43 protein-coding genes and 2 pseudogenes (1 of these 45 running past the window's edge) are annotated in these 57,671 nt (G+C 61.7%); 15 read left to right on the plus strand and 30 right to left on the minus strand.

The annotated features are described in order from the left end of the window. Positions 1-168: pseudogene (locus tag AC3WLP_RS18640) on the plus strand (acetolactate synthase large subunit); the annotation flags it as partial. Between the two features lie 126 nt (positions 169-294). Here the strand turns inward: AC3WLP_RS18640 and AC3WLP_RS18645 are convergent. Beyond that, positions 295-2,838 (minus strand): HWE histidine kinase domain-containing protein, encoded by a 2,544-nt coding sequence (locus tag AC3WLP_RS18645; RefSeq protein ID WP_088513138.1) that lies wholly within the window; start codon positions 2,836-2,838, stop codon positions 295-297. 226 nt (positions 2,839-3,064) lie between these two features. On the opposite strand from AC3WLP_RS18645, the gene AC3WLP_RS18650 reads away from it, so the two are divergent. Then, on the plus strand, positions 3,065-3,682 hold the full coding sequence (locus AC3WLP_RS18650) for a dTMP kinase (RefSeq protein WP_012052227.1): 618 nt from the start codon (positions 3,065-3,067) through the stop codon (positions 3,680-3,682). Positions 3,683-3,722: 40 nt separating this feature from the next. Here AC3WLP_RS18650 and AC3WLP_RS18655 read toward each other — a convergent pair whose 3' ends face one another. Next, positions 3,723-4,163: an Lrp/AsnC family transcriptional regulator gene (locus AC3WLP_RS18655; protein WP_004374903.1), complete on the minus strand. Its 441-nt coding sequence runs from the start codon at positions 4,161-4,163 to the stop codon at positions 3,723-3,725. Positions 4,164-4,306: 143 nt separating this feature from the next. Here AC3WLP_RS18655 and AC3WLP_RS18660 point away from each other — a divergent pair, with 143 nt between their 5' ends. Next, positions 4,307-7,354 carry an aminotransferase class III-fold pyridoxal phosphate-dependent enzyme gene (locus tag AC3WLP_RS18660; protein ID WP_012052228.1) on the plus strand — a complete coding sequence of 1,016 codons (3,048 nt, stop codon included), beginning with the start codon at positions 4,307-4,309 and terminating at the stop codon, positions 7,352-7,354. Positions 7,355-7,432: 78 nt separating this feature from the next. Here the strand turns inward: AC3WLP_RS18660 and AC3WLP_RS18665 are convergent, their stop codons facing one another. Both AC3WLP_RS18665 and AC3WLP_RS18670 read right to left on the minus strand, forming a co-directional pair. Beyond that, the gene (locus tag AC3WLP_RS18665) at positions 7,433-8,557 is read right to left on the minus strand and encodes a mechanosensitive ion channel family protein (RefSeq protein WP_012052229.1); all 1,125 of its coding nucleotides are present in this window, start codon (positions 8,555-8,557) and stop codon (positions 7,433-7,435) included. Between the two features lie 98 nt (positions 8,558-8,655). Next, positions 8,656-9,126 carry a MarR family winged helix-turn-helix transcriptional regulator gene (locus AC3WLP_RS18670; RefSeq protein WP_012052230.1) on the minus strand — a complete coding sequence of 157 codons (471 nt, stop codon included), beginning with the start codon at positions 9,124-9,126 and terminating at the stop codon, positions 8,656-8,658. Between the two features lie 197 nt (positions 9,127-9,323). Here AC3WLP_RS18670 and AC3WLP_RS18675 point away from each other — a divergent pair, with 197 nt between their 5' ends. The 5 genes from AC3WLP_RS18675 to AC3WLP_RS18695 all read left to right on the plus strand — a co-directional run bounded on the left by AC3WLP_RS18675 (position 9,324) and on the right by AC3WLP_RS18695 (position 16,650). After that, positions 9,324-10,154, plus strand: a complete 831-nt coding sequence (locus AC3WLP_RS18675) for a p-hydroxycinnamoyl CoA hydratase/lyase (protein WP_010954234.1) — start codon at positions 9,324-9,326, stop codon at positions 10,152-10,154. Positions 10,155-10,229: 75 nt separating this feature from the next. Further along, complete coding sequence (locus tag AC3WLP_RS18680; protein ID WP_088513139.1) at positions 10,230-11,678, plus strand: aldehyde dehydrogenase; 1,449 nt, start codon at positions 10,230-10,232, stop codon at positions 11,676-11,678. 90 nt (positions 11,679-11,768) lie between these two features. After that, the gene (locus AC3WLP_RS18685) at positions 11,769-13,652 is read left to right on the plus strand and encodes a feruloyl-CoA synthase (protein WP_088513140.1); all 1,884 of its coding nucleotides are present in this window, start codon (positions 11,769-11,771) and stop codon (positions 13,650-13,652) included. Next, positions 13,649-14,890, plus strand: a complete 1,242-nt coding sequence (locus AC3WLP_RS18690) for a thiolase family protein (protein ID WP_012052233.1) — start codon at positions 13,649-13,651, stop codon at positions 14,888-14,890. Before AC3WLP_RS18685 ends, AC3WLP_RS18690 begins: the two co-directional genes overlap by 4 nt. Positions 14,891-14,904: 14 nt before the next feature. After that, entirely contained in the window at positions 14,905-16,650 is a 1,746-nt protein-coding gene (locus AC3WLP_RS18695; RefSeq protein WP_088513141.1) for an acyl-CoA dehydrogenase family protein, read from the plus strand. Here AC3WLP_RS18695 and AC3WLP_RS18700 read toward each other — a convergent pair. Beyond that, complete coding sequence (locus tag AC3WLP_RS18700) at positions 16,631-17,656, minus strand: formylglycine-generating enzyme family protein (RefSeq protein WP_012052235.1); 1,026 nt, start codon at positions 17,654-17,656, stop codon at positions 16,631-16,633. The genes AC3WLP_RS18695 and AC3WLP_RS18700 overlap by 20 nt on opposite strands. Further along, positions 17,653-19,317 (minus strand): arylsulfatase, encoded by a 1,665-nt coding sequence (locus AC3WLP_RS18705; RefSeq protein ID WP_088513142.1) that lies wholly within the window; start codon positions 19,315-19,317, stop codon positions 17,653-17,655. The genes AC3WLP_RS18700 and AC3WLP_RS18705 overlap by 4 nt, the downstream gene beginning before the upstream one ends. A 262-nt stretch (positions 19,318-19,579) precedes the next feature. Between AC3WLP_RS18705 and AC3WLP_RS18710 the strand changes: the two genes are divergently transcribed. Then, positions 19,580-20,971 carry an alginate export family protein gene (locus AC3WLP_RS18710; protein WP_088513143.1) on the plus strand — a complete coding sequence of 464 codons (1,392 nt, stop codon included), beginning with the start codon at positions 19,580-19,582 and terminating at the stop codon, positions 20,969-20,971. A gap of 34 nt (positions 20,972-21,005) precedes the next feature. Then, positions 21,006-22,247: a 3-(3-hydroxy-phenyl)propionate transporter MhpT gene (gene mhpT / locus AC3WLP_RS18715; protein ID WP_012052238.1), complete on the plus strand. Its 1,242-nt coding sequence runs from the start codon at positions 21,006-21,008 to the stop codon at positions 22,245-22,247. Between the two features lie 16 nt (positions 22,248-22,263). Here the strand turns inward: mhpT and AC3WLP_RS18720 are convergent, their stop codons facing one another. The 6 genes and pseudogenes from AC3WLP_RS18720 to AC3WLP_RS18745 all read right to left on the minus strand — a co-directional run bounded on the left by AC3WLP_RS18720 (position 22,264) and on the right by AC3WLP_RS18745 (position 30,280). Then, positions 22,264-23,322 carry a GGDEF domain-containing protein gene (locus AC3WLP_RS18720; protein WP_014861859.1) on the minus strand — a complete coding sequence of 353 codons (1,059 nt, stop codon included), beginning with the start codon at positions 23,320-23,322 and terminating at the stop codon, positions 22,264-22,266. A gap of 477 nt (positions 23,323-23,799) precedes the next feature. Further along, complete coding sequence (locus AC3WLP_RS18725; protein ID WP_088513144.1) at positions 23,800-25,851, minus strand: TonB-dependent receptor; 2,052 nt, start codon at positions 25,849-25,851, stop codon at positions 23,800-23,802. 279 nt (positions 25,852-26,130) lie between these two features. Then, a pseudogene (locus AC3WLP_RS18730) lies at positions 26,131-26,309 on the minus strand (PepSY domain-containing protein); the annotation flags it as partial. Between the two features lie 60 nt (positions 26,310-26,369). Next, the gene (locus AC3WLP_RS18735) at positions 26,370-28,523 is read right to left on the minus strand and encodes a TonB-dependent receptor (protein WP_088513145.1); all 2,154 of its coding nucleotides are present in this window, start codon (positions 28,521-28,523) and stop codon (positions 26,370-26,372) included. Positions 28,524-28,594: 71 nt separating this feature from the next. Further along, positions 28,595-28,984 (minus strand): DUF2946 family protein, encoded by a 390-nt coding sequence (locus tag AC3WLP_RS18740; RefSeq protein WP_014756858.1) that lies wholly within the window; start codon positions 28,982-28,984, stop codon positions 28,595-28,597. Positions 28,985-29,386: 402 nt separating this feature from the next. Beyond that, positions 29,387-30,280, minus strand: coding sequence for a LysR family transcriptional regulator (locus tag AC3WLP_RS18745; protein WP_014756857.1), 894 nt, complete (start codon positions 30,278-30,280; stop codon positions 29,387-29,389). A gap of 101 nt (positions 30,281-30,381) precedes the next feature. Here AC3WLP_RS18745 and AC3WLP_RS18750 point away from each other — a divergent pair, with 101 nt between their 5' ends. Then, positions 30,382-30,795: a VOC family protein gene (locus AC3WLP_RS18750; protein ID WP_012052245.1), complete on the plus strand. Its 414-nt coding sequence runs from the start codon at positions 30,382-30,384 to the stop codon at positions 30,793-30,795. A 157-nt stretch (positions 30,796-30,952) separates the two neighbouring features. Continuing rightward, positions 30,953-32,269: a cation:dicarboxylate symporter family transporter gene (locus tag AC3WLP_RS18755; RefSeq protein ID WP_088513146.1), complete on the plus strand. Its 1,317-nt coding sequence runs from the start codon at positions 30,953-30,955 to the stop codon at positions 32,267-32,269. 202 nt (positions 32,270-32,471) lie between these two features. On the opposite strand, the gene AC3WLP_RS18760 is transcribed toward AC3WLP_RS18755, so the two are convergent. The 8 genes from AC3WLP_RS18760 to AC3WLP_RS18795 all read right to left on the minus strand — a co-directional run bounded on the left by AC3WLP_RS18760 (position 32,472) and on the right by AC3WLP_RS18795 (position 44,532). Beyond that, on the minus strand, positions 32,472-33,194 hold the full coding sequence (locus AC3WLP_RS18760) for a DUF4198 domain-containing protein (protein WP_004577556.1): 723 nt from the start codon (positions 33,192-33,194) through the stop codon (positions 32,472-32,474). Positions 33,195-33,208: 14 nt separating this feature from the next. Continuing rightward, on the minus strand, positions 33,209-35,299 hold the full coding sequence (locus AC3WLP_RS18765) for a TonB-dependent siderophore receptor (protein ID WP_014756853.1): 2,091 nt from the start codon (positions 35,297-35,299) through the stop codon (positions 33,209-33,211). A 286-nt stretch (positions 35,300-35,585) separates the two neighbouring features. Beyond that, entirely contained in the window at positions 35,586-36,530 is a 945-nt protein-coding gene (folE2, locus tag AC3WLP_RS18770; RefSeq protein WP_017148335.1) for a GTP cyclohydrolase FolE2, read from the minus strand. A 505-nt stretch (positions 36,531-37,035) separates the two neighbouring features. Next, on the minus strand, positions 37,036-38,286 hold the full coding sequence (locus tag AC3WLP_RS18775) for a multidrug effflux MFS transporter (RefSeq protein WP_088513147.1): 1,251 nt from the start codon (positions 38,284-38,286) through the stop codon (positions 37,036-37,038). Then, positions 38,283-39,575, minus strand: coding sequence for a beta-ketoacyl-ACP synthase II (gene fabF, locus AC3WLP_RS18780; protein WP_012052251.1), 1,293 nt, complete (start codon positions 39,573-39,575; stop codon positions 38,283-38,285). The genes AC3WLP_RS18775 and fabF overlap by 4 nt, the downstream gene beginning before the upstream one ends. A gap of 72 nt (positions 39,576-39,647) precedes the next feature. Next, a complete protein-coding gene (locus tag AC3WLP_RS18785) occupies positions 39,648-42,740 on the minus strand; it encodes an efflux RND transporter permease subunit (RefSeq protein WP_088513149.1) in 3,093 nt (1,030 codons plus the stop codon). After that, the gene (locus AC3WLP_RS18790) at positions 42,737-43,840 is read right to left on the minus strand and encodes an efflux RND transporter periplasmic adaptor subunit (protein ID WP_088513150.1); all 1,104 of its coding nucleotides are present in this window, start codon (positions 43,838-43,840) and stop codon (positions 42,737-42,739) included. The genes AC3WLP_RS18785 and AC3WLP_RS18790 overlap by 4 nt, the downstream gene beginning before the upstream one ends. Positions 43,841-43,917: 77 nt before the next feature. Then, positions 43,918-44,532: a TetR/AcrR family transcriptional regulator gene (locus AC3WLP_RS18795; RefSeq protein WP_088513151.1), complete on the minus strand. Its 615-nt coding sequence runs from the start codon at positions 44,530-44,532 to the stop codon at positions 43,918-43,920. An 81-nt stretch (positions 44,533-44,613) separates the two neighbouring features. Here AC3WLP_RS18795 and AC3WLP_RS18800 point away from each other — a divergent pair, with 81 nt between their 5' ends. Further along, positions 44,614-46,077, plus strand: a complete 1,464-nt coding sequence (locus AC3WLP_RS18800; protein WP_088513152.1) for an efflux transporter outer membrane subunit — start codon at positions 44,614-44,616, stop codon at positions 46,075-46,077. 119 nt (positions 46,078-46,196) lie between these two features. Here AC3WLP_RS18800 and AC3WLP_RS18805 read toward each other — a convergent pair whose 3' ends face one another. The 5 genes from AC3WLP_RS18805 to AC3WLP_RS18825 all read right to left on the minus strand — a co-directional run bounded on the left by AC3WLP_RS18805 (position 46,197) and on the right by AC3WLP_RS18825 (position 50,209). Then, complete coding sequence (locus AC3WLP_RS18805; RefSeq protein WP_088513153.1) at positions 46,197-47,525, minus strand: SDR family oxidoreductase; 1,329 nt, start codon at positions 47,523-47,525, stop codon at positions 46,197-46,199. A gap of 35 nt (positions 47,526-47,560) precedes the next feature. Then, positions 47,561-47,794, minus strand: coding sequence for a PLD nuclease N-terminal domain-containing protein (locus AC3WLP_RS18810; RefSeq protein ID WP_012052257.1), 234 nt, complete (start codon positions 47,792-47,794; stop codon positions 47,561-47,563). A gap of 18 nt (positions 47,795-47,812) precedes the next feature. Further along, on the minus strand, positions 47,813-49,015 hold the full coding sequence (locus tag AC3WLP_RS18815) for a zinc-dependent alcohol dehydrogenase (protein ID WP_012052258.1): 1,203 nt from the start codon (positions 49,013-49,015) through the stop codon (positions 47,813-47,815). A gap of 77 nt (positions 49,016-49,092) precedes the next feature. Further along, on the minus strand, positions 49,093-49,338 hold the full coding sequence (locus tag AC3WLP_RS18820; RefSeq protein ID WP_041168594.1) for a hypothetical protein: 246 nt from the start codon (positions 49,336-49,338) through the stop codon (positions 49,093-49,095). A 367-nt stretch (positions 49,339-49,705) separates the two neighbouring features. After that, on the minus strand, positions 49,706-50,209 hold the full coding sequence (locus tag AC3WLP_RS18825; RefSeq protein WP_012052260.1) for a CinA family protein: 504 nt from the start codon (positions 50,207-50,209) through the stop codon (positions 49,706-49,708). Positions 50,210-50,414: 205 nt separating this feature from the next. Here AC3WLP_RS18825 and AC3WLP_RS18830 point away from each other — a divergent pair, with 205 nt between their 5' ends. Further along, positions 50,415-50,573: a hypothetical protein gene (locus AC3WLP_RS18830; RefSeq protein WP_012052261.1), complete on the plus strand. Its 159-nt coding sequence runs from the start codon at positions 50,415-50,417 to the stop codon at positions 50,571-50,573. Between the two features lie 467 nt (positions 50,574-51,040). Here the strand turns inward: AC3WLP_RS18830 and AC3WLP_RS18835 are convergent, their stop codons facing one another. From AC3WLP_RS18835 to AC3WLP_RS18850, 4 genes are all read right to left on the minus strand, one after another. Beyond that, on the minus strand, positions 51,041-53,239 hold the full coding sequence (locus AC3WLP_RS18835) for a xanthine dehydrogenase family protein molybdopterin-binding subunit (protein ID WP_088513154.1): 2,199 nt from the start codon (positions 53,237-53,239) through the stop codon (positions 51,041-51,043). Further along, complete coding sequence (locus AC3WLP_RS18840; protein WP_088513155.1) at positions 53,236-54,237, minus strand: FAD binding domain-containing protein; 1,002 nt, start codon at positions 54,235-54,237, stop codon at positions 53,236-53,238. The genes AC3WLP_RS18835 and AC3WLP_RS18840 overlap by 4 nt, the downstream gene beginning before the upstream one ends. Beyond that, positions 54,234-54,761 (minus strand): (2Fe-2S)-binding protein, encoded by a 528-nt coding sequence (locus AC3WLP_RS18845; RefSeq protein WP_088513156.1) that lies wholly within the window; start codon positions 54,759-54,761, stop codon positions 54,234-54,236. Before AC3WLP_RS18845 ends, AC3WLP_RS18840 begins: the two co-directional genes overlap by 4 nt. 98 nt (positions 54,762-54,859) lie before the next feature. Then, positions 54,860-56,647 (minus strand): thiamine pyrophosphate-requiring protein, encoded by a 1,788-nt coding sequence (locus tag AC3WLP_RS18850; RefSeq protein ID WP_012052265.1) that lies wholly within the window; start codon positions 56,645-56,647, stop codon positions 54,860-54,862. A 148-nt stretch (positions 56,648-56,795) separates the two neighbouring features. On the opposite strand from AC3WLP_RS18850, the gene AC3WLP_RS18855 reads away from it, so the two are divergent. Then, positions 56,796-57,314 (plus strand): cupin, encoded by a 519-nt coding sequence (locus tag AC3WLP_RS18855; RefSeq protein WP_178085907.1) that lies wholly within the window; start codon positions 56,796-56,798, stop codon positions 57,312-57,314. Positions 57,315-57,356: 42 nt separating this feature from the next. Here AC3WLP_RS18855 and AC3WLP_RS18860 read toward each other — a convergent pair whose 3' ends face one another. Then, a protein-coding gene (locus AC3WLP_RS18860) for a hypothetical protein (RefSeq protein WP_012052267.1) crosses the window boundary here: on the minus strand, positions 57,357-57,671 show its 3' portion. 66 nt of this gene lie beyond the right edge of the window; only the last 315 of its 381 coding nucleotides appear in the window; its start codon lies beyond the right edge, outside the window; the stop codon is at positions 57,357-57,359.

Below are 57,671 nucleotides of genomic sequence, written 5' to 3' on the forward strand. Positions count from 1 at the left end.
GCCTACGGCGCCAACGGCCACCGCGTGGAAAGCGCCGAAGGCCTGCTGCCGCTGCTGGAGCACTGCATCAAGACCCCAGGTGTGCACGTGATCGACTGCCCGGTCGATTACAGCGAGAACGACCGCATTCTCAACAGCGAGCTGCGTGAGCGCGCGCTGGCGGTGTAAGCCCTGACAGGCCGGCGCCGTCTTTTGGCCGGCGCGGCCTGGTGCTGCAAAGAGGCCCGTATAGCCGACGGTAATGTGTCGGCTTTACGGGCCTTTTCGCAATACAAGGCTGCTTCTGTATCCCATTCACCCCAGCTCAAGCAGACCTTGCAGGCTGGCCAGAATGGCATTGGCGTCATAAGGCTTGCGGGTGATGGGCACATGCTGCAAGTGCTCGGGAATGCTGAGGCCGTCGCCATAGCCGGTGGCAAAGAGGAACGGGACCTGCCGGCGAACCAGTTCATCTGCTACGGAAATGGATGTTCCGGTGCCCAGATTGACATCCAGTATTGCCGCGTCCGGTTTGTGGCTACCAAGCAGTTGCATGGCTTGGTCCTCGGAGCTGGCGGTGATCACGTCCTCGATTTGCGCATCGTTGAGAATTTGCTCCAGGCCTACTGCAATCACCAGTTGATCCTCGAGTATCAGCACACACAAGCCCGAGCGCGCTGCAAGCGCACCGTTTGCACGGGCCAGAGGCGTGGCCGGGAGAGCGGTTTCTGCCGCTTCGGCTACGGAAAGGTGCTTGGCCGGTATTCTGAAAAAGCCTTGCAGGCCTTCGGGGTGATATTCCACTGCGCTGGTGCCACCCAGGTCGAATGGGATGCTGCGGTCGATCAGCACCGTGCCGAAGCCGCTGCGGCTGGGCGGGCGTACCGTTGGCCCACCCATTTCCCGCCAACTGATGGCACAGGCGTTACTGGCGTCGATTGCCCAGCTCACCGAAAGCTTGCCGCCAGCCCGCGATAGCGCACCATACTTGGCCGCGTTGGTGGCCAGTTCATGCAGCACCAGCGCCATGACCGAGTACGCGCGCGCATCGAGGATGACGTTCGGGCCCTGCAACTCGATCACGTCGGCAGCCGTGCGATAGGGAGAAAGCTCGGCCTCCAGCAGCTTCGCCAGGCGCCCGCCACCGTCACCGCGCACCACCTGGTCATGGGCCAACGACAAGGCCTGGATACGCCCTTTGAGCGTTGCCACATAGTCCTGCAGGGTCTGGCTCTCCGGGGTCGGATGGGCAACCAGTGCACCAATCAGCGACAGGATGTTCTTGACCCTGTGGTTGAGCTCTTCGTTGAGCATGCGCTGGCGCACGTCGGCTTTGGCGCGTTCACTGGCGAGCAGTTCGCTGTTGTGCAGTACCACTTCGACGATAGCGGTACGGATGGCATCGCCAAACTGGCGGTCCTGCTCGGTCCAGGGTAGCGACTGCTGGTGAACGGTTTCTTTCCAGATGGCGAAGCTCTTGCGGGGCGTCAGGCGGTCGCCCAACGCGCCGCTGTCATAGGTCTTGTTCGGGTCCCCGGCCCAATCGAGTGTCTCGACCACCTCCTTGCGGAAGAAGATCAAGTAATCCCTTGGGTGTTGCGACATCGGGACGATCAGCACACCCGACACATCATTAAAATACGCCTGGGCCGACGGGAGCACTGACGACAGGCGATTGGACGCCCAGATTCGGCCTTCGCTGACCATGTCTGCCAGGCGCAGCAGATCAGGCACGGCCGTTTGGGGCGGCGCCAGCCCTGCGCACGACCAGCGGCCTAGCAGCGACATGCCGATGCCGTCGCAGGGAATCAGCGACATCAACCGGGGCAGGCGTGCGTGGAAGAACCCATCAATGTCCGCCGCCTGGTTGGCGTCGCGCAGCAGGCTGTCCAGGGCTTTGTGGATGCGCACGGCGGCTTCGAGTTTTTGCCGGCTACGCAGGGTCTCGATATGCAGGGAGAAGAACTCACCGAACATCTCGGCGGCCACACGTTGCCCCATGGCCAGCGTGCGCGGTGCGTAGTGATGGCAGGCAATCATTCCCCACAGCTCTCCATTGACGATGACGGAAATCGACATCGAGGCGCCCACGCCCATGTTGCACAGGTATTCGCAATGGATCGGCGAGACGCTGCGCAGGTGCGCGTAGGACAGGTCGAGCGGTTCGCCCGAGGGGTCGAGCACCGGGTTGATGGCGACCGTATTGAACTGGGCGTCGGAGATTACCCGGATCGGGTTGCGCAGGTAGAGCGCGCGGGCCTGCTGGGGGATATCGGAGGCGGGGAAGTATTGGCCCATGAAGCTTTCGAGGTCGCTACGCTTGGACTCGGCAACCACCTTGCCGGCACCGTCGGCTCCCAGCTGGTAGATCATCACCCGGTCGTAACCGAGCACCGCCCTGACAAAGCGGGCGGCGTCGCGGAACAGCTTGTGGGTCTGGTCGATTTCGCGCAGTTGGGCAATCAGCGTGCGGGCCAGCTCGATCGGTTCGGCGATGCTCGCCCCGGCGGGCTCGAATTCGAGGATTGCCGTGCCTTTGTACAAGTGGGCGGCGATGTCGACGGCCGCGCCGTTGGGCAACGTCACGCCGAAACTGAGCGCGGGCCGCGAGGCATCCCGGGTACGGGCAAGTGCGTTGCGAAGCGTATGCGTGACCTCGTCACCCAGCACCGCGTGCAGTTTCTGACCATTGATATCGTTTGCTACACCCAGCATCTGTGGGGCGTTGACCGAATGGCGCAGCACCACGGTCGCCGAGGCATCACAGGCCAGCAGGCAGCCATGGGGCTGGATGCTCCCGGGAATCTGGATGGGCTCCCGGTCGCAGTTGGTCAGGTTAACGTGGGGGTTGTAGGTCATTGGCCCGTGCCTGTGGGTAAGGGGAGGCGGGCTGCAGGTCCGCCATCGTCCGTCAGCCTAGCAGGCATTGCACGCCTTGGGGATGGCGGGTCGGGCAATGCCGGTCCATTCCCAAGGCAATGCTTTGATCACAGCATGGAGTACGGATGTACTCCCGTCGAGAATCGCTTGAACGCAGCTACGATCAATGGTCTTATCCCGCGCTTGAGCCAACTGGTATTGCAAGATGAACCGCCCGCTGTTTATTTCCATCGATGGGCCCAAGGGTACCGGCAAGACCACGCTGCTGGAGGCTGTCACTCAAGCGTTACGGCTGGACGGGAACAAGGTGATCCGCCTTTGCGAAAGAAAGAATGATCCTCACCGGGGCGAGACCATGGCCCTGGTCAACCAGCTTTCCAGAAGCCCTTGCCAGGACCTTGAGTTCAAGGTTTGCGAACGCTTCGCTGAAAGCCGAGCCTGGATTTCCCGACATGTACTGCCCAGGCAGCCCGCTGACAGCATCATCCTGATTGACCGCTGGTACCCCTCTGACGCTGCGTTTCGCCGCACAGTGCCGTTTGACAAGATCCTGCGCCTGAACCTCGAACGAAACGTGCAAGTGCCCGATTTGCATGTCGGGGTTGTCACAACGCCTGAAACCTCGTGGGCGAGGGCCGCGGCGCGCACGCGTGGGCTGGGCAGTACGGTGATCCATAACCTGGATGAACAGGTTGCCTGTACCGAGGCGTTCGAGCGTGCGGTTGCGGAGCAAGGCTGGGTGCTGTGCCGTAATGAAGGGACCGTCGACGAGGCAACGCGGCAGGTCGTTCGCGAGATTCAGGGCGTGCTTCGACACCTGTGAGGCTTGGGTGAGTATGGCCTGTCTACTGCCTCTGCAGGTATCAGGCGCCCTGGCGGTCGATATCACGGCGCAGGACTACCGACGTGGTAATGTCATCCACTGATTCGTGACGTGCCACGTTGTCGCGTACCTGGTTGAGGTCGTCGATCGTTCGGGTCTCCACTTCAACCACCAGGTCGAGCTGACCGCTCACCGACGACACCCGCCGTACGCGCGCGTCCGTTGCCAACTGGTCGAGCAGCCCCATGGCAGGCGTGCGCTGCAACGTCACCAGCAAGATCGCGCGTATCACGTTGGCGTCTATTTCGCCGATGTCAGCGCGATAACCGCGAATGACTCCGCTGCGTTCAAGGTTGGCGACACGCTCGGTGGTGGCACTTCGGGAAAGGCCTATGCGGCCGGCTAACGCCTTGAGCGCAATACGCGCGTCCTTCGAAAGTACCTCAAGAATCTCACGATCTTTAGCGTCCAGGTCACGCATTGCAGCCCCTTGATAAGCTTGCCGTCATTATGCCGGTCGGGACCGGCATAATGCCTGTTGCGCCCGACCGTATGCAGGGTGTCCGTTTCGGCGGCGCATGACAAGCTATTGAAAAACAATCAGCGCGCTCGGAACCTGATGATATGACAGACCTTTCCCACCCGGCACCTCGGTTTTCGGCAAGCGATGCAGAGGGCCTTGCAAAAGATTTCTTCAATGTCACCGGCACTGCAACGCCCCTGGATGGGGAGCGTGATCGCAATTATCGCCTGGAGACTGGCGTAGATGCAGGCTGGATACTGAAAATCGTCAATGCCAGCGAGCCCAGGGTAGAAAGCGAGTTTCAAACCGCGCTACTCGACCACCTGGCCGTGCATGGCGCGCATTTGGGCGTACCACACCTGCGGGCCAGCGTGACGGGCGACTACCTGCCGTCTGTGGCCAGCAGCACCGGTGAACAGCACGCTGTGCGCCTGGTCAGCTGGCTGGCCGGCACGCCACTTGCCAAGGCCAGACGCTCCCTGGCGCTGATGAGAAACTTCGGCCAGGCACTCGGTGAACTTGACCGTGCGCTGCAGGGCTTCATGCACCCGGGCGCAGTCCGCGACCTGGACTGGGACTTACGCCATGCTGCGCGCTCCCGTTCGCGGCTGCACTGCATCAAGGACCCTGATCGCCGGGCCGTTGCCGAGCGCTTCATCACCCGGTTCGAGCAGACGGTACAGCCTGAACTGGCTTCCCTTCGGGCCCAGGTGATCCACAACGATGCCAACGACTGGAACATCCTGGTCGATGCCGAAACGCCCCGTAACGTGACTGGCTTCATCGATTTTGGCGATGCCGTGCACACCGTTCTGATTGCCGAGGTCGCAATCGCCAGCGCCTACGCCATTCTCGACATGGACGACCCGATCGGCGCTGCTGCTGCGCTGGTGGCCGGCTTCCATGAGAAGTACCCGTTGCAAGCGCAAGAGCTTGATGTGTTGTTCAACCTGATTGCCATGCGCTTGGTCATCAGCGTCACGTTCTCCGCTTCCCGGCAGGACCAGACCGACGACAACCCTTACCTGGCGATCAGTGAAGCGCCTGCCTGGCGTCTACTGGAACAGCTCGATTCGATGAACCCACGGTTGGCCACCGGCATTCTGCGCAAGGCCTGTGGTTTCGATGCCATCGAAGGTGCGGGGGAAGTCCGCCGCTGGATTGCTGACAACCACAAGTCGTTTGCCGATCTGGTGCGCCCGTCAGCCGCCATTCTGGACAAGGTCATCGCGCCGTTTGGCGATGCCAGCCATGAGATGACCATTGCCTCGGCCCAGCAGCGCCCTGCAGATGCGACGCGGTGGTGGAATGAATGCTCTGCCGCGCACAAGGCCCCGCTGGGCATCGGGCCATGGGGCGAGGTACGTGCCGTCTATACCGACAGCGCCTTTGAGTCTCGCTTCATCAAGGGGCAGCACCGGACCCTGCATGTGGGGGTAGATTTGCTGATGCCAGCGGGTACGCCGCTGTACGCACCGATTGCCGGCACCGTCAGAAGCGTCGAGGTCGAGCCAGGCCCGCTGGGTTATGGCGGCCTGGTGATGCTCGAGCATACCCCGCCCGGTTGCCCGCCATTTCTGACACTGTGGGGGCACATGGCCCACGAGGCGCTCAGCCGTTTGAAGGCCGGTGACAAGCTCGAAGCGGGCGACCTCGTCGGTTACATGGGCAGCGATCACGAGAACGGCGGCTGGATTCCCCACCTGCATCTGCAGGTGGTCACCGATACTCAGTTGCGCGCGTGCGAGGTCATTGGCGTGGGTGAGCCCGCGTACCGCGAAGCGTGGGCCGACCTGTTCCCCGATGCCTCGGCCCTGGCCGGTATCCCGCCAGAGACCTACAGCCAGCAGGGGATGACCAAGGCCCAGATCATTGCCAGGCGCAAGGAACTGCTGCTACCCAACCTGTCCATTTCGTACACCGACCCGATCAAGTTCGTGCGCGGTGATGGCGTATGGCTGATCGACAACTTCGGGCGGGCCTACCTGGACTGTTTCAACAACGTGTGCCACCTGGGCCATAGTCATCCCGACGTGGTCGAAGCCCTGACCCGCCAGGCTGCGCTGCTCAACACCAATACCCGCTACCTGCACGACAACATCGTCGAATACGCCGAACGCCTGACCGGCACTTTGCCCAAGGGCCTTTGCGTAGCGTCCTTTGGCTGCTCGGGGAGTGAGGCCAACAGCCTGATGCTGCGTATGGCGCGCAACTACACAGGCAGTGATCAGGCGATCGTGCTGGACTGGGCCTACCACGGCACCACTCAGGAACTGATCGATCTGAGCCCTTACAAGTACAAGCGCAAGGCGGGCAAGGGCAGGGCGGCGCATGTTTACGAGGCCGTGGTCCCGGACAGCTACTACGCGCCTGCGCACTGGCCCGTGGAAGCGCACGGCAAGCGCTTTGCCGAGTCGGTGGCAGAGCAGTTGGATGCCATGCGCAAGGCAGGCAAGCGCCCCGGGTTTTTCATTGCCGAATCGATCCCCAGCGTGGCGGGGCAGGTGTTTTTGCCCGAACACTACCTTGAGGAGGTGTACGCCATGGTGCGCGCCGAAGGTGGTCTGTGCCTGGCCGATGAGGTTCAGGTCGGGTTTGGCCGGGTCGGCAGCCACTGGTGGGCATTCGAGACCCAGGGCGTGGTCCCGGATGCCGTCAGCATGGGCAAACCCATTGGTAACGGCCACCCGATGTCGGCGGTAGTGACCACGCGCGAGGTTGCCGATGCTTTCAACAACGGCATGGAGTATTTCAATACCTTCGCCGGTAACCCAGTGTCATGCGCGGTAGGCCTGGCGGTGCTCGATGCAATCGAGCGCGACCAGTTGAAAGAAAACGCCTTGAATGTCGGCCATTACCTGCTCGAGGGTTTGCGCAAGCTTCAGCAGCAATTCGACGTGATTGGTGATGTGCGCGGGTTGGGCCTGTTCCTCGGCATCGTGCTGGTCACTGACCGCAAGTCAAAGGCGCCAGCCACGGCCCTGGCCAGAAAAGTGGCTGATGGTGCCCGGGAGCGCGGCGTGTTGATCGGCACCGAAGGCCCGCATGACAACGTGCTGAAAATGCGCCCTTCGATGATTTTCAGCCGGACCAATGCGGACTTCCTTCTCGAGGTGCTGAAAGACAGCTTCATCGCCGCGCTGAAATAGCGTTTCAGCGCGGGCAGGGCGTGCGCATGTGCACGCCCTGCGGCGCACCTATCTGGCGAGCCGGGCAGGTTGCCAGCATCAAGCGCCCCTGATGCTCAGGCCTTCGCGAGCCTGGCCATGCAGGCCGGTGGCCTCTGGCAATGCCGTGACCTTGATCGCGCGCACCGGCACGGCGAACTTGGCGCCGATTTGCGAGAACCGCTCCAGCAGCCTGAAGTTGATCGCTTGCTGAATGTCCATGTAAAGGTTGTAGCCTGGGTCCCGGACAATGTAGACACACTCGAACTCCAGCGCCTCTTTGCCGAAGCCGCGCAGGTGAGCGCGATCGAAACGCGCCTGCTCCTGGGCCTTGATGGCGTCTTCTACGATGGCTGGCGCTTTCTTCACGGCCTCGGTGGGCGTGTCGTAGGAAAGCCCGAACTCGAACACGATGCGACGCTCTTGCAGGCGCTTGTAATTCTGGATGGTGCTGCTGATCATGCTGGCGTTGGCCATGACGATCTGTTCGCCGCCGAGGCTGCGGATGCGTGTGGTTTTGAGGCCAACGTGCTCAACGGTGCCCGCCAGGGGCCCGATGACGATGAAGTCACCGATCTCGAACGGCTTGTCCACGGCGATCGACAACGAAGCGAACAGGTCGCCAAGGATATTCTGCACAGCCAGCGCCACCGCGATGCCACCCACGCCAAGGCTGGCGACGAAGGCGGTGATGTTCACCCCCAGGTTCGACAGCATCGCCAGCACTACGACTGACCACAACAGGACCCGCGCGCCCCAGGCCGAAAGGGTTGCCAGTGCGCTGCCCTGGTTCAGGCCGTCGGTACGGTGGCGGGCGAAGTAGCGGCTCAGGCCCAGGCCGATGGCGCGGTTGGCCCACAGGCCAATCTGCAAGGCAGCGACCACGAACCACAGGCTGCTGACTCTGCTCAGCCAGCGCTCGGGCAAGTCGAGCATGCTCAGGCCCACCAGCAAAGAGGCCAGCAACAACAGAACGTTGCTGGTGCCGGAAAGCACCTTGGCCATTATCTGGCTCAATGGGCCTTCGTGTTCTGACCAGCGCCGTACCCGGCGCATCAGGAAACTGATGGCGGCACGGGCGACCAGGAAGACTAAGGTGGCGACTGTCAGCGCCACCAACAGATTGAGAATGGAGATGCCGAATACGGTGGTTTCGGTGAAAAACGCGATGATGCGGTCGTTCATGAGTACCTCGCCTCTGGGTTGATTTGCCAAGGTGCTTTCTTGGGACGTCAAAGAGGCGCAACAGGTCGATCGGATTTCACCACGCTGGGTTGACTGAGTCAGTCCCGGTAGATTTTCTTCAATAACCGCAACAGTTCAGTCCTTTCGTCATCCGAGAGGTTGGATGTCGCCTGGTGATCGCTGTCGGCGGCGATGTGCTTCAACTCCTTCAACAGGGCCTCGCCCGATTTGCTCAGGAAAATCCCATACGAGCGCTTGTCCGGTTTGCACCGCACGCGCACGGCCAGCGCGCGCTCTTCCAGTTTGTTCAGCATTGGCACGACTTGCGGGGGTTCGATTGCCAACGCACGTGCCAGGTCGGCCTGCATCAGCCCTGGGTTCTGGTCGATGATCGCCAGGGCGGAAAATTGGGCCGGGCGCAGGTCATGGGCCGAGAGCCGGGCAATAAGGTTCTGAAACAGCTTCAATTGCGCGCGTCGCAAGGCGTAGCCGATCAAGTCTTCAAGCACCCCTTCTCCCACAGGAGCAGCCACGCAAGCGTCGTCGGTACTACGGGCAGACCTAGCCATCAGGGTTCATGCTCCTCGATCATGGGTAATAAAGTTACCTATTTTGCCTGTCCTTATGCGATTCGGCTAGTGAGGTTCCGCAAAAAGGCAGCGCGCCTAACCATGGAACAAAGATAAATTTGTTAATGGTTAATTGACATAACTAATTTGACCCGTTAGCGTGGCCCCATCACCTCGAACAACAAGAGTGCAGAACCATGAGCAAATACGAAGGCCGCTGGACCACCGTGAAGGTCGAACTGGAAGCGGGCATCGCCTGGGTGACCCTCAATCGCCCGGAAAAACGCAATGCCATGAGCCCCACCCTGAACCGGGAAATGGTCGACGTGCTGGAAACCCTCGAGCAGGACGCTGACGCTGGCGTGCTGGTATTGACCGGTGCCGGCGAGTCCTGGACCGCCGGCATGGACCTGAAGGAGTACTTCCGCGAGGTGGACGCCGGCCCGGAAATCCTCCAGGAAAAGATTCGTCGCGAAGCCTCGCAATGGCAATGGAAGTTGCTGCGTCTGTATGCCAAACCGACCATCGCCATGGTCAACGGCTGGTGCTTCGGCGGCGGCTTCAGCCCACTGGTGGCATGCGACCTGGCGATCTGCGCCAACGAAGCGACCTTCGGCCTGTCGGAAATCAACTGGGGCATCCCGCCTGGCAATCTGGTCAGCAAGGCCATGGCCGATACCGTTGGCCATCGTCAGTCGCTGTACTACATCATGACCGGCAAGACCTTCGATGGTCGCAAGGCTGCCGAGATGGGCCTGGTGAACGACAGTGTGCCGCTGGCCGAGCTGCGTGAAACCACCCGCGAGTTGGCGCTGAACCTGCTGGAAAAGAACCCGGTGGTGCTGCGCGCCGCGAAGAATGGCTTCAAGCGCTGCCGCGAGCTGACCTGGGAACAGAACGAGGACTACCTCTACGCCAAGCTCGACCAGTCGCGCCTGCTGGACACTACCGGCGGCCGCGAGCAGGGCATGAAGCAGTTCCTCGACGACAAGAGCATCAAGCCGGGCCTGCAGGCCTACAAGCGCTGAGTCGCACCGCGGGCGGCGGTGTGCCGCGCCAAAGCCCGCGGGTATTTCTCTATAACGACAACAAGAGGAATGAGCATGTTGCAGGTGCCTTTGCTGATTGGCGGGCAGTCGCGCCCCGCCAGCGATGGACGAACCTTCGAGCGCTGTAACCCGGTGACTGGCGAGGTGGTGTCGCAGGCTGCCGCCGCCACACTGGCCGATGCCGATGCCGCGGTGGCTGCTGCCAGCGCGGCGTTTCCGGCCTGGGCCGCCCTGGCACCGGGCGAGCGGCGTAGCCGCTTGCTGGCAGGCGCTGATCTGTTGCAGGCGAGGGCCGCCGAGTTCATCGCCGCCGCCGGTGAAACCGGGGCCATGGCCAACTGGTATGGCTTCAACGTGAAGTTGGCCGCCAACATGCTGCGCGAGGCTGCAGCCATGACCACGCAGATCACCGGTGAAGTGATCCCCTCGGACGTCCCTGGCAGCTTCGCAATGGCCCTGCGCGCGCCCTGCGGCGTGGTGTTGGGCATCGCGCCGTGGAACGCCCCGGTGATACTGGCCACGCGTGCCATTGCCATGCCGCTGGCCTGCGGCAACACCGTGGTGCTCAAGGCCTCGGAGCTGAGCCCGGCGGTCCATCGGCTGATCGGCCAGGTGCTGCACGATGCAGGCATCGGCGACGGCGTTGTCAATGTCATCAGCAATGCGCCGCAGGATGCCCCGGCCATCGTCGAGCGGCTGATCGCCAACCCTGCGGTACGCCGGGTCAACTTCACCGGTTCGACGCACGTCGGGCGCATCGTCGGCGAACTGGCGGCCCGCCACCTCAAGCCAGCCCTGCTCGAACTGGGCGGCAAGGCGCCTTTGCTGGTGCTCGACGATGCCGACCTGGACGCCACGGTCGAAGCGGCGGCCTTCGGTGCCTACTTCAACCAGGGGCAGATCTGCATGTCCACCGAGCGCCTTGTGGTGGACAGCCGTATTGCCGACGCCTTCGTCGACAAGCTGGCGGTGAAGATCGCCGGGCTGCGTGCAGGTGATCCGCAAGCCAGCACCTCGGTGCTCGGCTCGCTGGTCAGCGCAGCGGCCGGCGAGCGCATCAAGGCACTGATCGACGATGCCGTGGCCAAGGGCGCGCGCCTGGTCAGCGGCGGCCAGCTGGAAGGCAGCATCCTGCAACCGACCTTGCTCGACAACGTCGATGCCAGCATGCGCCTGTACCGCGAGGAGTCCTTCGGCCCGGTGGCGGTGGTACTGCGCGCCGAAGGCGACGAAGCCTTGCTGCAGCTGGCCAACGACTCGGAGTTCGGTCTGTCATCGGCCATTTTCAGCCGCGACACCAGCCGCGCCCTGGCCTTGGCTCAACGGGTGGAGTCGGGTATCTGCCATATCAACGGCCCGACCGTTCACGATGAAGCGCAGATGCCGTTTGGCGGGGTCAAGTCCAGCGGCTATGGCAGCTTCGGCAGCCGCACGGCCATCGATCAGTTCACCCAGTTGCGCTGGGTCACCCTCCAGCACGGCCCGCGTCACTATCCCATCTAGCCGCGGCAGGCCCAGGCCACTGGCAAGATGACCGCCGCCCGTCATTTCGGGCGGCGGCAGGATGTACAACAAGAACAAGGAGCAACCTGCGTGAATAACGAAGCCCGCTCAGGGTCGACCGACCCTGGCCAACGTCCGCGCTACCGCCAGGTGGCCATCGGGCATCCCCAGGTGCAGGTCAGTCACGTCGACGATGTGCTGCGCATGCAACCTGTCGAGCCACTGGCGCCGCTGCCGGCGCGCCTGCTCGAGCGCCTGGTGCATTGGGCCCAGGTGCGCCCGGACACCACTTTCATCGCGGCACGCCAGGCAGACGGTGCCTGGCGTTCGATCAGCTACGTGCAGATGCTCGCCGATGTGCGCACCATCGCCGCCAACTTGCTAGGACTGGGCCTCAGTGCCGAGCGCCCGCTGGCGCTGCTTTCCGGCAACGACATCGAACACCTGCAAATCGCCCTCGGCGCCATGTATGCCGGTATTGCCTATTGCCCGGTGTCGCCGGCCTACGCGCTGTTGTCGCAAGACTTCGCCAAGTTGCGCCATGTCTGCGAGGTGCTCACCCCCGGAGTGGTCTTCGTCAGCGACAGCCAGCCGTTCCAGCGCGCCTTCGAGGCGGTGCTGAACGATTCGGTCGGCGTGATCAGCGTGCGTGGCCAGGTCGCAGGTCGCCCCCATATAAGCTTCGACAGCCTGCTACAACCGGGTGACCTGGCGGCGGCCGATGCGGCTTTCGCCGCCACCGGGCCGGACACCATCGCCAAATTCCTCTTCACCTCGGGCTCGACCAAGCTGCCCAAGGCGGTGATCACCACCCAGCGCATGCTGTGCGCCAATCAGCAGATGCTTCTGCAGACTTTTCCGACGTTCGCCGAGGAGCCGCCGGTGCTGGTGGATTGGCTGCCGTGGAACCACACGTTCGGCGGTAGCCACAACCTCGGCATCGTGCTTTACAACGGGGGCAGTTTCTACCTAGACGCCGGCAAGCCGACCCCGCAAGGCTTTGCCGAGACCTTGCGCAATCTGCGCGAGATTTCCCCCACGGCCTACCTCACCGTACCCAAGGGCTGGGAGGAACTGGTCAAGGCACTGGAGCAGGACCCAGAGCTGCGCGAGGTGTTCTTTGCCCGCATCAAGCTGTTATTCTTTGCCGCCGCAGGCCTGTCGCAAAGCGTCTGGGACCGGCTGGACCGCATTGCCGAGCAACACTGTGGCGAACGCATCCGCATGATGGCCGGCCTTGGCATGACCGAAGCTTCACCATCGTGCACCTTCACCACCGGGCCTTTGTCGATGGCCGGCTATGTCGGGCTGCCGGCACCTGGCTGCGAAGTGAAGCTGGTGCCGGTGGGTGACAAGCTCGAGGCGCGCTTCCGTGGCCCGCATATCATGCCGGGCTACTGGCGCTCGCCGCAGCAGACCGCCGAGGCGTTCGACGAGGAGGGTTTCTACTGTTCGGGCGACGCGTTGAAGCTGGCCGATGCCAGGCAGCCCGAGCTTGGCCTGATGTTCGATGGCCGTATCGCTGAGGACTTCAAACTTTCGTCCGGGGTATTCGTCAGTGTCGGGCCGCTGCGCAACCGCGCAGTGCTGGAGGGCTCGCCTTACGTACAGGACATCGTGGTCACCGCGCCGGACCGTGAATGCCTGGGTCTGCTGGTGTTCCCGCGTCTGCCCGAGTGTCGGCGCCTGGCCGGGCTGGCAGAGGATGCCAGCGATGCGCGGGTACTGGCCAACGACACCGTGCGCAGTTGGTTCGCTGACTGGCTGGAGCGATTGAACCGCGATGCCCAGGGCAACGCCAGCCGTATCGAATGGCTGTCGCTGCTGGCCGAGCCGCCGTCGATCGACGCCGGTGAAATCACCGACAAGGGCTCGATCAATCAGCGCGCTGTGCTGCAGCGGCGCGCCGCTCAGGTCGAGGCGCTGTACCGTGGCGAAGACCCCCACGCATTGCACGCCAAGGTGCGGCCTTGAGTGCGGCCGGGCTGTGCACCGTCTTTGAGGACACGGCCATCGTCCAGATGGTGCGCACGCCCTGGGTCGACCTGGGTGGCGCATTGGCCGCGATCTCGCCCATCGACCTGGGCATTCAGGCCGGTCGCGCGGTGCTGGCACGTGCAGCTGCCGCCCCTCAGGCGGTAGACAGCGTGCTCGCCGGCAGCATGGCCCAGGCCAGCTTCGACGCCTACATGCTGCCACGCCATGTCGGCCTCTACTGTGGCGTGCCGCAGTCGGTACCGGCACTGGCGGTGCAGCGCATCTGTGGCACGGGCCTTGAACTGTTGCGTCAGGCCGGTGAACAGCTGCGCAGTGGCGCCCGCCAGGTGCTGTGCGTGGGTGCGGAGTCGATGTCGCGCAACCCGATCGCGGCCTATGAACACCGGGGCGGTTTTCGCCTGGGGGCACCGGTCGGGTTTAAGGACTTTCTCTGGGAAGCCCTGTACGACCCGGCTGCCGGCGTGGACATGATCGGTACTGCGGAAAACCTGGCCCGTGCCTATGGCCTGGCGCGTGAAACGGTGGACGCGTGGGCCCTGCGCAGCCATCAGCGGGCCCTGCAAGCCCAGGCGCAGGGCTGGTTCGACGAGGAAATCGTCAGCGTCACCGCGCAGGCACTAGAGGCAGAAGGCTGCCAGCCACGCGGCATTGCATTGCCGCGTGGCGTGAGTGAGGTCAGCCAGGACAGCCACCCGAGGCCTACCGATGCCGCCGCACTGGCCCGGCTGCGCCCGGTGCACGCCGGTGGCGTGCAGACGGCTGGTAACAGTTGCGCGGTGGTCGATGGCGCGGCGGCAGCCTTGGTCACGCGCTACTCCGATTGCACTCATCCGCCTTTGGCGCGCTTGCTGATGGCCACGGCTGTTGGCGTGTCGCCCGGCCTCATGGGCATCGGGCCGGCGCCGGCCATTACCTTGCTGCTCGAGCGCAGCGGCCTGCGCCTGGAGCAGATCGACCGCCTGGAAATCAACGAGGCCCAGGCCGCCCAAGTGCTGGCGGTGGCCCAGGCGCTCGAACTCGATGTGGACAAGCTCAATGTCCATGGCGGCGCTATCGCCCTCGGTCACCCACTGGCCGCTACAGGTCTGCGCCTGGTCCACACCTTGGCCCGTCAATTGCGCGACGGCAACTTGCGCTATGGCATCGCAGCGGCATGCATCGGCGGTGGCCAAGGCATGGCGCTGCTGATCGAAAACCCTCATTTCGTTGCCTGACCCGGAGGTATCCGATGACCTGGAAGGCGCCCCTGCGCGACATGCAGTTCGTCCTGCAACACTGGCTGCGGGCCGATCAGGCCTGGGCGCAATTACCGGCATATGCCGACGTCGACCTCGACCTGGCGGCCCAGGTACTGGAAGAGGCGGCCCGTTTCTGCGAGCAGGTACTGGCCCCTTTGAACCGTTCGGGCGATCGCCAGGGCTGCCAGATGGAGGGCGGGGAAGTACGCACCCCGGACGGATTCCCGGCGGCTTATCGCGCCTACGTCGACGGTGGCTGGCCGTCGCTGGCATGCGCCCCGGCGCTTGGCGGCCAAGGGCTGCCGTTAGTGCTGGAGGCGGCCTTGCAAGAGATGCTGTTCGGCAGCAACCACGGCTGGGCCATGTACACCGGCATCGCCCACGGTGCCTACCTGTGCCTGAAAACCCATGCATCCGCCGAGCTGCAGGCGCGCTATCTGCCGGGCATCGTCAGTGGTGCCACCCTGCCTACCATGTGCCTGACCGAACCCCAGGCCGGCAGCGATCTCAGCCTGTTGCGCTGCCGCGCCGTGCCCCTGGGCGACGGTGGCTACGCGGTCAGTGGCAACAAGCTGTTCATCTCTGGCGGCGAACACGACCTGACCCGCGACATACTGCACCTGGCGTTGGCCCGGTTGCCGGATGCGCCGCCCGGCAACCGCGGGCTCTCGCTGTTGCTGGTGCCGAAATGGCTGGAGGATGGCCAGCGCAATACACTGTACTGCGACGGCCTGGAACATAAGCTGGGCATCCGGGGCAGCGCCACCTGTGCACTGCGCCTGGAGGGGGCCCGGGGCTGGTTGATAGGCCAGCCCCATGGCGGCCTGGCCGCGATGTTCGTGATGATGAATTCCGCACGGCTGCATGTTGGCCTGCAAGGGCTGGGGCATGCCGAGGCCGCCTGGCAACAGGCCCGCGATTATGCCCTGGAGCGGCGCCAGATGAGTGCCCCGGGGCGGGCCAAGGGGGGCGTCCAGGGCGCCGACCCGATCCACCTGCACCCGGCCATGCGTCGGGTCTTGCTGGAGTTGCGGGTGCGTACCGAGGGGATGCGCGCGCTGGCCTACTGGACGGCCCAGTGGCTGGAGATCGCCGACGCCGCCGTCGAGCCTGCACAACGGGCGAAGGCCGCGACATTGGTGGCGCTGTTGACCCCCATCGTCAAGGCGGCCTTCACCGAGCAGGGGTTCAGCCTGGCAAGCCAGGCCCTGCAGGTGTTCGGTGGCTATGGCTACACCCAGGAGTTTGCCATCGAGCAGACCTTGCGCGACAGCCGCATCGCGATGATCTACGAAGGCACCAACGAAATACAGGCCAACGACCTGATGCTGCGCAAGGTATTGGGCGATGGGGGGGAAGGTTTCGCCCTGCTGTTGGGTGAGTTGCGTGCCGAGGCCGCTGCGGACGCTGGCGCCGCCGCCGCCGCGTTGGGCAGCGCGTGCGACACGCTGGAGGCCGTGCTGGCCAAGGTGCTGTCGATGACCGCGGGCGATCCCGAATTTCCGTACCGCGCCGCAGGCGACTTCCTGCAGTTGTGCGCAACGGTGCTGCAGGCCTTCGCCTGGGCCCGCAGCGCGCGCTGCATCCAGGCGTTGCCAGTGGGGTCGGCGCAGCGTCGGGAAAAGCAGGAAAGCGGTGGGTTCTTCTTCAGCTACCTGCTGCCCGACCTCGACCGGCAGGTGGCGGCCATCGACGCGGCCGCCACGCCGTTGCCATTCATTGCCGAATCGTTCTGAAACCCACGTGCGAGGTCGTCATGAACACCGGCTGCGGCTGGCGTGCCGAGGGGCGGTAGCGCATGCAGCGGTCCGCCGAACACAGGTGCGAGCCGCCTTTGATCACCGCCACCGGCACGCCGGGGTCTGCCGGGTCGAAGCTGTCACTCAGGGTCGGGCCTGAGGGGTCGAGCTTGGCGTCGCGCTGTGCGTCATGGCCTGGCCGATAGCCCGTGCGAGTCAGCTCCCAGACATTGCCGCCGGCATCGAACAGGCCAAGGCCGTTGGCCGGGAAGCAGCCCACGGGTGATGTACCCGTAAAACCATCCTTCGCCGCATTGCGATAAGGGAACTGGCCCTGCCAGGTATTGGCCATGAGCTTGCCCTTGGGCTGCTCGGTGGCACCCCAGCTGAAGTCGGCATCGGTCAGGCCGCCGCGCATGGCGTATTCCAGCTGCGCCTCGCTGGGCAGTTCGCGGCCTGCCCAGCGGGCATAGGCCTGGGCATCTTCCAGGGCGATCTGCACCACCGGATGATTGTCCAGCCCGGCCAGGCTGCTGCCCGGCCCTTGCGGGTGTCGCCAGTTGGCGCCGGGCACGAACTGCCAGCCGGGGCTGAGCACGTCCGCACCCTGATGAAACACCATCGCACCCGGTACCCGCAGCGCGCCGGGCAGGGCAGGGTCGTCCTCGACACGGGTACCGCGCTCGGCATGGGTGACATACCCGGTGGCCTTGACGAAGCGCGCGAACTGGGCGTTGGTGACCGGATGCACGTCAATCCAGAAGCCGGACACCTTGGCGGGGTGAGGCGGGCCTTCTTCGTCGTAAAAGCGGCTTGAACCAAAGCTGAACTCGCCGCCCGGCACGTGCACCATGCCGTCTCGCCAAGGGCCTTGGCGCTGCGCGGGCAGGCCGCTGTAGTCCGTGCACAGCAGCGCCGGCGCCGGGGCTTGCGGCCACACGGCATAGGCGGCGGCGAGCAGGCCGGTGGCGAGTGCTGCGCAGCCGGCTGCCCGGGCGATCATTGCTGCTTGACCAGGATCGGGCTGGCCGGACGGCCGTCGGCATCGATCGCGATGTTGCCGCGTTGGGCATAAGCCTTCCAGTCGCGCAGCATCAGCGCCACCTGCTCGGGGTGCCCTGCGCCGATGTCGTGGTGCTCGCCAGGGTCCTTGCGCAGGTCATACAAGTGCCAGCTCGGCTTGCTGTCGGTGGCATCCCACACCAGCTTCAGCGGGCCCTTGCGCAACGAGGCGCTGCCGTTGATTTCCCACCCCAGGGCTTCGTCATGGGCGTGGATCTGGCTGTCCTGGCCTTGCAGGTAGTTCAGCGCCGACGTGCCTTGCGGCGGCACGATATCGCGGTCGCGGTACTTGACGCCGGGCATCGGCGCACCGGCCAGTTGCAGCAGGGTCGGCATGATGTCGCGGACGCTGGCCAGCTCTTCGCTGCGGCCGGCCTTGATGGTGGCCGGGTAGTAGACGAAGGCCGGTACGCGGATGCCGCCCTGGTAGGTGGTCATCTTGTAGCGACGGCTGGGCAGGGCGCTGACCTGGGCCCAGGCTGAGCCGATCATCAGGAACGAATCGCGGCGGCCGTAGTTGTCCAGGCGGTTATCGAAGTTTGCCTTGATCCACTCGGGGTCGACACGGGTGGCGTTCTCCGGACCGTTGTCGGACATGAACAGGATCATCGTGTTTTCCAGCTCGCCGGTCTTGCGCAGGTGGTTCACCAGGCGCCCCACCTCGGCGTCCAGCGCCGTGACCATGGCCGCATACACCTCCATGGTGCGTGCGGACTGGCGTTTTTGTTCATCGCTCAGCGATGCCCAGCTCGGCACACCTTCCAGTTGTGCTTGCAGAGAGAAGTCGGCGGGCACCAGGCCGGCTTCGCGTTGGCGCTTCAGGCGTTCGTGGGCGATGACTTCGTAGCCTTGGTCGTAGCGGCCTCGGTACTGCGCCAGGTACGCATCCGGTGCCTGCAGCGGCCAGTGCGGCGCGGTGTAGGCGGCAAAGGCGAAGAACGGTTTGTTGCTGGCCTTGCCTTGGTCGATCGCGTCGATCAGGCGGTCGGTGTACCAGGTGGTGGAATAGAAGTCGTCGGGCAGCGCGATCGGCTCGCCGTTGTGGCGATAGGTGGCGCTGTAGTTCGACTGCAGGTCCATGTTGGCCTGCTTGAAGTGTGCCGCGCCGCCTTCGAGCAGCACGTAGGCCTGGTCGAAGCCGCGGTTGTGTGGCTGTTGGGCCGGTTGCATGCCCAGGTGCCATTTGCCGGCGATGTAGGTGCGGTAGCCGGCGTCATGCAGCAGTTCGGCGAGGGTCGCGACATTGGCACCGAGCACGCCTTCGTAGCCGGCGCGTACCTCTGCGCCGGCCGGCAGGCGCTTGCGTGTCTCCGACATCATGCCCAGCCCGACCAGGTGTGGGTCGTTGCCGGACATCAGCATCGCCCGCGTCGGCGAGCAACTGGGCGCGGCATGGAAATCGAGCATCAGGCGACCGTCGGCCAACAGTTTGTCCAGGTTGGGCGTCTGGATTTCGCTGCCCAAGGCCGACAGGTCGGAGAAACCGAGGTCATCAGCGACCACCAGCAGAATGTTTGGTTGTTTAACGGTTGGTGCGGCCATGGCGTGGCTGGCACCAAGCATGAGCATGCCGAGGGCGGCAAGGGGGCGGAGGCAATTCATGGGGGGACTCTTGTTTTTGTAATGGGCTCGAATTTTGCGCATGGCCTCTGAATAGACAGCACGCTACTGGATTTTAGCGACGGATGAATGAATGCCGCAGCCGCTCGCTGCAGAAGTGTGCGATTAGCGAACGCTTGATGCTGATCATTCCTTGTACACGGGTAAAACGCTATTGACGGCGTATATGGTTAACAAAAATAATCGTTAACAGAGTTATCCAGTTTGTAAGAACAATTATAAAAACAAGTGAAGGGAAATTCTGATGATCAAGCCGTTGAACGGGGTATGCCTGCCCCTCATGGTGCTTTCGCTGTGCCAGTCCGCCTACGCGGCCCGCCCGCTTGAAGAGAGCCGGCCGGGGAGGCCAGGGGCCCCTCGCTGGATCGAGGACTACCGCTTTCTCGACGACCCCGCCAAGGCCACTGCCCCCTTCGATGGCCTGCGCTACCATCGGCTGTCAGAGTCGGCCTGGCTGCAACTCGGGGCTGAGGCCCGCTACCGGGCCGATGCTTCGGACAAACCCTTCTTTGGCCTGCGCGGGCTGAACGACGATTCCTATCTGCAGCAACGGCTGCAGGCCCATGCCGACCTGCACCTGTTCGACGATGCCGTGCGTACCTTCGTCCAGGTCGAGAATACCCGCGCCTTCGGCAAGGACTTGTACTCGCCCAATGATGAAAGCCGCAATGAAGTGCGACAGGCCTTCGTCGATTTCAACCACGATTTCGCCGCCGGGCGCTATACCACACGCGTAGGTCGCCAGGAGATGGGCTTCGGCGACCAGGTGTTGGTCACCTACCGCGACGCGCCGAACATCCGCCTGAGCTTCGACGGCGTGCGCGCCAGCCTCAACCTCAAGGACGGACGCAAGCTGGATGCATTCGCTGTGCGCCCGCTGAAAACCGGTGAAGACGGTTGGGACGATGGCAGCAACAACAACATCAAATTCTACGGTCTTTACGGCACCTTGCCGCTGTCGGCGTCGTGGAACATGGACCTGCTAGCCTTTGGCCTGGAAACCGACGACCGCAGCCTGGCCGGCGAGTCGGGTGACGAGCAGCGCTACACCTTCGGCACGCGGCTGTTCGGCCGCCATCAGGCACTGGACTGGAGCTGGAACCTTGTCGGGCAGACCGGCCACCTGGGCAACGCGTCGATCCGCGCCTGGGCGCTGTCGAGCGACAGCGGCTTCACCTTCACCCACCCTTGGCAACCGCGCCTGGCCATGCGCATCGATGCCGCAAGCGGCGACAGTGACCTGGGCGACGGAAAAGTCGGCACCTTCGACCCGCTTTACCCACGCAATGGTGTCTATGGTGAAGCCAGCCTCACCACCCTGAGCAACATCATCGTGGTGGGGCCGACCTTCGGCTTCTCGCCCTGGCGCACGCTGCGCATCGAGCCGGGCATCTTCGAAGTGTGGAAACAGCGTGAGGAAGACGGCGTGTACATGCCCGGCATGAGCATGCTGGCCAACACCCGCGGCACGGGTCGCCATGTCGGTACCATCTACCGCGCCAGCACGCGCTGGCTTGCCACTCCCAACCTGACCCTGGACCTTGACCTGAAGTACTACGACGTGGGCACGGCCATCAAGGAGGCTGGCGGCGAAGATTCGTCGTTCGTCTCAGTACGTGCCACGTTCCGCCTTTGACCACCCGACCGATAACAACAACAGAGGGCCACATATGCATCATTCATCCGCGTCATCAGGCAAGGCCGTGCTCACCATCGGCTTGTGTTTTCTCGTTGCCTTGCTGGAAGGGCTGGACCTGCAGGCCACCGGCATCGCCGCGCCGCACATGGCCAAGGCATTCAACCTGAGCCCTGCCATGCTCGGTTGGGTATTCAGTGCCGGGTTGCTGGGGTTGCTGCCCGGCGCGCTGATCGGCGGTTGGCTGGCAGACCGCTTTGGCCGCAAAGCGATCCTGATCGTGGCGGTGCTGCTGTTTGGCGGCTTCTCGCTAGGGACCGCCCATGCCCAGACCTACGACTCACTGTTGATCGCGCGGCTGATGACAGGGCTCGGGCTGGGGGCGGCGTTGCCGATCCTGATCGCCCTGGCCAGCGAGGCGGCGCCTGAGCGTCTGCGGAGCACGGCGGTCAGCCTGACTTACTGTGGTGTGCCGCTAGGCGGGGCGGTTGCGTCGCTGATCGGCATGGCCGGCGTGGACGACGGTTGGCGTACGGTGTTCTACGTCGGCGGCATCGCACCGATCGTGATCGCCTTCGTGCTGATGATCTGGCTGAAAGAGTCCCAGGCATTCCGTGCCCAAGGCGTTGCCAAGGCTGGCAGTGAAGGTGTGCTTACCCAACTGTTCGGGCCGCAGCAGGCAAGCCGCACGCTGTTGCTGTGGGTGGCATGTTTCTTCACCCTGACAGTGTTGTACATGTTGCTCAACTGGCTGCCGTCGCTGTTGATCGGCCAAGGCTTCAGCCGACCGCAGGCGGGCGCCGTGCAGATTCTGTTCAACCTGGGTGGGGCGGCTGGATCGTTCCTGACCGGTCGGATGATGGACCGCGGGTTTGCCGGGCGGGCGGTATTGATCGCCTACGCCGGCATGCTGGCGTCGTTGGCGGGGCTGGGGCTGTCGAGCAGTTTCGGGCTGATGTTGCTGGCCGGATTCACTGCAGGGTATTGCGCCATTGGCGGCCAGTTGGTGCTGTACGCGCTGGCGCCGACGCTGTATTCGACCCAGGTGCGCGCAACGGGCTTGGGCGCTTCGGTGGCGGTGGGGCGCCTGGGTTCCATGGCCGGTCCTCTGGCGGCCGGGCAGATCCTTGCAGCAGGCGCAGGTGCGGGGGGGCTGCTGATGGCCGCGGCTCCAGGCCTGGTGCTCGCGGCGTTGGCGGCACGTGCGCTGCTGAAACACCGAACCCGCACGCAACGCCCTGAGCCGGGTGAGGCTGCGGCCCAGGACCCTGCATAGCACTTCCTTGAAGGAGCTAGTGCTGCTTGTGCAATGCCTCCTGCTCCGGTTCGGCGACCGTGACCCGGTTACGGCCCGATACCTTGGAAAGGTACATGGCGCTGTCTGCGCTGCTGAGCAAGGCGCCGAGCTCAGTGGCAGGGGCCTTCGCGAACGCTAAACCTATGCTTGCGGTGACCGGGTGTTCATCATTCACACGCAGTTTGGCTATCAGGGCCCGCAGGCGCTCGGCAACCTCAATCGCCGTGTCTGGCGGCGTATTGGGCAGCAGGATGGCGAACTCCTCGCCGCCCAGCCTGCCGGCAATGTCGTTGTCACGCAGGCTGGCACTGATCGCTGCACCGATGCGCTGCAGCACCTGGTCGCCTGCGGCATGCCCGAACGTGTCGTTGATCTGTTTGAAATGGTCGACGTCCAGCATCAACACGGCCATGAATGTACCCGCATCCCTGCACTGGGCGTGCTGCGCCGAAGCGTTGTCGAAAAAAGCACGTCGGTTGTTCAGGCCGGTCAGTTCGTCCGTGCACGAGGCCACCATGGCAAGCCGATGCGCGCGTTGCATTTCGTGTTTCAGGCGCCAGGCCGTCGTCAATGCCGAGGACAGGCTTTGCGTCGCGCTGACCACGAACCAGGCGAACACCAGCACCGCCAAGGCTATCCCTTGTTGCAGTGTGGAAGGTTGCAACAGTAGCCAGCCTGTAGAAGGCAGCAAGACCAGGCCCATCGACACCAGGGTCATGTTGCGGTAGGAGGAGTAACACGACACCGCGCTGACAGACATGCCGACGGCAAACAACATGATCAGCGTCTGCCCCAGCGCGTCGTCGGTGGGCATTACGGCAAAGGCGCCCCAGCCCCAGATAGCCGCCGACAGCATCAGCGTGACCCAGTAACGCCACTCCCAGCGTTCGGCCGTGCGCTGGTTGGCCGGTGCTCGCAGATAGGCGAAGAACATGGCGGTACGCACGCCGGTCGACAGGCCCAATAACGTCATCCACACGATGACCCTTTGCGGGTCGAAACGCTCCCAGCCCAACCAGCACAGCATGACGGCGGCCAGGAAGCTGCCAAGCACAGCGGGCGCCGACTGGACAAACAGCTGTTCAAGCCGATCCCTCCGTACGGAGTAGGCTATTTCATCGCCGGGATCAAGGTTTGTCATGGCTGGCGCCGCCGCGTGTGACCGGTAGCGGATTCTGGCACTTTGACGGCGTCCTGGAAAAGCCTCCTGGCGTTCACATGTGATGCCCTTTGCCCTGTTCGATTGCTGGATTCAGAAAGCGTTGCGGTAAGTAGTGGCAGTGCAGCACGGGTTATCGCCACGGTTACGGCACCTGCGACGTTTCCCGTATTTCACGTCGTTGCGCGGATCCTTTACTTGATCGAAGGCTGCCTTGGCTGCACAGTTTCCCCTCGCAAGTTCAATCACGAACATAGCGTGTTTTCCGGCACTTCGAAAGCCAATTGATCGCGACGGCCAACAAGCGGTCGAGCAAGCCAAGGCCACTGAGGGCGTTGCCCGAGCCACTGGCGCCGACCAACGTGCAGACTTTCAGAAGTCGAACGTCACGCCGGCATACAGTGCTCGACCGTCACCCGGGGCGTGCAGGGAAGCCTCCGCACCATCCGGGTCGTACCACACGTACTCATAGTCGCGGTTGGTGAGGTTCTTCAACTGCAGGTCGACACTCATCGCTTCGGTGACCTTGTACGTCGCGCCAAGGTTCGTGAGTACGTAACCGCCATACCGGCCCTGGGTATTCTCGCGTTCCAGGTAGTAGTGGGTCTGGCCATTCATCCAGGCTGTCAATTGCAGGGCAGGGGTGGCCTGGTAGCTGATGCCGGTGTTCCACAGGTGATGCGGCACGTGGTCGATTTCCTTGCCTTTGCTGGCTGGCAAGGCACTGCTGGGCTCAAGGATTTTCGAGTACTGCCAGGAATACGACATCCACATCTCGGTGCGTGCGTCCGGGTGCAGGTTAACCTGCAGGTCATAGCCCCAGCGGCGTGTCTCGCCGACGTTGTCCGACTCGCCGCTGGGGTCGTTCAGACGGCGGCTGACCTCGCCCGTGGCGTCCTGGCGCCAATAGGCGAAGCGGCCATCGACCCAACCGGCTGGCGTGAACTTGACACCGGTTTCCCAGCCTTCGTTGATCGACGGAGAAAGGTCTTCGTTGCGCGGTGGTACTTTGTAGGCGGCCGCGCCCGTACCCACCTGGAACGTTCTGCCCCAATTGGCATAGACGCTGGCGACCTTCCAGGGTGAATAGACCACGCTGAGCTTGGGCTGTTTGATCAGGCCGTAGTCGTTGATGTCGTAATCCTGGCCGGTCATCTCGTTGGTGAAGTCACCGCTGATCCTGTCCACACGGTACGCCGGGACAATCTTCAGCGATTCGACCGGTTCGATCTCCGCCTGCACATAGGCCCCCACGGTGTTGAAGTCGTAACGCTGGTCGCGGGTTTGCGCCTGCCGCACGCGGTTGAGCGTGCGGTAACGTTCGCTGCGGTTTTCCTGCTTCTGGATATCGCTGCCGCCTTCCAGGGTGAAGGCATGCAGCCAGTCGACCTGCGGGCGCCAGGTGAGCGAGGTAATGGCGCCGTACTGGGTTTCGTACGTGTCGCGTTCCTGCTGCGAACTGCTGCTCCAGTACTGGGTCCAGCGCCGGTCGTCAAAGGTGTTGACGTAGGTCCTGGCGGACCAGGACAGGGTCTGCGCCAGTTCGGTATCGAAATGCAGGCTGACCTGGTTCATCCGCCGCGTGCCCTTGTCCGTGGCGTTGTAGTCGTTGCTCATGCGCGGGTGGTGGCGGGCGTTGTCCTCGGTCAGGTAGCCGGCCTCCTGCGCTTCGGACTCGTAATGGCGGGCGATCAGGCCCACGCGGTAGTTGCCATCGTCCGGGGTGTAGAACCATTTACCGCCGAAGCTGTAGCGTTCGGTGTCGGCATGGTCGCGGTAGCCGTCGACCTGCTGGTGGGCGAAGAAGTAGTTCTGCGTCCAGTTACTGGTCTCGATGCCCTTGGCCAGTTGCACCTCGCGGGTGTTGAAGCTGCCATAACGCATGCGCGCTTTGTTGTAGTTGCCGCCGGTACGGGTATTGATGTTGACGTTGCCCGCAATGTTGTTCAGGCCATAGCGCGGATCGCTGGTGCCACGCACCACCTCGATGCTGTCGATGTCCATGGGGAACACCGAGTCGATGAAGGGCATGTTGCCGTCATTGGTGTTGCTGGGAATGCCGTCGATCAACAGTTTCACGGCGTTGATTTCGCCTTCGCCATTGAAACCGCGGAACGAAAGCTTGCCGGAGGTGGTGCCTTGGTTGAACTCGGTGAGCATCACCCCTGGTGCCCGGCGGAACAGCTCCCAGCTGTAGGCAACTGGCATCTTCTCGAGGATGTCACCGCCCAGAATATCCACCGAACTGAGCACGCTGGTTGTGGCCAGGGGGCCGCTGTCGGTGCCGGTCACATTGACCGCGCCGAGGGTGAGTACCGAGTTTTCGGCAGGCAGTGTTTCAGCGATGGCAAGTGACAGTGGGTTGAGGCCGAACAAGGCGAGCACGGGCAATACGGCGCGTGCGGTGCAACGGGACGCAGGCATGTGTGGTTTCCTGGCAAAAACGGTCGGGCAAGGTCAGGCGTCGTGCAGCGCACGCCATGACCACAAGACAGCAGCGACGGTTCAGGCCAGGGGCGAGGCGCGGGGTTCAGCCGAGGCCACTGGTCCCGTGGCAGCGGCAAGGCATGACGGCCCGAACGAACGTGGAGCGAATTGAGCCGCATCCGTTGCGGGCTGTATACGTTCCGTGGCAGGCCATTTTGTCGCAGGTGCACCACGCTGAGGGCTCAATGACTGCGCATGCTGGCGGCCACCCTGAACACCCGCATCAGCCAGGCGAACAGGCGTAGCGCCTTCAGCGGCTGTTGCGCCCAATGTTCGGGCAACTCGGCGCAGCACCCCGCCGGCAAAGCCGGCTGGTGGGCAAGGCGCTCGGTCGGTGTCAGCTTGGGGTAGCCGACATACAGCATGGCTACCCCAGAGACGAACCACCGCGCCATGCACAGGCAGGCGACGATGCCCAGCCAGCGGTGCCACAGGTACAGCTGGCTCCACGCTCATCAGTAGCGCCACTGCACAGCGACTTCCAGGCTGCGCGGTTCACCCAGGTAGTACTGGGTGTTGGTCTGGTGGATGAAGCGGGCATACACCTCGTCGGTGAGGTTGCGCAGCCGCGCGCTGACTTGCACGTGCTTGTCCAGGTCGTGGGTCATGGACAGCCCGTAGACGGTGTACGACGGTACCCATGCGGTGTTGGCGGTGTTGGCGTACACCGATGAGACATAGCGGGCATCGGCCCCGACCTGCCAGCCGGGCGCCAGGTCGTAGGTCAACCAGAGGTTGGCCACGCGGTCGGGGATATTGACCGGGTGCTTGCCCTTGCGCGAGTACACCACGCCGCCGATGGTTTCGTTGAATTCATCGTATTCGGCATTCACCCAACTGAAGTTGCCCGCCGCCAGCAGCTTGGGTGTGACCTTGAACGAGGCTGCCAGCTCGATGCCGGTGGAGGTCTGCTGGCCCGCCTGCTCGGTGGTGTTGGGCACGGTCGAGGAGGGCACGGAGATATCCTTGCGCACGATGCGATACGCCGCTGCCGTCGCCGAGCCGCGGCCGTCGAGGAAGTCGAACTTGCTGCCTACCTCGACCTGACGGCCGGTGCTCAGGTCGAAGTCGCCGACCTGGCTGATCGAGGCGCTGGTCAGGGTACCGCCTGGTGGTTCGGCCGAGGTGCTGTATTGGGTGTACAGGCTGACGTTGGAGGTCAGGTCATAGACCAGGCCCAGGCGACCGGTGATGGCGTCCCAGCGTCGGTCGAGCCTGGCTCGCGCCACATGGTCGACCACGTCGAAGTCGATATGGTCGTAGCGCAGCGCGGTGATCAATGACAGTTGATCGGTCAGGCGGGTACGGTTCTCGACGAAGGCCGAGGTGGTGTCGGTGGTGGTGGTTCTGCCCATGGTCATGGGCGCGTCCATGCCGGGGATATCGAGGAAGTGCCCGGGTTCGAAGCTATTCGGGTCAACCGTGTCGAACGCCCCCTTGGACAGCGGGTAGTTGGTTTGCTGGTTGGTGCTGTAGTCCATGCCGAACGCCCAGTCGCTGGCCATGCCGAACAACTGGCCCTGGTGGGTCAGCTCGAGCTTGTTGCCGTTGACCTCCTGGTCGTGCCGCTGGCGATAGCCGCCGGAGCGAGCGATGGCGCTGTTGTCGGCGTTGTAGCGATACACCTCGAGATTGCGGTAATCGCGCTGGCCGTTGTAGTGGTAGAAGGTATTACGCAGTTGGGTGTTGTCGTCGACGCGGTAGTCGGTGATCGAGCGCAGCCACCGGGTGCGCTGCTCGTAGCGACCGTCTTCGACGTTGTAGTTGTTGAAACGGTTGTGCTTGTCGATGTGCAAGGTACCGACCAGTGGCTGCAATACCGGTGTGCCCCAGTAGGGGCTGTCCTCTTGCTCTTCCAGGTACTCGATGGCCAGCGTGTGCGAGAGCTGATCGTTGATGTCGCTAAGCAGCGAGAAGGCCAGGTTGCCGGCCCCATTCTCCTGCCGATCGATATAGCCGTTGGTGCTGGTGCGGCTGTAGTCGAGGCGGGCATAGTGGCGCGGGCCGTCGCCCGTGTTCAGCGCCTTGTTGAAGGCGACCGACGTTTCCATGGTGTCGTAGCGTGCATAACTGACGCGCCCTTCGAAGGTGTCTTCGTCACGGCTTGCCAGCCGGGTGATGAAATTGAGGCTGCCACCGACAGCGCCGCTGCCGTTGAGGAAGGAGGATGGCCCGCCGAGCAATTCGACGCGGTCGTAGATCCAGGCGCCCACCGGGCGCGCCGCGCCGCCATACTGCAAGTTGATGCCATTGAACAACTGACTGATCTGGGCACCGTTGAACCCTCGGTACGACACATATCCCCCCCAGCCGGGCGGAGCCGAGGCGTTAACCCCGGGCAGTGCATTGGCGGCGTCCTGGAAGTTACGTGCGCCGATGCGCTCCATGGTCTTGCGGTCGGCAACGCTGATGGAAGCGGGGTTCTCCCTGGCGCTGAGGTTCAGCCGCGAGCCGCTTTCGATGGGGCGATCAAGGTCAAGGCTGGTTGCCTCCTTGGGTTGATTGGCTGTGGCCGTGACATTGCTGGCCGGCAGGGTCAGGGTGTCATCCTGCGCCCAGGCACAGGTTGCGCTGCCAACGAGCAGCGCCAAAGTGGTCATGCGGAACATGCAAGGCTTCCTGGCTGAAATCGGTGAGCACACGCCCGCTGCCGATCAGGCGGCACGGGGACGTGGCGATGTCAGAACGCGAGAAGCGAAGCAGGAGAGGCGCGGGGATTGACCAGTGGCCAACGATGCTTGGGCAGGCGTGGCGGAGGTTGGTTGGGTAAGGGGCTGCCCGGCTCGCCGGCGAGCAGGGTCAGCAGGCCGAAAAATACGGCCAGCAGTGTGGCGCTGAACAGGCTGGCGATCACACAGTCACCGCCGGCAGGCAGGGTCGGATCGCTGAAGTCTTGCTCACCTTGGACCATGCCGCTGCTGTCGGCCGTGCACCAGGCGGCATCATCCATGCCAGCCAGGTGCAACCCGGCCATTTGACCATGGCCCATGGCGCACAGCAACGAGCCGAACAGGACGCTGAAATACAGCACCCAGGCGACCTGTGATCGTGTGTGGTGGGCCAGCTTCATTGCAGGACTCGGCGTGACAACTGAATGATCAGGTTTAGAGGTTGGCGAGCGATTCTACATCTTCTGGTGCATCTGAACAGGGGGGATTTTTCAAGCACGAATAGTCAATCGGGTACTGTCGGGGGAGGGCGATCGCAGCAATGTCGGCTTCATGTACAGGCCCACCGAGACTCAGTGCTCACCGATGAGTTCGGCAGCAAGAGCGCGGAGTTCGTAAAGCACAAGTCCACTGCCCGCGTGTGCAAACAAACGCGCGGCATGCCGGCTGCAGCCGGGTTAAAATGCACAGGGGTAACGAGATGGGCGACACCCTCGGAGAGGTAGGCCGCCACTCCTGTTGTTGCCAGTATGGGCGTGGTGAGATCCGGCCCCGAGTCAGTTCAAGCATGATGGCTGAGGCAGTCAACGCAGCGCGTGTGTGATCGATGGGAAGCTGCAGTTATTCATAAGCTGTTCCTTCAAAACCTCCACCGCTTTAGGCCTTCTGGGGTTGGACTTGTAAAGCAGGACTACCTGGCGCATGTAGCGGTCAGCGTCCGACACGGGTGTTGCCTGTACGTCGTCCGTTTTCAATCCCGCCCATAGCGGGACGACGGAGGCCCCCATACCTTTTGCGACCATGATGTAGATTGCATCTAGCGCATCCAGATTACAGAGGACATCGGGTTGCAGGTTATTGTCATTCAAGTACTGCTGTGCAATCTGCCCACCCCAGGCATTTGAGTCATATCGAATCAGGTTTCGACCAAGAATCGTCGAGCGGATGTCGCGCTTGTCAATCGGGTCTTTGGTCAAAAGCATCAGGGGTTCTTCTCGAAGCACCTGTACACGAATGGTTTTGGGGACGGTGAAGGGCGGACATACCATGATTCCCGCATCGAGCTCTCCGCAGGCTACTTGTTCGTAAAGTCTGCGCGAGTCCCCTGGCGTGATGCGTAGCCTCAGTTGCGGGGCAATGCTTGATAGCTGATTCATGGCCTCTGGCAATATGCCTGTCAACGCTGTAGAGATCGCACCGATCTCGAGATACCCCGACAGGCTACTGGTGTCCAGATCCTCTTTCAGCTCTGCTGCCCCCTGGATCAGATCTCGAATCTTCGGCAGCAATGACAGGCATTTCTCGGTCGGTTCGACAGCGTGTGCGCTTCGGATCAGGAGTTCGCACGCCAGTGACTTCTCGAGTGCTTGTATACGTTGGCTGACTGCAGGTGCTGTCAGGTTTTCCCGTCGAGCAGCTGCGGCAATCGAGCCAGTTTCTATTACCGCAATCAGGCTTTCGAGAAATCGAGTGTCCAAAACATTTCCTTTCGCTGAGAGATGGAAAAATGCGCTTTAGCACGTGCGCGAGGCTACGCTAACCTCCCCAAAAGTTCTATCGGAAACCAAAGAGGGTAGTTATGAAATCGTTATTTCATGTTTCATACCATGTTACAGACCTCGAAGCATCTCGTAACTTCTACGGTAACATTCTTGGCTGCAAAGAAGGCCGCACGAGTGAAACTTATGTGGATTACGATTTCTTCGGTCACCAGATTTCGCTTCACAAAGGTGTTCCTTTTCCAACTACCCGCACCGGCAAAGTCGGCGACCATGAAGTGTTGATGCCGCATATCGGCTTGGTGCTGCATCTGGATGACTGGTTCGCGATGGCAGACCGCCTGGCGCTTTATGGTGTGCAGTTCGACATACCGCCGGTTGTACGATTCCCGGGCCAACCTGGAGAGCAGCGAACGATGTTTTTCCTGGACCCCAGTGGCAACCCGATCGAGATCAAAGGGTTCAAGGACTTTGAAGGTGTATTTGCCACCTGATTGGCATAAACCTTCGGGATGCGCCTCCCGCTTTGTCTGCGTGAGATAAGAGGCGTGTATCAATGAGTGGCCACTCAATAAAAATAACAGGCTCCAACGATGTGTTTGGCATTTTGCCGGCCAATGTACAGTCCAAATTATAATAACTGGAGGACGTATGGCAAAGACTAGTCTGGTGACTAGAATTATTGCAGGTCTTGTGCTCGGGGTTGTAGTGGGGGCACTTCTCAATTTCTTTCCCGAGTATAAAGCCTGGATAATCAGCAGCCTTTTACAACCCGTCGGCGACATTTTCATCAAGATGATGAAGATGATTGTCGTACCCCTCGTATTCGCGTGCATGGTCGGCGCGATCGCAGGCAATGGTGATAGCAAGGCGATAGGGCGGGTCGGGGTGAAAGCCCTGTTCTACTTCTTCGTCGTGACCAGCATCGCAATTGTGTGTGGCCTGCTGGTTGGCAATCTTGCGCAGCCAGGCGTAGGTGCCAACTTGACGACCCTGGCAAACACCCAAACGCTCTCGCTTCCGTCTACCTCGGAGAACACTGGGTTTGGTCAAGTCATCCTCAACATCATCCCGGACAATATCGTCGGTGTAATGGCGCAAGGAAAGCTGCTGCCTGTCCTGTTCTTCTCGGTCATGTTCGGCTTTGGGCTAAGTGCTCTGGACAAAGAGAAGAAAATGCCGTTGATCGCGGTAGTCAATGCCATTTCCGCGACGATGTTCAAGGTGACGCATATCGTGATGCACTACTCACCCATCGGGATCTTTGGCCTGATCGGCGTGACGGTCGCCAACTTCGGGCTTTCCGCGTTGCTGCCTCTGGCAAAACTGATTGCCGTCACCTATGTCGCGGTCATTCTGTTCGGCGTGGTTGTGCTGGGCGGCATCGCGAAGGTTGCAGGGATCAACATCTTCGACCTGATCAAGGCGATCAAGGATGAGTTGATCCTGGCGTTCAGTACCGCCGCCTCGGCGACTGTCATGCCCCAGCTGATTGAAAAGGTCGAGGCCTACGGAACGCCGCGTTCGATTGCTACGTTGGTTATCCCTACGGGTTATTCCTTCAATCTGGATGGCGCATCGCTGTTCGTGGGCATCGGCACGCTGTTCATCGCGCAGCTCTATGAGATTCCCCTGAGCTTGGCTGACCAGGCGATGCTGATCATCATCATGGTGCTGACCTCCAAGGGCGCAGCCGGCGTCCCGGGTGCCATGTTCGTCATCTTGACCGCTACGCTGACCAGTGCCGGTCTGCCGGTGGAAGGTATTGCGTTCATCGCCGGAGTCTATCGCTTGATGGACATGCCGATCACGGCGCTGAATGTCTTGGGCAACGCACTGGCGCCTCTGGTTGTGGCGAAGTGGGAGAACCAATACCGGATGCCTGCTGCCCCGGTGGTAGCGCCCGAGGAGCGCCCGCAAGTGTTGACCTCTTCAATTAGCGCTGGGAGCTCGGCAAACGCGACCTAGTGTGTTCATCGACATGATCGCCCTGCATGTGATGCAAGTGCCCATCATGCAGGTAATCGACATGCCCATCGTGTTCGATTGCCGTGTGGCCGCAGCTGGGCTTGTGCCAATGGTCATGGTGCGGATGCTGGTTGCAGGCACTCATTCCGAACGCCTCCAACTGCCATACCTCGGCCGTCACGGCCGAGGTAGGTCGCTTATGTTACTCGTGGTGCGGCTCACCCAGGAACGTCAGTGAACTGAACAGGCTCTGCTGGGCCACGGGGCTGCCGTCTGCCATTGGCAGGGTAGCCTGGGCCGCGATGATGTTGAGTCCTTCATTGCGTACGGTGATACGTGCCCGCCCTTGCTTGTCGGTGGTGGCGCTGACCTGATGAGGGGCGCCCCGGTAATCGCCCTGCAGCGGGATATCCGCAGCCGGATTGCCATCGAGCAGTACCTGCACTTCCAGCGTCTTGCCTGGCCCGACTTGCACAGGGTCGCTCAGGGGGATAATCGCCAAACGCAGCATGTCCAGTTTCGGCAAGCGAGCACCGCGCTGGTAGATTGCCAGGCTGTACTTCAAGCTGTGGGTGGAGGCGATCGCATCCTTGACGTGGGTGCGATCCTGATTGACCCATTGCCTGTCCGGGCGCTGCGACCAAGGCCCGTTGTCCAGCAGCACGGCAAGTGCCGCAGGCGGGGTAAGTGGTTGCAGCACGGCATGATCCGCCAGGCGCCTGACCGTGACCGGGACCATGTTCCCGGCCGCGTCGAACGCCCAGGCGCGCTTGATCTTTTCCGCCTTGTAGGCGTTATCCTCGGCGCCGTGGCCGTACACGGCCTCGATATTGCCACGTCGCTCCTCGGTCCACAGACCGTGGGCGCCTGCGTTGACGCTGACCATCAGGGTCAACAGGGAAGCGACTTTCAACGATGGATGCATGATGGTTCCTCGGTTCAAAGGCTCAGGGTCAGGCTTACACTGAAGTTGCGTGGCTCCCCGGGCAGCACCCAAGCGCTGTTGTACGAGCGTTCGTAGTACTTGCGGTCGAACAGGTTGTTGAGGTTAAGGCCGACGGTGACCTGTTCGCTGGCTTTGTAGTGCGCCAACAGGTCGACCGTGCTGTAGGCGTCCAGGGTGAAGTCGCTGCCGGCCTGGCCGGAGCGTTCGCCGACGTAGTTCACCGCCGCGCCCACATCCGAGCCGCGCAGGGCACCGTCCTGGAATTCGTAAACGCCCATCAGGCTGCCGCTGTTACGGGCGATGCCGAGCAAGTCGCTGCCTTTGGGCAGGGCTGCGTCGCCTTTGGTGACCTCGGCGTCGATGTAGGCGTAGGCGCCGATCACTCGCAACGCGTCGGTCAGCTGGCCGCTGAACTGCAGGTCCAGGCCTTGGCTGCGCGCTTCGCCCGCCGCCACGCTCTCGCCAAGGGCGTCGGTGGTGATGACGTTCTCCTTGTCGATATGGAACAGGGCGATGGTCGCGCCCAGGCGGCTGTCGAGAAGGTCGAGCTTGACCCCGGTCTCGTAACCCAAGCCCTTTTCAGGCTTGTACACCTGGCCCTGGGTGCCGATGGTGTTGGGTTTGAACGAAGTGGATGCGTTGGCGAACACGCCGACTTGCGGGGTCAGTTGGTACAACACCCCGATGCGCGGTGTGGCAACGTCCTTTTCCTGGCTGTTGCTCAGACCCATGGTGCGGTTCTGCGAGGTCTGCTCGAAGCGCTCCAGGCGTATGCCCAGCAACCCGCGCAAGCGCTCGGTGAAGGCGATCTGGTCTTGCAGGTTGATCGCATAGCTTTCAGTGTGCTCGAAGAAGTCGTTGGCACGGGTGATGGCCGGCTTCGGCTTGCCGTATACCGGGTTGTAGATATCCAGCCCATACGCTGCGGAGGTGGCGCTTTGCGGGTACTTCTGGCTGTTGCGGTAGTTTTCGTACTCCAGCCCGACCAGGGTCTGATGCTGCCAGCCACCCAGCTCGAACTGCCCGTGCAGCTCAGCCTGGGTGATGTTGTCGTTCCATTCGAAGTCGCGTTCGCGATAGAAGCGCGTGATGGTGGTGCCCACCAGGGCCTGGGGCTCGGAGCTGTTGCCCTTGAGCGTACCCTGGGTGTAGTGGTTGGCCAGGCGCAGCGTCCAGTTGTCGTTGAGCACGTGTTCCAGCGCCACGTCGAGGGTCTGGTTGTCGTTGCGGATCTCGCCGTCATTCGGCTCGCCAAGGAAGGTCGAGCGCTTGACCGACCCCATTTCGCCGTTGACCGCCGGAATGCCTCGGTCGAACACCGACTCGGTTCGGGAGAACTCGGTGTCGATCATCAGTCGGGTGTCGGGTGACAGTTGCCAGCTCAGGGAGGGGCTGACGATACGGCGCTCGCTGCCGACATGATCGCGGAAGCTGTCGTTGTCTTCGACGGCGAGGTTGATCCGGCCCAGCAGATTCCCCTCGCTGTCCAGCGGCGAGTTGGCGTCCAGGGCGGTGCGGTAGCGGTCCCAGCTGCCTGCGCTGAGGGTGAGGGTACTGAAGGCTTCGGCCTGGGGGCGCTTGGTGACGATGTTGACCAGTCCGCCAGGGTCGCCACGGCCGTACAGGCTGGCCGCCGGGCCTTTGAGCACTTCGATGCGTTCGATGTTGGACGTGTCCGGCGCGCTGTAGCTGCCGCGGTTGATGGCGAAACCGTTCTTGTACAGCTCGCCCGTGGTGAAGCCGCGCACACTGTAGTTGAGGAAAGTCAGGCCGCCGAAGTTGTTCTGCCGCGACACGCCACCCGCAAAGTCCAGGGCGCGGTCGATGCGGGTGGTGTTGAGGTCCTTGATCACCTGTGCGGGCACCACGTCGATGCTCTGCGGCGTGTCGCGCAGGTCGGTATCGGTGCGGGTGGCGGTGGCAGAGCGGTTGGCACGATAGCCTTGCACCGGCCCGTCGGCGCGCTCTTCGAGGTAGGCGTCGGTGATGGAGGTTTCGTTCAGCAGCAAGGGTTGTGCCGCTGAAATCGGCTGGCCGAACAAGCCCAGCGTCAGGCCGGCCAGAAGGGGGGCACGAGGGTTCACGTAAAGTCTCCGTTTTTCACGCTATAACGTTGCATTTTTTGGTGCGTCCTGACTTGGGCACTGTCCACGAGCTCGAAGGGGATCACAACGGATACACCATCAGGCTGCACTCGATGCCAACATCGATGCCGCGCGCTGCTTCGGGCGGTGCTGCATCAAAGATGACTAGAAACCCTTACGAGTAGAGGGGCCGCCTTGCGTCAGGCCTGACAAATGAATCCTGATGAGGAAATGTTCATGTGTTGGGATACGCATGTTATTAGATGTAATAACGTAACACCAGTGATTAGCGCTCATTACCGGTTGCAAATGATTCTTGTTGGTCAGGCGCAGATGCCTGCGGGGCGGACCAGGCCGAGGCATCGTGCGGGTGCAGGCTTTCCAGGTGGCGAACGTGCACTTGGCTATCGCGGTAACCGCGCAGGCTTGCCTGAATACGCCGCGCAGCGTCTTCGACGAACATCAGGTTCTGCCCGTTGAGCGCTGCGAAAGCCTGTTCGTCAGCCCGTTTTACGGCGGTCTGAACCGGCGTGCGCAAAGCGCCTTCGACTTGGTCGATCAGGGCCAGCAACCCGAGATCCGGGGCATCGGAAGGTACCGTGACGCGCACTCGAGCTTCGCTGCGTTGGCTATGTGGCGTCGCCAGCGACGCGTTGCTGCGCAGCCACTGCGCGACGGCGCTGGCTTCGAGCAGCGGCTGGTCCTTGAAGGTTCGCAGGAAGCCGTCCTCAATCAATTGTCGGGAGAGAGCGGCCGAGCACGGGCAGGTCGAGGAATAGCCGATCCTGACCTCGATACTCAGGTTCAGTGCCCCGCCGACCTTCGTGGCGAGCACGTGAACCGGGTACGACTTCCAGCCAGAGAGGCCCTCGGTCACCAGCGCAGGGCGGCGAACCAGCAAATCGAAATCCAGGCGCAACCTGGCATTACGGCTTCCGCAATCCTGATGGCTGTCGATCATCTCCTGCAACAGCGCGAAGAGGCTTGCCGGCGACACCGCCGCAGCCTGCCCCCAAGCGTCCAGCAGGCAATACAGCCTGGACATGTGAATGCCTTTGACGTGCGGCGCCGGCAGGTCGACCTGGACATCCGCCCGGGCGTGTAGCTCGCGCTGGTAGGTCGGTTCTTCGATCCTTACCGGCAGGTCGATACCCTGCATGCCGACCCATTGCAACGGGCTTAGGCTGTGGGCCAGGTCGGTGACGGAAACGTCGGGTAATGCTGAGCTCATCATGTCTATCCAGTGGTGGGAGCCTTGCACGTAGCAGCAAGGGGTATGAATCAGTTCCAGCCGGGGAAGGGGTTGGTCAGCTTCATCCAGCCTTCCGTTCCCTGGGCCCTTTCCTCATCGGTCAGCAGCGCGCGACGGGCCCGGCCTGGGACCGGTTGCCGGCCATGGACGGTTCGCAGTCGAGCCAGAGGTAACGTTTAATTTAGTTAGTTATAACATAACATTTAGGTTAGATTGCAAATCATGTCCGTGTTCTTGACCAGGTAGAGGCAGGAAGCCGCTTCGCGTGTGGCTGCTGAAGTGGGAGAAAACTGCTGGACAAGATCAACGCTGACCTAGAATGCGTTGCCTGGGGCGAGCTGAAACGTAGTCGCTGTGGTCGAAGGCCATAAGCAGGCGGTCGCGAGCGGGCATTTTGTGCACGTTTTCGTTGACCGCCATAATCGGCGACCAGTGCCGGTGGGGCTGAGGGACCTACTGGAGAGATTTGTCGAGTTGAGTTAGCTCATGTGCGCTGAGTGCTCGGTGGTACCTTTCGTTTGGCATACCACGCGAACAGCATGATTGCTAGCAAGCACACTGCAGTTTGGGTCGTTCCCAGTATGGCAACAGTGGGAAAATTCGGCGTTGAAACCATCCAGGTCGACACTGCTCCGATTGCCATGGTGAGGAATCCCAAAAGGGCTGAGGCCAGTCCTGCTTCTTTCCCGAACGGTGTCATGGTCAAGGCCGTTCCCAGCGGATTGGCAATACCCATACCCCCTAGGAAAAGCACCATCGACAATGAGTACCAGCCCAAGCTTGGATTGCTCGGGCCTACCAGCAGCAATGCACCCGCCAAACACGCAGTCGCTAGGCCTGATAAGGTGATGGCTCGGCTACCCCAACGGTGAGCCAAGCGAGGAGCAGCCAAGCCAGCGGCAAAGACTACGAAGACAGTTGCCGCGAAATAAAGGCCCACTTGGAGCGAGTTAAGCCCCATACCGTCCATCAAGATGGACGGCGCAGCGGCGAACGAGGCGAATAAGCCGCTCATCAGCAGGCTGGTCGCCAGTGCGGGCAAAATGAAGAGGCGGTTGGACGCCAGTTTGCCGTATGCGATCAGGACCGCAGGTACTGATTGAGTCACCCGACGACGGCTAGGAAGGGTTTCACCTATCCCTCTGACGTAGAACAGCGCGATAAGGATTGCCGACATGCCGACGACTACAAAAAGTGCACGCCATCCCAAAGTGGTGTTCAGCATACTGCCGATCAAAGGTGAGAAGCCTGGTGCTGTGGCGGCAGCGATCATCGTCAGCGATAACGCGCGTGCCAGGTTCTCACCCTCATAAAGATCGCGAGCGATGGCTCTGGCCAGAACCGCGGCGGCACACACGCCAATAGCCTGGATTACTCGTCCGAGGATCAGCATGTCGAATGTGGCGGCGTTAGCCGCCCAAAACGTACCCACCACGAAAATCATCAGCCCACCCACTACCAGCCGCTTGCGGCCATAGCGATCGGCAAGCGGCCCTACCAATAATTGGGCGAAGGCGAAGGTGATGAAAAAGCTGGAGAGCGTCAGCCCGAGTTTCTGGGATGAGACGTTGAACTGTCGAGCCATTTCAGGAAAAGCGGGCAGGATGATATTGGTGGACAAGTTGCTGATGGCAGCGAGTGCTGCCAGTAGAAGGATGACCTTGGCCGTCAGAACGTTGGCCCTCTGAGTCTCGCCGTCAGCTTCGTTGGCGTGGGTTTCGAGTTGGCTGTTCATACGCTGGCCTCCCAGCGGCGGAACAGCACGCTGGCGTTCACACCACCGAATCCGAAACCGTTGGACAAGGCGTATTCGATGGGCATTTCACGGGCTGTTCCTGCAACCAGGTCAAGGCCAAGCGCAGCATCATCGACTTGAGTCAGGTTGAGCGTGGGGGGAACGATCTGGTCTTGCAGCGCCAACACCGTGAAAATGGCTTCGATACCGCCTGCCGCCCCCAAGAGGTGGCCGGTGGCCGATTTGGTCGATGTAATCGCCACGCCGCTGCCGCTACCGAATACGGCGCGAATCGCTGAAAGTTCACCCTTGTCGCCAACCTGGGTAGAAGTCGCATGCGCATTGATATGGTCCACGTCCCCAGGCGCTACCGACGCCTGTTGCAGCGCGAGTTGCATGGCACGCCTGGCACCGCTTCCGTCTTCGGGACCAGCGGTCAAATGGTAGGCATCAGCGCTCGTTCCGTAGCCGACCAGCTCGGCCAGGGGCTTGGCGCCACGGGCCAGCGCATGTTCCAGCGACTCGATCACCAGCAAGCCAGCCCCTTCAGCCATGACAAACCCGTCCCGTTGGCTATCGAAAGGACGGGAGGCTTGCTCAGGGCTATCCGAAAAGCCCGTGCTGAGCGCTCGTGCAGCCGCAAAGCAGCCTAGCGTCACGCGATCGATTGCCGCTTCGGCGCCACCGCAGATCGCGATATCCGCTTCGCCGCTTCTGATGAGCCGAGCGGCATCGCCGATGGCCTGCACCCCCGCAGCGCACGCTGTGACGGGTGCCCCAAGTGGGCCTTCAAAACCGTAGCGTATGGAGACATGACCCGCTGCCATATTGGCCAGGAACGATGGCGCCGTGAAGGGCGACAACTTGCGAGGGCCACGTGTGTCAGTGGTGCGCACCGCCTCTGCGATGGCGCCGAAGCCACCGACTCCGGAAGCGATGACGGTGGCGGTTCGCGCGCGTTCCGCCTGACGCTCGGGATGCCAGCCGGCTTGCTGCAATGCTTCATCCGCTGCTACCAGCGCAAACTCGATGAATCGATCCATTTTCTTGCGTTCCTTGGCGTGGATGACCTGCTCGGGTTGATAGCCTGCCACGGCATCCTCGGCCAATGTGGGCACGCTGCCGCCCACTGACACGCCAGTGCCTTCGACGATATCGGCAGCAAGCGCGCGAATCCCGGACTGGCCAGCCAGCAATCGACGCCATACTTCCGTTACGCCACAGCCCAGCGGGCTAACAACGCCGGTGCCGGTCACCACGATGCGCTTTTGAATAACGTTGTGAGCCATTTCGACCTCTCGTTGGATCATGAGCGCGCCACGAATGACACCGGGCGCGCACGGGTTGCAGGCAATGTTCAATCAGGCGCGGCGTGCAGCTGCTGGCTTGGCAATGCGGCTATCTGGGTGGATCTTGAACCAGATGGAATACATCGCCGGCAGGAACACCAAGGTCATGATCGTGCCCACGAACGTGCCTCCGATCAGGGTGTAGGCCAAGGTGCCCCAGAACACCGAGTGGGTGAGGGGGATGAAGGCCAGGATGGCTGCCAATGCCGTAAGCAAGACCGGGCGTGCGCGTTGCACTGTGGCCTCGACCACAGCGTCGAAGGGGGCAAGTCCTTCAAGCTGGTTGTGGTCAATCTGCCCGATCAGGATGAGGGTGTTGCGCATCAGAATCCCGGAGAGCGCGATCAAGCCGACTAACGCGTTGATGCCGAACGGTTGGCCGAACAGCAGCAATACGGGTACTACGCCGATCAACCCCAGCGGTGAAGTCAGAAACACCATGACCATCGCCGAGATAGAGCGCACCTGCAGTATGATGATCAACAACGTCAGGGCAATCATGATCGGCAGGAGAGGGACGATAGCCTGGCTGGCCTTGGCCGACTCCTCGATAGAGCCTGCCATTTCGATTTTGTAGCCCGCAGGCAGCTGCCTGACGATGGGCTGGAGGTCTTTCCAGATCGCCGTGGATACATCAGGCGGCTGCAGCCCTTCGGCGATGTCACCCCGCACTGTCATGGTGGGCGTTCGGTCGCGGCGGCGGAGGATGGGATCCTCCATACGAATACTCACATCACCGATCTGCGAAACAGGAACGCGCTGACCGTTCGAGCCTACCAGGGTGAAACTCTCGATCTGGGCAGGATCGAGTCTGATCTGGCCAGCGGCACGCCCTACAACCTGCACAGAGCGGATATCTTCCCTGATCGACGTGATCGGCACACCGGTCAGCAGGAATTGAAGCTGCTGCGACACCGAGGCGGACGTCAGGCCAACCGCCTGCAGGCGATCTTGATTCAGGGAGAAGTGAAGCGTGGGAACAAGCGGGCCCCAGTCGGTATTGACGGTCTTCATCATGGAGCTCGCCTGCAGCACGCTTTGGACGCGTGCTGCAATCTGGCGCAGTTGCGAGGCATCCGGGCCCATCACCCGATAGGCGACCGGGTAGGGGGAGTAGGGCCCGAATACCAGTTGTGTTACCCGCACTTGAGCGCCGGGTGCCAGACCTTCGGAGGCCGCCTCCCGAAGACGATGCTTGAGGGCCTCACGAGCGCCCTGGTTTTCGGTCAGGACCACAATCTTGGCAAAGGACGGGTCGGGCAACTCAGGGGCCATTGCCAGGAAGAAGCGGGGCGGGCCTTGGCCGATGTAAGTGGTGACAATCTTTGCCTCCTCTTGCTGACGTAGCCAGGACTCAACCCTGATTGCAGTGGCGTTTGTCTGTTCGATGGAGGTGCCATAAGGCATCTGCAGCTCCACAAGCACTTCGGGGCGGTCGGAGGTCGGGAAGAACTGCTTCTTTACCAATCCCATGCCAAGCACGGCGGCCACAAATGTCGAAACCACGGTGCCTGCCACGAGCCATTTATGTGCGATCACCCAGCCCAACAAAGTGCGGAATCGGTTGTAATGACGGGTGTTGTAAATAGCGGCATGACCACCTTCAATCGCCTTGATCTGAGGCAACAGCTTCACGCCCAGGTAGGGGGTGAACGCTACCGCCACCACCCAGGATGCGATCAGGGCGATGCCGACAATCCAGAACATGTTGCTGGTGTATTCGCCGGCAGTGGACTGGGCGAAACCGTTAGGCATGAATCCGATGGCGGTAACCAGTGTGCCGGACAGCATGGGGGCTGCCGTGTGGCTCCAGGCATATGCCGAAGCTTTGATGCGGTCGTAACCTTCTTCCATCTTAACGACCATCATTTCGATGGCGATGATCGCGTCGTCGACCAGCAACCCTAAGGCCAGGATGAGCGAACCCAGCGTAATCCGGTCGAAATTCTTGCCTGTTGCGGCCATCACCACAAATACGATCGCCAGTGTCAGTGGCACCGCGGCTGCGACGACAACGCCGACACGCCAGCCCATGCTGAGGAAGCAGACGAGCATCACGACCAGCAGGGCAACAAAAAACTTGATCATGAACTCGTCGACGGAGGACGTAATGTTTACTGCCTGATCGGTGACCTTGCTGAGCGTCATGCCCAAAGGCATGCTTTCGTTGATTTTGGCTGTTTCGGCCTCCAGGGCCTTGCCTAGGTCGAGGCCGTTCCAGCCTTCGCGCATGACAATGCCAAGCAACAAGGCTGGTTCGCCATCGTTGCGTACCAGGAACGTCGCGGGATCTTCATAGCCGCGTTCAACGTCAGCCACATCCGACAGTTTCAGGGCGCGGCCCTGAGCGACCACAGGGGTTTCGCGAATCTTTGTCAGTTGATCGAAGGCGCCGTCAACCCTGACCACCACGTGTGGCCCCTGCGTTTCCACCGAACCCGCCGGTGACAGGGCATTCTGGTTGTCCAGGGCCGAGAAAATGTCCTGTGGCGTGATGCCGAGTGTGGCCAGGCGGTCATGAGAAAAGGACACGAATATCCGTTCAGCCTGTTCCCCGATGATGTTGACCTTCTTGACGCCCGGCACGTGCAGCAGCTGCTGGCGCAGTGTTTCGGCGTCGCGGACCAGCTGGCGCTGCGGTTCGCCTTTGGCTTTGAGCGCGTAGACCGCAAATGTCACGTCCGAGAATTCATCATTGAGCATTGGGCCAATCACGCCCGCTGGCATGAGCTTGGCCTGATCACCCGCTTTCTTGCGGGCCTGGTAGAACTCCTCCTGAACCGCCGAAGGCGGGGTCTTGTCTTGCAGCGAAACCATCGTGAATGCCAACCCGGGCCGGGTGTAGGTTTCGGTACGGTCATACCAACGCAGCTCCTGCATGCGTTTTTCCAACGGTTCGGCCACCAGATCTTGCATCTCTTGTGCAGTGGCGCCGGGCCAGGCAGTGATAATCGTCATCTGCTTGACGGTGAAGGGCGGATCTTCTGCACGGCCCAGTTTGAAGAAGGCCAGCGTTCCGGCGAAGGCGATCAGCACAATCAGGAAGAGGGTGATTGATCGCTCGCGTACTGCGAGCGCGGACAGGTTGAAACGAAGCTGGCTCATGGCTGGTGCTCCGTGACCTGAGCTGTTTGAGCCTGTTCCATGACCTCAACACCATCGCGCAGCAGATGCGCACCCAGTGCCACGATCCGATCGCCAGCGTTCAGATCACTCTTCACGACAGCTTTTTCGTCACTGACACTCAACACTTCCACCGCGCGCCACGACACCTTGGCCGGCTGGCCAGCTATCACCCAGACCCCGGCTCCGTTACCCGGGTCAAAGAGTGCGCCGATGGGTATCTGCTTTGCGTCAAAATGCGTATCAGTATTTGGAATATCAAGCGTAATGGTTGCACCTAATGGCGCGCTCGCCAAAGGCCCAGTGAGCACGTACCTGGCCTCGAATGTGCGCGTAATCGGGTCTGCAGCATCTGAAAGTAAGCGCAGATGAGCAGGTACGGCCTGTGCAGGCTTGCCAAATAGCGTGGCGAGTGCAGTCGAGCCAGGCGCCGGTCGAAGCGTTTCTGGCAAGTAGACGACAGCTTCTCGTTGCCCAGCCCTGGCCAGCTTTACAACTGCTTGGCCAGCACTGACGACCTGGCCCGGTTCGGCCAGCGTGTCCATCACTACACCGTCGGCGTCGGCTAGCAAGACCGCATATTCAGTGGCGTTCCTGGCAACGTCAGCCTGAGCATGCGCGGCACTGAGTTGCGCCTTGGCGGCATCAGCCGCAGCTTTGATCTGGTCGTAAGACGATGCCGAGACCGCGCCCTCGGCCACCAGCCCTCGATAGCGAGCTTCGTCGTCACTGGTCTGCTTGGCCCGTGCCCGAGCAGCAGCTACTGCCTCTTGCTGCGCGCGCGCCTGCAGATTCAGATCCACCGGATCCAGGCGCATCAAGGGCTGACCGCGTTTGACTGTTTGTCCGGTATCGACCAGGCGCTGCAAGATTTTTCCGGATACTCGGAAGCCGAGGTCACTCTGCGTGCGAGCTACCACAACCCCGGAAAACGAACGTGCAAGTTCTGACGCGTCCTGTACTGAGACCGCTTTCACGACCGGCGGTTTATCTCTCGGGTCTTTTCCAGGTGAAGAGTCCCCGCAAGCGACGAGGGCGAGTGGGAGTAAGCAACCGACTAAGGCGGCAGGACGCAGGCGCATGGGATCCCTTTCTCAAAAGGCGATGTAGGAATCCCATTTTTCTACTGGTGACCAATATTGTCAATGGTCACAATCTGCTAGGGAGCGAGGCTTCTGAGTATCAAGGCCGGCAGTTGGATAACCGCATCCTCAAGCGTGTCCAGGTTATGCTGAAGGAGCGCGGCATTTACGTAGGGCCTCATGATCAGAAAGATGGCCAGCGTCGCCTCATCCACTGGTGTCTTGCGTTCGAATTCTCCCGCGCTGCGGCCCTGTATCAGGATCTCTTGAATTAACCTGCTGATATTGGCTTCATGGGATTTGACCGACGACCACTGGTCACGCGATGCCACAGCGGCTATGTCGTAGAGTTTTCGCTCCTGGAAGAAAAGGTCAGCCCCAGCCTCTGCGATATTACGGAATAGACGCCTTAGCTTCTCCGAGGCGCTGGGGGCATTGCCAGTGGCCGCCTCGACGCGTTGCATGATGAGCGCCAGCCGACGGGAGCAGATCACCTCGCCGATCGCTTGCTTGGATTCAAAAAATTTGTAGATGTAGGCCTTTGAGAAGCCGATTGATTTTGCCAGATCCGAGACAGTGGTTTTGTCATACCCATAGTGGGCGAAGTGCTCCATCGCAGCCTGGATGATCTGATCCCTCACATCGTGGTCAGCAGGCCCTCGCGCCGGCGAGGGTGGAGAAGGTTTAGTCATTGGAAGCGTCCTGGAACGGGTTGACAGGCTGTGACCAAAATATGATATGGTCACTGCCGCTCTTGGTCTACGAGAATCATCATGCTTCCCTACCGAACTATTGCTCTGCTGCTGAGTTCCAGCCTCTCTGCAGGGTGCATGGTTGGCCCGGATTATAAACAGCCAAACGCACCGCTGGCCCATCATTACATCAGTAGTGCCGGGCTGGCTGTCACGCCAGGCGCGAGGGCCGACAAACTCGATAATTGGTGGGATGGGTTTGGAGATCCGCTGCTGAGCACACTCGTGACTGAAGCGATAGGGCAAAATCTTGAGCTTGCCCAAGCCCAGGCCCGCGTTGTGCAAGCTCGGGCAACCCTCGGTTCCGCTACCGCAGCACTCGTGCCTTCGGCGAGCGTGAATGGCCAAGCAGCTCGTTCACGTCAATCGATCGAGACACCGTTAGGTCAGGTCTTGAATTCAACACCGGGCTACGACCGCTACGGGAGCAGTTACGAGCTGAATCTCGATGCAAGCTGGGAAATCGATCTGTTTGGAGGGCTGCGACGCAATCGTGAGGCAGCTATGGCGCAGTACCAAGCGTACGAGGCCGGTGCGGTCGCGACGCGTCTTGCCATTGCAGCCCAGACTGCCGACATCTATATCACCGTTCGAGGTCTTCAGGCTCGTCTCGCCATTGCTCAAGCTCAGGCAAGAACACAGAGGGAGCTTTTGGGCAAAGTCAAACTGCTCAATCAAAAGGGGCTGGCGGCAGACTATGAGGTTCGCCAAACCGAAGGCGAGCTCTCGCAAGTTGACGCAACAATCCCAGTCTTGCGAGCAAACCTTGATGCTGCACTCAATGCCTTGGACGTTGTGCTTGGCAGCAGTCCAGGCACCCATCGAACTCAAATGGCAGCACCCTCGCACATTCCGAAGGCCCCTCAGTTATCTGACATCGGCGAGCCGGCCCAATTGCTGCGCCGCAGGCCTGATCTGATCGCTGCCGAGCGAAGAGTCATGTCTGCAAACGCGCTTATTGGCAGTGCAATCAGTGAGTATTATCCAACGTTTTCGCTGGGAGCACTCGTTGGCACTGCTTCGACCTCTGGCGGTCAGTTTTTCACCGGTGGGGCAAGCCAGGCGGCTGCGTTTCTTGGCTTGCGATGGAGACTTTTTGATTTTGGCCGGATCAATGCAGAAATCCAGCAGGCGAAAGGGCGTGAGGCTGAAGCTTTGGCCTATTATCGACAGGCCGTGCTGGGAGCTTCGCAAGACGTCGAGACCGCATTATCTGCACTGGTCAACCGCCAGCAGCAGGCACAGTTCCTGGGCGAGGGGGAGGCATCCCTTGCGCAAGCGCGACAATCGTCATTTGCGGCCTACCAGAAGGGCGCTGCAAGTCTATTGAACGTCCTGAACGCTGATCAACAACTGCTTAGGGCTTCAGATTCACGAGCGGTCGCGCAAACAGAGGCGGCCCGTGCTGCAATCGCTACGTATCGCGCATTGGGAGGAGGGTGGTCCCCCTCTTCAATGGCAGCGATACGAGAAAGAAAAACTTGATGTCGCTCCGTTGGTTAGCGCCGTAGACGTATCCCTCAGGTGCGCCCCCCACGCAGATAATGGACCGGTCGGGTCAGTCTGTAGAGGTCGCCCTCGTGCATGACTTGTGCTCGCGCTCATCAGCGGCGCCTGCGTTGCGTGCGAGTAATGACTAGCCCGGCAATAATGCCCAGGACAGCTGCACCCACCCACAACGGTGTGTTGTTTTTGCGGCTTCGCCAGCCACCGTCCACGCGGCGTCGGCCACTCGGCGGTTCGAACAGATTGCCCGAGGAAATGGTTGCACGGGGACTGCGGTGTATGCCCCAGCGTGTCAGCCATCCCGAAACCTGCGGTAGACCTGGAACGAGGAAGCTGGCCAGGTGGGCAAGGCGGGCGGCGGTGCCGACCGTGGTGTGTGCACGAGGGGAAATGGCGCATGCGACCATGGCCTTTGCCACCAGTTCTGGATCGTAGATCGGCCCAGGCGGGGTGAGGGCATGGCCGGTGTAGTTACCGCCATCCCTGAACCCTGGCGTGTCCATGACCGCTGGATAGATATCGCAGACATGGATATCGGCAAATTCCGTCAACTCTCCCCGCAGCGCATCGGTCAGGCCACGCAGGCCGAATTTGCTTGCCGAGTAGGCCGCTGCATAGGGCTGGGCAACCCAGCTGCCCAGTGACAGCGTGTTGATCAGGATGCCGCTGCGCTGCGCCTTGAAGTAGGGCAGGGCCACATGAGCGCCGCGCAGGTAACCGACCAGGTCGGTTTGAATGACCTGTTCATGGGCTTCCAGCGGCGTTTTCTCGAAGCTGCCGACCACACCAACGCCGGCGTTGTTGACCCAGATATCGATCCGGCCATGGCCAAATTCGGCAGCCTGTGCGGCCAGCGCTCGCATTTGATCGCTGCTGGTAACGTCGGTGGTGATTGCCACGGCGTCCGTCCCGCAATCGGTGCACTCGTCCAGCACCTCGAACAACGCTTCTTCATCCCGTGCGGCCAGGACCAGGCGAGCACCTTTGCAGGCAAACGCATGCGCGGTGGCCCTCCCTATGCCACTTGAAGCGCCGGTGATGACCACGACCTTGCCGCGCAACGGGCCTTTTACCTGTGCTGAGCATGAAGGCTCGGCCGGCGGTGAATCTTGCTCGAACGCGTCAGTCGCAGATTCGAGGAAAACACGGGCTTCTATCCTCGAGAGCTCCAGGGCGGTGCCGTCGACCAGCACCAATTTCAGCCCCTCGATGGTGCCGGCCACCCGATCGGGGAATACCGGCTCACCCTCCGCATCCAGGCTGTCATAAATGAACTTCGTGCCTTCAAGCCAGCCGACAGCCGTCAGCAGTTCGGGGCCAAGGTAATATCTACCGTCCAGAAAAAAGCCGGGGAATTGATGGGCGCGCTCGACGTTCTCCACGCGGTAACGTTCGCCTGGTTTCATGCCTGTCGCTTGATCGATCATGGTAATGACCCCTTTCGATGTGCGTTGCAAAACGTTCAACCTTTGCTGTGTTCGTCGGATGTCGGCCCGGTTCCGCGCTTGATACCGCGCGGCCCGGCAACGCCCCAGATGGCCAGGCCCACGATCGGAAGCACGACGATCACCAAGGCCCATAGCACTTTGCAGGCGTCGGACTGGTCGCTTCTGAACACACTCACGATGGCCCATAAGTCGATGAGCAACAGAATGGCCGCCACTGCAATCCAGAAATACATGGCAAGGTCGTTCATAGGCTTCTCTCCTGTGGCTTACACGTATTCGGGGCCCAAGGTGCCGGATGCCGCGCCGGGAACCAGAATGACCTTGCGGCAGTTGTCCTGTTTCTGGTCGAACATCCTGTAGCCCATGGTCGCTTCCTCCAGGGCGAGGCGGTGGGTGACGATGCGCTCGGGTTGCAGACGACCGGCCTCGATGTGCTCAAGCAGCTCTGGCAGGTATTTCTGCACATGTGTCTGGCCCATCTTGAACGTGAGGCCTTTGTCGAATGCGTCGCCGAACATGAAGGCGTGGATGAAGCCGGCATACACGCCGGGGACACTGACAATGCCTCCGCGGCGCACAGCTGAAATGCTCTGGCGCAAGGCCTTGCCACTGCTGCCTTCGATCTTCAATGCCGTCATGACTGTTTCGGCGGTGCTGCCCTTGGCCTCGAAGCCAACGGCATCGATGACCGCGTCGACACCGCGCATGCCTGGTGTCTGGCGGATGATGCTGTCGGCAGGGTCGTCATCCTGCTCGAAGTTGATCGCGGTGACACCGTAAGCGTCCTGGGCATAGGTCAGACGGTAGTCGTTGTCATCGACCATGAAGATGGTCTGGGCACCGAGCATTCGCGCGCAGGCGGCAGTCAGCAGACCCACCGGCCCCGCGCCATAAATGGCTAATGAAGAGCCCTGGCCGATCTCGGCGTTGAGGACTGCCTGCCAGGCGGTTGGCAGGATATCGGAGAGAAACAGCACCTTGTCATCAGCCAGCGCGGTTGGCACCTTGAACGGGCCAACATTGGCTTTCGGCACTCGAACGTAGTCAGCTTGTCCTCCGGGGATGCCTCCATACAGATGGCTATATCCGAAGAGTGCGGCTCCGGGCGGGATGCCTTTTTTGTTGATGAGTGACCCGCGACCGGTGTTGGTAGTTTCGCAGGCGGCGAACAGGTCGTGTTGGCAGAAAAAGCAACTGCCGCAGGCAATGACGAAAGGAACCACCACGCGGTCGCCGATCTGCAGGTTGGTAACGGCCCTGCCGGTATCCTCGACGACCCCCATGAACTCATGGCCAAAAATATCACCCGCCTCGGTCTGCGGGATCTTGCCCCGATAAAGGTGTAGATCCGAGCCGCAAATGGCGGTTGCGGTTACCCGAAGGATGATATCGTCCGGATCTTGAATGATGGGGTCCGGGACGGTATCGACCCTGACATCGTTTGCGCCGTGGTAGGTCAATGCTCTCATGGAATTTGCTCCTGCAGCCGTGTATTTCCGTGATGGGTATGCAGGGGAAGCCAAGAGAGAGGGAAAAGTTCAAGCGATCAGCCCGGTTGCATCGCGGCGTTTTTCTTCCAGCCCCGCAGGTTCATGGCGCACAGGAAAACCTGCAGGATGATCAGTGCCCAGGCCTGCGCCTGCCATCCCCAGATTGCCCACAGCACATTGCTGGCAATGAAGCAGCAGAAGCCCAGTTTGCGCCGGCCTGGGCGCCCTGAGCCGATGCACCAGGCAGCGAGCACGGTCAGGACCATGGCAGGCCATTCGAGAAAGTCGATCCAGTCATTCATCACGCGTACCCAACTGATTGCGTTTGGAAGTAGGACTGGCGAGCACATAACCTGGTTCAGAACGCTTGGCGGAGACTCGCGGCCGCCGGAATTATGGAGCGTCGCGCCCATCCGCCTTGCCCACTCCCGGGTGGGCGCGCGGGTGTGTATCAGGCTGCGCGCTGTCTTTAGTCGACCATCCTGGCTTATCGATTGGGCGTCGCTCAACGGGTCATTACCGACAGCCCGGCCAAAGCCAGCAGGACAATGATCACCCGCACATACCAACCTACACGCTCGTAGCGCCAAACTCGCTTTTGCATGGGTATGTTTTTCCGGATGGGATAACGTCTGGAAATCAGCTCGTCGTCCGCCATTTCACTTACCCTCAGGCGCGTTCGCCGCGAAGCCAGCGTTGGTGGTAATGGGCCAGGCGCGTCAGCCCGAATAGCGCGCCCTGCCGCATCACATCCGACCTCTCCCCAAAGAAACGTTGGGTACGTGTAAATACGGCTACAGGCTCGCCGGCGAAGGCCCAGGCAAAGCACATCGTCCCCGGGGGCACCCCGGATTCAGGGTTGGGCCCTGCAACACCTGTCGTTGCAATCACCACGTTCGCACTGCTGTCTCTCAACGCGCCCAAAGCCATCTCCCAGGCCACGGCTTCGCTGGTGAGACCGTATCGCTCGATTGTCTCGGCGCTGACCCCCAGCAAGCGTTTTTTCGCACAGGGCGAATACACGACATAGCCACTTTCCAGCACTTCTCCAGTGCCGGGCACCGCCGCCAACAAGGCGACCATGCAACCTGCGGTACATGATTCGGCAGTGGAAAGGATCAACCGGTTCTCTTTGAGGTAGCCGAGCGCAGCTAATACAGGTTCGGTCGCCATAAGGGTATCGACTCGCGTGTTCTTTTGCGGTGGACGCAATCCTGGGACATTTGGTTCAGCGCATGGCTTGTCCGCCTGTCCCTTCCCTGAAACCTGTCTGAACTTTGTTCAGTTCCCAGCCCTCCTTCATGGAGAGGGGCAGCAGCGCTGACGTGTTGGCGCACTGGGCCGAGCTCTCCTGATCACAGCGAAGAGTAGGAACATCATGACCAAAGAAGTCCTTTCAAAAAAGTCAGGTTCACAGAAATCCCACGGCGAGGAAGAACGGGACAACGATGCGCATCGCCCGGATGGATCCACGGGAACATCGCATGATTCCACCGCGCAAAAAGCGGCACGTGATCAGGATCGTCGCCAGCGGTGAATCTCTGAAGGCTGCCTGGTGCGGATTACCGTTACGTTTAAAGCCGTTGCACCGGTTTAAACGTTGAACGTTTATCGCGCTGTTTCCTTTGGTAGTCCGGGTAAACGTTATAGATCATAAGGGCTGAACTTCCGCCTTCACCCGTGCGTCCCCCGAATGAATGCCCAACCAATAAGGCATTCGCTGACCCATCAGGCTCGAGGGCATAACGATGGACAACACCAATCAAAGCTCGACCGCTCAACCTGGCAGCACCCAGGATCATATACAGGCCATCAGGAGCGCCTGAGCCCTTGTTAGATGGTCGACCGCGTGGGCCTGGTCTGGCTGGGCCTGAACCAGAACCGCCCGTTCAACCCTGGGCCTGCCCGCCAAGGACCTGGAGTTGGCGAAAAGCAGTCGGTATGCGATCAGCCTAAAGAGCCCGTCTCGACGCAGGCAGCGAGCGGGGCCTTGGCCCCGCCGGATCACAGCACCTTGTCGAGCGTGATCGGAAACTCCCTCACACGCTTGCCCGTGGCATGGTAGACCGCATTGGCCACGGCGGCTGCCACCCCAACGACGCCGATTTCGCCCACACCCTTGGACCCCAGCTCGTTGACGATATCGTCGTGCTCTTCAACGAAGATCACCTCGATATCCCCGCTGTCTGCGTTGACCGGGATGTGGTACTCCGCCAGGTTGTGGTTGACGATGCGGCCCAACCGATGATCGGTCAACGCGGCTTCGTGGAGGGCCATACCCACCCCCCACACCACGCCTCCCAAAATCTGACTGCGCGCGGTTTTCGGGTTGATTACCCGTCCGGCCGCCACGGCACTGACTACCCGTGCAACCTTGATTGTGCCAAGGTCCTCGTCGACGTGGACTTCCACGAATACTGCCGAATGGGTAGCGGTGGAGAACGGTTGGCGTCTGGCGCCGGGCTCGGCGTCGATTTGCACTTCGAACTCACCTTCAGGGGCGCTGGCGATGATGTCCGCCAAGGCCAGGCGATGGCTGCCCGCGTGCAGGTAGCCATCGGCGAAAATGATCTGCTCCCGGGCCGTGCTGGCCACTTGGGGGTACATCCTGCGCGCATGTTCCAGCACTTTGGTGCGCAGTACCTGGCAGGCCTGGCGCACGGCCGAACCGACCGACGACACCGTAAACGATCCGCCCTGAAGGGGGGCGGTGGGCAGTGAAGAGTCTCCCAGCACGAAGGTGACATCCTGCACCCTGGCGCCAGCCGCGTCGGCTGCGATCTGCGTCATGACGGTATAGGTGCCGGTCCCGATATCGGTGGTGGCACTGCAGACGGTGAGGTGGCCTTGGGCATCGAAGCGTGCTTTGGCGCTGGCCTTCATCTGCATGGCTTCCCAAACGCCGCCGGCCATCCCCCAGCCGACCAGTTGGTTGCCATGGCGCATGCTGCGCGGTTGCGGATTACGGTTTTGCCAGCCAAAACGTTCGGCACCTTGACGATAGCACGCCAGCAGTTCCTTGCTGGAGTAGGGTTTGCCCTCGTTGGCATTGTTGGCGGTGAAATTGCGCCGGCGCAGTTCAAGCGGGTCTATCTGCGCTGCACAGGCGAGTTCATCCATGGCGCACTCCAGGGCAATCATCCCCGACGCGGCACCAGGCGCACGCATGTCCAGCGGGGTGTACACGTCGAGCGAGGCCAGGCGATAGCTGAGGGCAACGTTGTCGCACTGGTAGAGCATGCCACTCCATTCCACCACGTGCTCGGTGAAGTCCTCGAAGCGGGAGGTTTGGCCAAGTGCATCGTGGGCGATCGCCAGCAACTGCCCGTTTACGTCCGCGCCCAAGCGCAGGCGTTGCTCGGTGCGCGGCCGGTAGCCAAAGGTGAACATTTGCTGGCGAGTCAGCGTGACGCGCACCGAGCGCTGCAGGTGCAATGCCGCCATCACTGCCAGCGGCAACTGGTACTGCGGACGCAAGCCCGAGCCGAAGGCACCGCCGACGAACGCCGCGCGCACGCGGATGCTTGCCTTGGGCAGGCCGAACACCTTGTGCAGGTAGTCCTGGCAGTTCTGCGTGCCTTGGGTCTTGTCGTGAATTTCCAGTGTGCCGTCGGCCTTGTAGAGCACGGTCGATGCATGCGGCTCCATGGGGTTGTGGTACTCGTTGGCAGTCAGGTAGGTGGCATCCACCTGCACCGGGGCCCTGGCAAACTGCGCGGCAAAGTCGCCACGCGGCGCCGGTGTTTCGGCGGGTGCCGCATGCGACTGCTGGCATGCGCCCAGGTCTGTCTGGTGGGGCTCCTCGGCGTACTCGATCCTGATCAGCGAACCTGCATACCGGGCCAGCTCGAGGGTCTGGGCGACCACCAGCGCCAGCGGTTGCCCGTTGTAGAGCACTCGATCATTGAACAAGGGCCGAAACGGCGCCCCCTTCGCGGAATCGGCGTCGCTGTAGTCGTCGTCATAACTGGAAATATGCGGACGTTGGTCATGGTCGAGCACGGCGACGACCCCGGGCACGCGCATCGCCTGCGCACTGTCGATGTTGAGTACCCGACCTCGGGCGATGGTACTGGACACAACGCTGCCATGGAGCAGGTCCACCTCGGGGTATTCGCCCGCGTAACGCGCGTGCCCGGTGACCTTCGCCACGCCGTCTACGCGGTCCAGGGACGTGCCGGATACCGGTGTGGGTTTGATCATGGTCGTGTCCCCCCGTTAGCGGCGCCGCGCGCCGCGTCATCCAATGCCCGCACAATGGCGCGCTGGGCGAGCGTGACCTTGAAACCGTTGTGGCTCAGAGGTTTTGCACCTTGCAGCAACGTTTTTGCGGCCCGGGTGAAAAGCGCTTCGCAAGGCGCCTGGCCGGCCAGCATGCGCTCCACAACCGGATCTCGCCACGGTTTGTGGGCAATGCCGCCCAGCGCCAGGCGAGCTTGCCGGATCACCTGGCCATCGAAGCTCAAGGCTGCGGCGACCGACACCAGCGCGAACGCGTAGGAGGCGCGGTCGCGAATTTTCAGATAACGGTAATGTTGTTCGAACACCGGAGGCGGCAGCTCGATGGCGACCACCAGTTCATCGACTGCCAGCTGATTGTCTCGCTCCGGGGTGTCCTCGGGGAGGCGATGAAACGCCGCAAAAGGTATTTGGCGCTCTGCGCGCGGCCCCTGCACATGCACCACGGCTTCGAGCGCTGCCAATGCCACGCACATATCCGAGGGGTGGGTCGCGACACAGGCATCACTGGCACCGAGAATCGCGTGGATACGGTTCAAGCCGGTACGCGCCGGGCATCCGCTGCCGGGCTCACGTTTGTTGCAGGGGGTGCCGGTGTCGTAGAAGTAGTAGCAACGAGTACGTTGCAGCAAGTTGCCACCGGTGCTGGCCATGTTCCTCAATTGCGGTGATGCCCCTGCCAGGATCGCGTCCGACAGCAATGGATAGTGCTGTTCGATCATCGGGTGCCAGGCCAGGTCGGCGTTGCTCACCAATGCGCCGATCAACAAGCCTCCGTTTGGCGTGGGTTGGATGCGGTTCAGCCCAAGCCCGGAAATGTCGATCAGGCGCTGGGGGCGAACCACGTTTTCTTTCATCAGGTCGACGAGGTTGGTGCCCCCGGCAATGAAGTGCGAGCTAGCGTCAGCCAGGCTCACGGCTTCGCTGATGGATGCGGGCTTGTGGTAGCTGAAAGGCGTCATGGATTCGGCCCTCGTGGTGGCTGGGCCAGATCCGTCATCATCGGGAGGGCTTCTTCCACCGCCGCGACGATGTTGCCGTATGCACCGCACCTGCAAAGGTTGCCGCTCATCTGTTCGCGAATGGCCTCGCGGGTGTAGGCGCGGCCTTCGCGGGCAAGCCCGACTGCGGAGCAGATCTGCCCCGGGGTGCAGTAACCGCACTGGAAAGCATCGTGGGTGATGAATGCACGCTGCATGGGGTGCAGAACGTCGCCGCTGGCCAGCCCTTCGATGGTCACCAGTTCGGCCCCGTTGCACATGATGGCCAAGGTCAGGCAGGCATTGATGCGCTTGCCATCGCGCAGCACCGTGCAGGCCCCGCACTGGCCATGGTCGCAACCCTTCTTGGTGCCGACCAGGTCCAACTGCTCGCGCAGAAGGTCGAGGAGTGTGGTCCAGGGATTCACCTGCAGTGTCAGTCGCTGACCATTCAGGGTCAGGCCGATGGGGTGTTCTTCAACCCCATTGGGAGAGATCGCGCTCATGGTAGGTCCTCACGGTCAGGGTTTGCGCAGTCGGCTGCGTCTCTGTTGTGCGACCGGGCCGGCTGAGTAAACGTTCAGCCGGCTCGCCGATGTGCCGATCATTTCTTGCCCGGCAGCACCGAGCCGAGCACCTGCTTGGCTGTCTGCACGATAATGCCCGCCTGGTCGGGATCACCCTTGAGCAAGGTACTGGCAAACTTCTTCGCTTGGCCCAGGTTGATGTGGGGTGGCAGGGGCGGCACGTTCGGGTCGGTCTTGAACTCGATCAGTACTGGCCGATCAGCAGCTAGCGCGCGCTCCCACCCGGCGGCAACGTCCTCTTCGCGATCGACATAGATACCTTGCAGGCCAATGGAAATGGCGAACAAATGATAGGGCACGTCAGGAATCGACTGCGAAGCGTCGAACTTGGGGTCGCCCTCCATGACCCGTTGCTCCCAGGTCACCTGGTTGAGGTCTTCATTATTGAACACTGCACAGATCCATTGCGGGTTCTCCCACTGTTGCCAGTACTTGGCCACGGTGATCAGTTCGGCCAGGTTGTTCATCTGCATCGCCCCATCGCCCACCAGGGCAAGCACGGCGCTCTGCGGGTGGGCGAACTTGGCCGCAATCGCATAGGGCACGGCTGCGCCCATGCAGGCCAGGCCACCGGACAGCGAGCACTGCATACCCTGGCGAATCTGCAGGTCGCGGGCAAACCAGTTGGCACAGGAGCCGGAATCGCTGGTGATGATGGCGCGGTCGGGCAGGCGAGGGGACAGCTCATGGACCACGCGTTGCGGATTGATCGGGTCAGCCTTGACCAGTGCGCGTTTGGTCACGGTCTTGTCCCACTGCGCGCGCCAGGTCTCGACCTTTTCGCGCCAGCGCCGTTCGGTCTTGTGCTCGAGCAAGGGCAACAGGGCACGCAGTGTCTCGCTGGCGTCGCCGACCAGGTTGACCTCCATCGGGTAGCGCAAGCTGAGCATGTCTGGTTGCAGGTCGATCTGCACACCACGCGCCTGGCCTTCCTTGGGCAAAAACTCGGAATAGGGGAAGCCGGAGCCGATCATCAGCAATGTGTCGCATTGGGTCATCAGCTGATAACTGGGTTCGGTACCGAGCAGGCCGATAGACCCGGTGACCCAAGGGAGATCGTCCGGCAGCACAGCCTTGCCCAGCAATGCTTTGGCCACCCCTGCGCCGAGCTTTTCGGCGATCGCAATTACCTGCTCTGTCGCCTGCAGCGCACCGGCACCCACCAGTATCGCCACCTTGTGCCCGGTGTTGAGTATATCGGCGGCGCGCTGCAGGTCTTCGTCGAACGGCAACACCCTGGGCTTGCTGTAGCCGATGCCCGAATGCACGGTACCGTGAGCCCTCGGTGGCTCGTTGTAGGGGAGGTCCTGCAGGTCGTTCGGCAGGATGACGGCAGTGACGCGGCGTTCGCCGATGGCCGTACGAACAGCGCGATCTAGCAGGTGGCGCACCTGCTCCGGTGTAGAGGCCTGCTGGACGAACGCGCCGGCTACATCTTTGAACATCGACAGCAGGTCCAGCTCCTGCTGGTAGTGCCCACCCAGTGCGGCACGGGCCTGTTGGCCGACGATGGCCAGCACCGGCTGATGGTCCATGCGTGCATCGTACAGGCCGGTAAGCAGGTGCGAGGCGCCTGGGCCAGAGGTGGCGATGCAAACGCCAAGCTCGCCGGTGAACTTGGCATGGGCGCTGGCCATGAAAGCGGCCATTTCCTCATGGCGGGCCTGGATGAACTCAATCTTGCCATTGGCCCGACCCAGCGCGCCAAACATCCCATTGATGCCATCGCCGGGGTAACCGAAGATGCGCCGCACTCCCCATTGATACAGACGCTCCACCAAAAAGTCGCCTACCGTGCCGGTCATTACCTGCTCCCGTTCAGTTGTTGATAGGCGTCTGGACTTGGCACGTGCGGCGAAAGTTTCAACGGTATGTGCACCGATCTGCCAGTTGGAACCCGACGACAGGCGACGGGTTCGAAAGTGAACCGATGACATGATCAGGGTGCGCACTATGACGCTCATGGATACAGCGGATGTCAGCCTGCAGGCCTTGTATTTCGAAGACGACGGCGCGACGCCCAATAGCCGTTTTCCCGTACTGTTCTACCGGCTGCCGCTTGTTCCCTCGGGGGCCAGTGCCTTCGAGGTCCTGTTTGCAGCGCACGAATGGACCCCGCTCTGGCGCGACGGGATCTTCGATTATCACCATTTTCACCCTAACGCCCATGAGGCACTGGGCATTGCTTGCGGGTGGGCCCGGTTGACGCTGGGCGGAGAGTGCGGGCAGAGCGTGAGCGTGAAACGTGGGGACGTGCTGGTACTGCCGGCAGGCACTGGTCATCGCCGCATCGAATGCAGCGATGACTTCCTGGTGGTTGGCGCCTATCCTCATGGGCAGGAGGACTATGACATTCAGCGGCCCGACAGTGCCGCGCACAATCGCGCGTTGGCGCGCATCGCCAAGGTTCCGCTCCCCGAGCAAGACCCGGTCAGCGGCATCAGGGGCGCGTTAATGACGCATTGGCGATGAGTGCGCGGCTCGCGGGCCTTGCGCTATGACGATTCTCTGCAGTCACCCGTGTTTCTGCAGGGCTTCAATCAGCTGTGCCTTGGTCATGGTCGAGCGCCCCTTGATGTCTTTGCTGCGTGCCTCTTTCATAAGGCTTTCCTTGCTTTGCGATTCCAGCGACGCGTGCGACGTCCGCGAATGCCCCTGGCGAGATTCAGCGGCGCGCTTGGCCGAATCCGAGCGTGCGGTCTTCTTCGCGTGCGACGGTGTCCTGCTTCCCGAGCCTGCGTGTTTTTCACCGCCTCCGGATTGCTTGTTGACGGTGGCCCAGGCGCGTGCTTCGGCTACATCCTTGCCCACGCCCTTGTCCTCGTAAGA

The organism is Pseudomonas sp. FW305-E2, assembly GCF_058782925.1.

What these genes read in the sequence shown, in the direction of transcription:
- AC3WLP_RS18645 (WP_088513138.1), bottom strand. Translation starts at nt 2,838, where the DNA reads ATGACCTACAACCCCCACGTTAACCTGACCAACTGCGACCGGGAGCCC.
- AC3WLP_RS18650 (WP_012052227.1), top strand. Translation starts at nt 3,065, where the DNA reads ATGAACCGCCCGCTGTTTATTTCCATCGATGGGCCCAAGGGTACCGGC.
- AC3WLP_RS18655 (WP_004374903.1), bottom strand. Translation starts at nt 4,163, where the DNA reads ATGCGTGACCTGGACGCTAAAGATCGTGAGATTCTTGAGGTACTTTCG.
- AC3WLP_RS18660 (WP_012052228.1), top strand. Translation starts at nt 4,307, where the DNA reads ATGACAGACCTTTCCCACCCGGCACCTCGGTTTTCGGCAAGCGATGCA.
- AC3WLP_RS18665 (WP_012052229.1), bottom strand. Translation starts at nt 8,557, where the DNA reads ATGAACGACCGCATCATCGCGTTTTTCACCGAAACCACCGTATTCGGC.
- AC3WLP_RS18670 (WP_012052230.1), bottom strand. Translation starts at nt 9,126, where the DNA reads ATGGCTAGGTCTGCCCGTAGTACCGACGACGCTTGCGTGGCTGCTCCT.
- AC3WLP_RS18675 (WP_010954234.1), top strand. Translation starts at nt 9,324, where the DNA reads ATGAGCAAATACGAAGGCCGCTGGACCACCGTGAAGGTCGAACTGGAA.
- AC3WLP_RS18680 (WP_088513139.1), top strand. Translation starts at nt 10,230, where the DNA reads ATGTTGCAGGTGCCTTTGCTGATTGGCGGGCAGTCGCGCCCCGCCAGC.
- AC3WLP_RS18695 (WP_088513141.1), top strand. Translation starts at nt 14,905, where the DNA reads ATGACCTGGAAGGCGCCCCTGCGCGACATGCAGTTCGTCCTGCAACAC.
- AC3WLP_RS18700 (WP_012052235.1), bottom strand. Translation starts at nt 17,656, where the DNA reads ATGATCGCCCGGGCAGCCGGCTGCGCAGCACTCGCCACCGGCCTGCTC.
- AC3WLP_RS18705 (WP_088513142.1), bottom strand. Translation starts at nt 19,317, where the DNA reads ATGAATTGCCTCCGCCCCCTTGCCGCCCTCGGCATGCTCATGCTTGGT.
- AC3WLP_RS18710 (WP_088513143.1), top strand. Translation starts at nt 19,580, where the DNA reads ATGATCAAGCCGTTGAACGGGGTATGCCTGCCCCTCATGGTGCTTTCG.
- mhpT (WP_012052238.1), top strand. Translation starts at nt 21,006, where the DNA reads ATGCATCATTCATCCGCGTCATCAGGCAAGGCCGTGCTCACCATCGGC.
- AC3WLP_RS18725 (WP_088513144.1), bottom strand. Translation starts at nt 25,851, where the DNA reads ATGCCTGCGTCCCGTTGCACCGCACGCGCCGTATTGCCCGTGCTCGCC.
- AC3WLP_RS18735 (WP_088513145.1), bottom strand. Translation starts at nt 28,523, where the DNA reads ATGTTCCGCATGACCACTTTGGCGCTGCTCGTTGGCAGCGCAACCTGT.
- AC3WLP_RS18740 (WP_014756858.1), bottom strand. Translation starts at nt 28,984, where the DNA reads ATGAAGCTGGCCCACCACACACGATCACAGGTCGCCTGGGTGCTGTAT.
- AC3WLP_RS18750 (WP_012052245.1), top strand. Translation starts at nt 30,382, where the DNA reads ATGAAATCGTTATTTCATGTTTCATACCATGTTACAGACCTCGAAGCA.
- AC3WLP_RS18755 (WP_088513146.1), top strand. Translation starts at nt 30,953, where the DNA reads ATGGCAAAGACTAGTCTGGTGACTAGAATTATTGCAGGTCTTGTGCTC.
- AC3WLP_RS18760 (WP_004577556.1), bottom strand. Translation starts at nt 33,194, where the DNA reads ATGCATCCATCGTTGAAAGTCGCTTCCCTGTTGACCCTGATGGTCAGC.
- folE2 (WP_017148335.1), bottom strand. Translation starts at nt 36,530, where the DNA reads ATGAGCTCAGCATTACCCGACGTTTCCGTCACCGACCTGGCCCACAGC.
- AC3WLP_RS18775 (WP_088513147.1), bottom strand. Translation starts at nt 38,286, where the DNA reads ATGAACAGCCAACTCGAAACCCACGCCAACGAAGCTGACGGCGAGACT.
- fabF (WP_012052251.1), bottom strand. Translation starts at nt 39,575, where the DNA reads ATGGCTCACAACGTTATTCAAAAGCGCATCGTGGTGACCGGCACCGGC.
- AC3WLP_RS18785 (WP_088513149.1), bottom strand. Translation starts at nt 42,740, where the DNA reads ATGAGCCAGCTTCGTTTCAACCTGTCCGCGCTCGCAGTACGCGAGCGA.
- AC3WLP_RS18790 (WP_088513150.1), bottom strand. Translation starts at nt 43,840, where the DNA reads ATGCGCCTGCGTCCTGCCGCCTTAGTCGGTTGCTTACTCCCACTCGCC.
- AC3WLP_RS18795 (WP_088513151.1), bottom strand. Translation starts at nt 44,532, where the DNA reads ATGACTAAACCTTCTCCACCCTCGCCGGCGCGAGGGCCTGCTGACCAC.
- AC3WLP_RS18800 (WP_088513152.1), top strand. Translation starts at nt 44,614, where the DNA reads ATGCTTCCCTACCGAACTATTGCTCTGCTGCTGAGTTCCAGCCTCTCT.
- AC3WLP_RS18805 (WP_088513153.1), bottom strand. Translation starts at nt 47,525, where the DNA reads ATGATCGATCAAGCGACAGGCATGAAACCAGGCGAACGTTACCGCGTG.
- AC3WLP_RS18810 (WP_012052257.1), bottom strand. Translation starts at nt 47,794, where the DNA reads ATGAACGACCTTGCCATGTATTTCTGGATTGCAGTGGCGGCCATTCTG.
- AC3WLP_RS18815 (WP_012052258.1), bottom strand. Translation starts at nt 49,015, where the DNA reads ATGAGAGCATTGACCTACCACGGCGCAAACGATGTCAGGGTCGATACC.
- AC3WLP_RS18820 (WP_041168594.1), bottom strand. Translation starts at nt 49,338, where the DNA reads ATGAATGACTGGATCGACTTTCTCGAATGGCCTGCCATGGTCCTGACC.
- AC3WLP_RS18825 (WP_012052260.1), bottom strand. Translation starts at nt 50,209, where the DNA reads ATGGCGACCGAACCTGTATTAGCTGCGCTCGGCTACCTCAAAGAGAAC.
- AC3WLP_RS18830 (WP_012052261.1), top strand. Translation starts at nt 50,415, where the DNA reads ATGACCAAAGAAGTCCTTTCAAAAAAGTCAGGTTCACAGAAATCCCAC.
- AC3WLP_RS18835 (WP_088513154.1), bottom strand. Translation starts at nt 53,239, where the DNA reads ATGATCAAACCCACACCGGTATCCGGCACGTCCCTGGACCGCGTAGAC.
- AC3WLP_RS18840 (WP_088513155.1), bottom strand. Translation starts at nt 54,237, where the DNA reads ATGACGCCTTTCAGCTACCACAAGCCCGCATCCATCAGCGAAGCCGTG.
- AC3WLP_RS18845 (WP_088513156.1), bottom strand. Translation starts at nt 54,761, where the DNA reads ATGAGCGCGATCTCTCCCAATGGGGTTGAAGAACACCCCATCGGCCTG.
- AC3WLP_RS18850 (WP_012052265.1), bottom strand. Translation starts at nt 56,647, where the DNA reads ATGACCGGCACGGTAGGCGACTTTTTGGTGGAGCGTCTGTATCAATGG.
- AC3WLP_RS18855 (WP_178085907.1), top strand. Translation starts at nt 56,796, where the DNA reads ATGACGCTCATGGATACAGCGGATGTCAGCCTGCAGGCCTTGTATTTC.